This window comes from Paenibacillus sp. J31R109, from assembly GCF_059692055.1.
In genome coordinates, this window is sequence record NZ_JCAUAR010000019.1 from 1 (window position 1) to 57,671 (window position 57,671).

The window sequence follows — 57,671 nt, forward strand, 5'->3', positions numbered from 1 at the left end:
GTTAACCGAGCGTGCCATTTTCGCCGTCTCAGAGTGCAGTCGGTGCTGATGTGAATCTGAGGCTGCAAAAATCGACGTCTCAAGAAAGGGATATCGCTAGGTCAGACTAATGTGTTAACCGAGCGTGCCACTTTCGACGTCTCAGAGTACAGTCGGTGCTGATGTGAATCTGAGGCTGCAAAAATCGACGTCTCAAGAAAGGGATATCGCTAGGTCAGACTAATGTGTTAACCGAGCGTGCCATTTTCGCCGTCTCAGAGTGCAGTCGGTGCTGATGTGAATCTGAGGCTGCAAAAATCGACGTCTCAAGAAAGGGATATCGCTAGGTCAGACTAATTTGTTAACGGAGCCTGCCACTTAGCGTCTCAGAGTGCAGAGTGATGACACGCGTAACTCGATGTTTTCGACTTAACCCTGCGCGCCCTTCCCCACATGTTAACAAAAGTTTAGAAATCGTTGCTTTGCTATCTATTCGCTTCTTCAAAAATTAACTAAAATGTACTATGTGAAAGCGCTTTATTAAAGCTAATTTTTAAAGGGGGACACAACCAAAACGCATCACAAGTTTAGCTACATTTGATGAAATCAATCCCATGTAATTACTAAGAGAGGATGTCCATGATGATGATGATGACACGCATGCAAAATGTTAATTGGCTACATGAACAGAAAAAAGTAGTGTTGATTGTAGTAGCTATGTTTATTGCGATCATGTTGCTTATGTTTGCACAGCCAGTGAAAGCCGCATCGGCGGGAATTGTGAACAATGAGCTCAAATATGCAACGAACGGTGACGAGATCTGGGCACAAGGCGGCTGGACGATGAAGGAAGGAGACACGTACTATTGGTACGGTCTCGACGCATCGGAACCCATGAATTTGCCCAATGGTACACTCAATCCAAACTGGAAAAAGAAAGTGAGTGCCTACACGTCCACAGATCTTATGACTTGGACAGCGCATAGGGAAGTTGTCGACTTTGATTCCATTGCTGCGTATCGCACAGCGAACCCGGGTACGACTGTCCCTGCTTTTGATACGAGTAACTGGTTCGGTAGGCCGCTTGTTCAGTATAACAGTGAGATGGGTAAATATGTGATGTACCTGGAATGGGGCTGTTGCGGGTACCGGGCTTCCATTTCAATTTGGTATAGTGATTCACCAGTGGGTCCGTTCGAATTCCAGCAAGTCATTCCTAATCCAGGGGGTTACTACGGAAATGGCGATCTGGGTTCGATTTTCACCGACGATGACGGCACTACGTACATTACGCAAACCGTGGATTGGAAACTACAATCAGACGGCATCACACCTGACTATAACTCCGGGATTTATATTGGCAGAGTGGGCACAACATTCAATAATAATAAATATGAGATCAATGTCACACCTGTGGTACTCTTTAAGTCAACTGGCCCTAATAAAGAAGCGACTTCATTGTTCAAAGTAGGATCCACGTATTACATGCTGGCTTCGGAGACCAACGGTTGGAAATCGAGCCCAACGTATTACTATACCGCATCAAGTATAACCGGTACTTGGAGTTCTGCGACTAAGGTGGGGACAACCGCTTGGAATGGAACAACTTACGCGGGAACGAGTCCTACGGGTGCAAATTCTTTTGATACGCAAATTGATCAAATCCTACCGATTCAAGGAACAGCGGGAACGACATATATGTATATCGGAGATCGTTGGAGCAACATGAAAGAGAAGGGCGCTATTGCAAGCACGGGACCTGGTCGTAACCAATGGTATCCATTGACCTTCGATAGTGCAGGCAAGCCTATTATTAACGGTTATCAAAATTGGAATATCGACTTGGCAGCTGGAACATGGAGCCCTGCTACGCCTACTTCTTCTATTAATACGCAATTAACCTACGCAATTGTCAATGGTAATTCGGGTAAGTCGCTTGGCATTTCGAGCAATCTTACGAGTAATGATGCGACGCTTCAACAGAGTCCTTATACCGGAGCAGTCAGCCAATCCTGGAAGCTCCTTCATATTGGGGGCGGCTATTACAAAATTCGGAACACGAACAGCGGATTGTACATGGATGTTAGAAATGAGTCGACAGCAGATGGCGGTCAGAGCATCCAATGGACAGCTAATGGCAACAATAGTCAGCAATGGCAGCTAGTTGACGCAGGCGGCGGCTACTATAATATCAAGAACCGCAACAGCGGCAAGATGTTATGTATAAGCGGGGGTTCAACGGATGACAGTGCTGCTGTGGTTCAGTGGTCTGGATCAGGCTCGGCCAACCAAAAGTGGCGCTTCGACGCAGTGGCTCCCATTGATTTGACCAAGACCTATGCGATTGTCAATCGCAATAGCGGTAAGTCATTAGGCACAGTAAGCAACGCTGCAACGGCTGGTACGAATGTCGAACAGCGCACTTATGCAAGTGCGGCAAGTCAGTCCTGGCAGTTCGAATATACGAACGGTTATTATAAAATCAAAAATGTAAGCAGCGGCACTTACTTGGATATTAGCAACGCTTCTACGGCTAGCGGAGCGAACAATATCATTAACACAGCCAGCAGCTCCACCAGCCAGCTATGGCAGCTAGTTGATGTAGGCAGCGGCTTCTACAAACTTAAAAACGTAAAAAGCAACTTGATGCTCGGCCTAGACGGCGGCAGCATGAACGACGGTGCACTAAATAAACAATGGACAGAGTCCACTTCTTTGAACCAAAATTGGAGCTTTACCGTTCTTAATCCTTAATGGGTATGTTGACCGGAGACACGTTACATGTCTTCGGTTTTTAATTATTTTCTAATAAAAAGTTGATTTTATACTCCTTTCCGTTGATTTTTTGTATATTCTAGACGGGCACGTATACCCTAAACTGAGAATGTAGGCGTTCTGTAGTTAAATCGTAGAAGGGTTGGCTAGGTATGACACGATTATTCTTCAGAAGCACATATATGCCTTTTACGTATAAAATGATGATTTCTTATCTCTTGCTTGTACTGGTTACTGACATAGCGATCGGCTACGCCTCCTATACGATGCTGGTTAAGTCTCGTACGGAAGTCGCACAGACGGGTATTCGTGCAGCACTGGAGCAGACGCGCAATAATGCGGATTACCGAATGGCGGAAGTCCAGCGAATTTCGGACCAATTGTTTGGCAACCTGCCCTTTCAACGTGCATTGACGAAACACGGCGATCGAGCATCGATGTACTTAACTGTCATCGACGAAGTGATTCCGCTGCTGCAAGCGCCGCTTGATCTGTTCGGCAGTCCAATTCGGCTGACACTCTACGCAGTCAACCCAGATATCGGTGAATCAGCAAGCTCTTCCGACACGACGCCAATTACCAGAAGTGATTATTTTATACATCACTTTTCTGCTCTGCAGAGCAGTCCCTGGTTTCAAAAGCTGGAGGCCGAAGGCGTGGATAATCTCTGGTTTCAGGCTGATGAGGATCGAGAGCCTGGCAACGTATCACTTTTTCGCAAACTCGTCTTATTTACTGACTATAGTACGGTCATTGGTTACATAAAAATTACGGTTAATCTCGATAGTTTGCTGGGCAACATCGTCAAATATCCAGAGCAAGGACTTGGCTTGCGTTTCTATGACCAGCGAACAGGTTCTACTTTGTTTGAGCGGCTTCCCAATAACATTGGCACTACGTATTTGAATCTGCGTGAAGAAATTGTAGGCACTTCGTTCGCCATTGAAGTTCGCGTGCCGCACGATTATTTGAACAAAGATGCCAAACGGCTCCAAGTGACGATTGGGCTGATCTGCGCAGCAAGCTTTATCGTGATGGGGATTATCGGGTTTGTCGTAGCGACGTTGTCTGGACGAAGAATGAAACGAATTGTCTCCTTCATTACATCCATGAAAGAAGGAAAACTGGATCGCCGGCTTTCTGTGAGCGGTAACGACGAGTTTGAACTTATCGCCCGTTCATTCAATAACATGGCGAGCAGTATACAGCAGCTTATTCAAGATGTGTATAGTCAAGGGGTTCAAAAAAAACAAGCGGAGCTTGAGGCACTGCAAGCGCAAATCAATCCGCATTTTCTTTACAATACCTTATCGGCTATCAGTAGTCTAAGTAATTTGGGCAAGACTCGTGAGGTAACGGAGATGGTTAAGCTGCTCTCCCGATTCTATCGATTGACATTGAACGAAGGGCAAGTTCTTATTCCGCTCAAAAAGGAATTAGATCAAGTGGGCGCGTATCTCGACATTCAGAAGGTCAAATATGCGGATGCTTTTCAAGTTTATATTGACATGGACCCCGTAGTTAAAGATGTCCAGATCATCAAATTGTTGCTGCAACCCTTTGTAGAAAATGTGTTTAAGCATGCTTGGTTTGAGGAAACGATCGCGATTCGTATTACGGCGAAGCGGATAGGGGAAAGCCTAGAGCTAAAGGTTATTGATAACGGTATCGGGATGCGACCAGAAACGGTTCAGAAGGCACTTCAAGGTGGAGCACAATCGAACGCTTATGGACTTAAGAATGTGAATGAAAGAATTAAACTTCGATATGGCGCTGATTACGGCGTGCAAATAGCTAGCGTTTACGGCGGCGGGACAACCGTCCAGATTCTGTTGCCCTTTCATATGAATGATTTCCCAGAACTGGACGTGTCGAGTTATACTCGCAAACACACATGAATGAGTGGTGAGATATTATGAACATTAACATTTTGCTTGTCGATGACGAAGCGATTGATTTGGAATGGCTGCGAGTAAGGGTTGAGGCTACGGATTGCCAAGGACTGCGAGTTGCGGGAACGGCAAAGAGTGGTTTCGCCGCCCTTACCTTAATGAAACAGGAAAGAATGGATATCGTGCTATCGGATATCCGTATGCCGATTATGTCGGGTTTTGAATTCGCGCGAAAAGCTAGAAAAATAAATCCAGAAGTTCGGATTGCTTTTATAAGTGGACATGAAGATTTTGGCTATGCGAAGGAAGCCATACAACTAGAGGCATATGACTATTTGTTAAAGCCTGTTGATGACGATGAGCTGGCCAAGATGATTGCTGGTCTTTGTGCCAAGGTCGAGGAGGATCGTCGCCTCCATTCCTCTCTTTCTGAGGCATTGCCGTTTGTACAGCGAGAATTGCTGCTGCGCTGGTTCCAGGAAGCATCTCCGGGTATTGCCGAAGAGCGGGTGGCCGAGTTTGTGTCGCCTTTTATCGAGAAGGGTACAGCGGTGGCATTGATTGAAGCAGATGACTTTGAAAGACATTCGAAAGATATGACCGTAGAAGATCGGCGTGCATTATGGACAAGCATCGAGCAGCACCTGATAGAGAGTGTTCAGACTAAAAGACTGGGGAGCCTGATGAATGGTTACGCGAATAGGTTCGTTCTTTTGGCAACGTGTGGCGCCGATATAGGAAATGAACTTGAAGAACTGATTCGTTCGTTCGGTAAGTCCTTCCCATTCACCCTAACCATTGGGCTCGGCGTTCGTGCATATAGCGAGGATGAGCTTCATCAGTCCTATCGTCAAGCGGAAATGGCGCTTAGTATCAAGTGGGTTCTGGGCAAGAACAGAGTGATTCGAGATGTAACCTTTCAGCAACCCGTTAAGGTGGGGACAGTGAATAGTGAACAAATCTTCGAAGAAGTTTTGCAAGCTATACTCGATTATGACCTGGTGAAGATTGATGATGGATTAACGGCGATCTTCCGCCCTGATTTAGCGCCGCATCGCAAGAGCGAGGCTTATGATCTGATCAACCGAATGACGTCGAAACTACATGGCGATTTACAAAAAATAAATGAGAATTTGTATGAACTTCTGAATTGGGAATCCCATCAGCCGGATGTGCTATTCGAATTCGAGACGATGAATGATATTGTATCCTGGCTGCGCAGAAGATTTTTCGAATTGTCTGAACTGCTCTATGTGAAAAGACGGAAACAGGACCGTAAATTGATCGCAGAAATTAGGAGTTATGTAGAAGAACGCTTGGAGAACAAAGTAACATTGAAAGAAGTTGCCGCGCGTTTCGACTTTACACCTAACTATCTAGGCCATTTGTTTAAAACAGAAACGGGCATGGGGTTCAGCGAATTTATGAATGACATCACCATGAAGCGAGCTTGTGAGCTTCTGGATAATCCTCGGTTGAAGGTGTATGAAATCGCAGACAAAATTGGTTATCGAAACGTCATTTATTTTAACCGCTCTTTCAAGCAGGCTATAGGTATGTCGCCAAGGGAATATCGCAAAAAGAATAAAATTTAAAGCTCGTAATGTGAGGAAGATTGAACAAGAGAGGGATTCATGCAATCATGGTGATGTTTTCAGAAAATGGGGGGAACTGTGGAGCTCCCGTAGTTGCGACTTCCATTGTCATAGACGGCAATGGAACTGGAAAAATTTTTGAAGGAGAAGGTGTGGTTAGCGGCGGAGGTGGAAATACTCGTCTGTTGATCGATTACCCAGAACCTTATCGCAGTGACATTCTGGATTATCTCTTTAAGCCTAATTTTGGAGCGGGTTATACCCATTTAAAAGTCGAGGTTGGTGGAGATGTCTTTTCCACGACGGGAACAGAGCCAACTCACGCGAGAACGAGGGAGGAGCTTGCCCATCCGAATATGCACCGCGGCTATGAGCTTTGGTTAATGAGCGAAGCAAAGAAGCGGAATAAGGCGATCAAGCTGGATCTTTTGCAGTGGGGAGCCCCTGGATGGCTGAACGACTTTGACATCAACGTCGGTAGTGATAACGCCAACTATTACGCTAACAACAATAGCAAGTATGCGATGTACTCCCAGGATAATGCGGATTATTTGGTCAGTTATATAAAGGGAGCCAAAAGAGAGTGGGGCTTGGATATTGACTATGTGGGAGGCAATCAAAATGAAAGCTTTGTTGGGCTTGATTTAGTTGACCCTAGCGACCCGAACAGTCCTTCGTATTTAAAGAACTACATCGTCCATATCTTGAGACCCACACTTGATCGAAATGGCTTACAGCATGTGAAAATTGTCGCTCCTGACATTGGCGGCAGGGAGCATGAGCCCTATAACCCAAGATCACCTTGGGCTTTTGTTGATGAAGTCCTAGCTGATCCTGCGTTGAAGAAGGCGGTATCCGTCATTGGATACCATTATGTGAAAAGTAGCTCATCGGAATCGGCTCAGAACGCTGGGTTGACGCTTTGGGAGAGCGAGGGCTGGACAGGAAGTGGCGAGTGGGCGTGCACGAATGGTCAAAAGGGTGCGCTTGATTTGGCTAAAATCATGAATAATAACTATATCAATGCCAAGGTCACCAAAACCAATGTTTGGCATATGATCTCCTCAACGTATCACAATTTGTCATTTCCGAAGACAGGTGTAATGGTTGCCGATGAACCTTGGTCAGGTTATTACACCGTGATGCCAGCGGTCTGGGCTGCTGCGCATACGAATCAATTTGCTCAGCCAGGTTGGAAATATCTAGACAGCGGGTGTGGTATCACGACAGGAGAGACCTCGTATGTCACATTCAAGCAGCCAGATGACAGCGGTCATTATAGCATCATTGTGGCAACCGGCAGCTCGGAGGAGACCCTGACAGTCAAGCTGACAGGGGGCTTGTCGACCGACACGGTTCACGTGTGGAAATCGAATGGCGTGCAACAATTTATGTCATTTTCAGGTTGAATTGGAGAGCTGCAAAGTGGGTGAAACGCCGACATATACATCGGATGTTGAAGGTGTATTTGAAGTTGCCGACAAGTTTGGCGGCGGTGGCAAAGCTTTACGTCAGGTTGTGGTGGGTCCTATGAAGCAGTGGGATGCTTGGATGACCCCTCGAATTAGATATGGTACCCATACACAATGGGGAGACCTCAATTGGACGGACTATGACTTCAGTTCGGATGTACTCATTGAAGGTCCCCAAAAAGATAGTTACGGAAATGAAAAGCCCGGAACAGTAGCCATTATTGGACGAGCAGGCAGTAAGCCGCGTCAATGGATTAATGACACCTTGATTACTGGTTATAAACTGCAGGTTGATCAGACGGGCAATTGGAGCTTAAGAATCACTGACCCGCTTAAGGATTCCGACACCATTCTCGCATCAGGATTTGAGCCTTTTTCAGCAAAGACATGGCATCATTTACAACTAAACTTCAGTGGCAGCCTTATCAATGGCTATATAGACGGTAAGCTTGTTGTATCGCTCAACGACAGCACGTATGCTTCGGGCCTAGTAGGACTGGGAAGCGGCTATAACTATGCACAATATGACCAGATTTCTATTAAAAATAGGCCTTAGGCGGCGTATTTAAATGAGCAGCAGTGGAGCAATCCGCTACTGCTTTTTTTATTCCAGCTGCTACTTACATAGCCTTGCAAAATATAAAAGATGTTCGTTGATTTTGTATACGTTTTTGTTGTTCTGCTAAATGATATCCATTTCGCCATCCCTTTATAATAAGAAACAGAGAGAGAGAGGAGTAGAGACATGATAAAAAGACAACAAAGATTTTGGCATGAGCTAGTGAAGAATAGAACTCTGCTGCTCATGATAATGCCAACAACACTGTTATGTTTATTGTTTTCCTACATCCCGATGGCTGGGATCGTAATTGCTTTCAAGCAGTACAACTATACAGGCGGTATTTTTGGGAGTCCATGGGTAGGGTTTGATAATTTTAAATTTTTCTTTCAATCCGGTAACGCTTGGCTGGTAACGCGTAATACAGGGTTGTATAACATTGCCTTTATTATACTCGGGAATATCCTGCAAATCGGAGCAGCGATTCTACTGTTTGAAGTCGGAGGCAAATGGTTTCGCAAAATTATCCAATCGGCCATGTTCCTGCCTTACTTCATCTCTTGGGTAGTCGTCGGCTCGATCGCCTACAGTTTCTTTAGTTACGACATTGGCGCACTGAACAACTTGATGACATCGCTCGGCATGGAGAAGATCGATATCTACAATACGCCGGCCTACTGGCCTTACATTCTGCTATTCTTCCACACTTGGAAGTCCCTCGGCTACGGTATGGTGATGTACTTGGCCGCGATTACAAGCATCGATACCGAAATGTACGAAGCGGCCGAAATTGATGGAGCGAACGTGTTCCAGCGTATCTACCACGTGACCCTTCCCAATTTGATACCGACGACGACGATTCTCGTACTGCTATCTGTTGGTCACATCTTCCGCGGCGACTTTGGTATGTTCTACAACTTGGTTGGCAACAACGGGATGTTGTTCTCATCAACAGATGTTATTGATACGTTTGTCTTCCGGTTATTGATGACGACCAACGAAATCGGCATGTCAGCCGCAGCGGGTGTTTATCAATCGGTTCTCGGCTTCGTGACCATTCTGATGGTCAATTATGCAGTACGTAAATACGATAAGGATCGCGCTTTATTCTAAGCGGAGGAGGACAATTCATATGCAAGCAACAGCCGTTAAACGCGGCCTACAGAAGGATAGACTCCTTCTCTCCGCCATCGGGTACGTCATTCTGATTTTCATGGCCTTACTATGCATCATTCCATTTTGGATCGTGCTAGCATCCTCATTCACGGATGAAAACACGATTCGATTAAGCGGATATAGTCTGATCCCAAAATTATTTTCGACCGAAGCGTATCGGGTTATATTCGAATTTCCCGAAGCTATTCTTAGAGCATATGGCGTAACCATTACGGTTACGGTTGTCAGCACGGTGCTCGGCTTGTTCCTAACAGCAATGACCGCTTACGTGCTATGCCGCAAAGACTTCAGATGGCGCAACCATTTCGCTTTTTACTTCTTTTTTACCACATTGTTCAGTGGAGGGCTTGTCCCGTGGTACTTGTTAATTGTTAATTATTTGGATCTAAAAAATAACTTGATCGTCCTTATTCTTCCCACGTTAGTAAATGTATTCAACATTCTCGTCATGAGGTCGTTCATGAGTGGAATTCCGGATGCCATTTCCGAGTCAGCCAAAATTGATGGTGCCGGGGATTTTCGTATCTTCCGTAGTCTTATTCTTCCGCTTTCCAAGCCCGCGTTGGCAACAATCGGTCTGTTTATCGCGCTGAGCCACTGGAATGATTGGTATATGGCCTTGCTCTTTATATCCGACGAGAAGCTAATGCCGCTGCAGTATTATTTGTATAAGATGCTCGGCAATCTGGAGGGCATGCGTGACGCTATGCTCGGATCTGGAGGCGGCATGACAGTGACGATTCCTGGTGAAAGCTTGAAAATGGCGATGACCGTCGTCGCGACAGGCCCAATCATTCTTGCTTATCCATTCATCCAAAAGTACTTCGTAAAAGGATTAACGATTGGTGCAGTAAAAGGGTAAACTCAGGGAAACCTGATTATCAATAGGAAAGACAACTAACAGAATGAAAAGGGGTAGCATCAAAATGAAGAGATTAAAATCTATGAGTCTTGTGTTGACAAGTCTTTTAACAGCGTCAATCATGCTTAGTGCCTGCGGTAACAATGAGAAACCGAACAATGCCCAAAGTACGGCCTCTACAAGTCCAAAAGACGCTGCCATCGATACGTCGAAAGCCGTTGACTTGAAGATGATCATGCTCGGACCGAAACCGGCCGATTATGACCTCGTATTCGGAGAAATTAACAAGATTTTAAAACAAAAAGTAAACGCTACACTCCAAACGGAGTTCTTAGATTGGTCCGATTATAAACAAAAGTATCCGCTTAAATTTGCAGCAAACGAAGACTTTGACCTTGTCTTCACTGCGAACTGGTCATCATACGCAGATCAAGCTAATAAAGGCGGCTTCCTTGAGTTGAAAGACGATATGCTAGCCAAATACGCGCCAATAACTTGGAAAACGATTGATAAAGTCAAGTGGGATCAAGCGAAAGTGAAAGGCAAGCTTTACATGATCCCGTACAACATTCCGAATGAATACAAGGAAAAGACCATTATTTACCGTGAAGACTTACGTGAGAAGTACAGCTTGCCGCCAATTACGGACGGTGCTTCGTTTGCGAAATACTCGGATACGATTGCCAAAAACGAAAAAGGCGTTACGCCATTTGGCGCTACTCTAGGGACTGTCCACACGTTGGATACGTTGTTGTTACTGCAAAAGAACAACTGGAAGCAAATTGATGGCACGCCGTTTGCTTACAATGCAAATGATGCAACGGGCAAAGTGTTTAACATTTACGACACGCCGGAATTCAAAGAACTTCTAACTTACTACAAAACGCTTGCAGAGAACGGCTCTTGGATGAGAGATGTGCTAACTTACAAAGGCAGCCAAACAGAAGATTTCAAAGCGGGTAAAATTGCCTCATACTCACATACATTGTCTGCCGCTGCTTCTGCTGTAAATGCTGTGAAAAGCTTGCATCCAGATTGGAAAGTCGGAATCGCGGATATCGCTCCAGATAGCAAGAAATCAAACCCTATTTCAACACAAAATGGTATGTCTATTCATGCAACGTCGAAATTCCCTGAGCGTTCATTGATGGTGCTCGACTTGCTGCAAAATGATAAACAGCTTCACGATCTGATTATGTATGGTATCGAAGGCACGCACTATTCGGCTGTCGGTAACGATCAATACACGAAATTGGACAAATTCGCTAGCTTTAACACGTTCACGAACTGGGGCTTCCAGTCCACATTGAACCGTACAGAGACGACATACCCGCAAGCTGCGAAAGACATCGAGGCGAAATGGAAACCACAAGTTATGCATTACAAACTTGAAACGTTCGTATTTGATACCTCGAAAGTTGTTAATGAAGTGTCAAATGTCAGCAACGTAATGACGCGTTACGGACTGCCGCTGGAATACGGTCTTGTGAAAGAGACTGACAAAGGATTGACGGAGCTGACATCACAGCTTAAGGCAGCAAATGCTGAAAAAATTCAAACGGAAATTCAAAATCAAATTAACACGTTCCTAGCTGAAAATAAATAAGACCCGTACCCGTAATCGTAACCCGGAAGAAAGCGCCTTGTTTGGAGGTGTCTAACTTTCGGGTTACTCTTTGAGTACAGGACTAATAGAGGAAAGAAGGCATCAAGAATGAAGCAAAAATTTAAGCATACGCTTCCGGTCAACGGCTACCCAGAGTGGAACAATAATCCTGAAATTTTTGAATTGAATCGTATGAAAGCACACGCGACACTCATGCCTTTCGACTCCGTGGCAGAAGCGCTTACGAATGACCGCCAAGCTTCTCGTCATTATGTATCACTGAACGGCACGTGGAAGTTTGCTTTCGCGGAGTCACCATCGGAGCGGATTACGAATTTCTATGAGATTAGCTTTGATCATCGGGGATGGAATGACATTCATGTACCTGGACACTGGCAGCTTCAGGGGTACGATTATCCGCAATATACGAATTTTCGCTACCCGTGGGAGACTTCAGAACCGGAACTAGCTCCTCCGTTTGCACCTACGAAATATAATCCTGTGGGATCGTATACACGTACATTTACGGTGCCAGAGTATTGGCAGGAACAACCTGTTTTCATCAGTTTCCAAGGCGTAGAGTCGGCATTCTACGTGTGGGTCAATGGCGAGCTTGTGGGCTACAGCGAGGATACATTTACACCGGCTGAATTCGATCTTACTCCTTACTTAAGGGCAGGTGAAAATAAGCTTGCGGTCGAAGTGTATCGTTGGTGCGATGCCAGCTGGCTGGAGGATCAGGACTTCTGGCGGTTGAGCGGTATTTTCCGCGATGTGTACCTGTATACGGTGCCTAAAGCGCATGTGTACGACTTCTTCGTAACAACGGAGTTTGACGAGGCGTATCAAGATGCAGAGTTGAAAGTGAAAGCGACGCTGATGAATTATTGGGAGGTCGATTTAGGTGCAGTTACGCTGGAGGCACAGTTGTATGATGCGCAGCAGAGCGCTGTGTTGACAACGCCGATGAGGGTAACTACATTGCTTGGCAGCAGTCATGCAGAAGCGCAAGTAGAGGTTTCAGCACATGTCACCAATCCGCTGAAATGGAGCGCAGAGGAGCCGCACCTCTACATGGTTGTGCTGAGTCTGAAAGATGAGAATGGGGAACTGCTGGAGACGATCTCCACACAGGTGGGCTTCCGTAAATTCGAGATCAAAGATGGACTCATGCTAATCAACGGACAACGCATCGTGTTTAAAGGCGTTAATCGTCATGAGTTCTGTATAGATGATGGCCGCGTGATGAAGATGGCCGACATGTTGACAGACATTAAGCTCATGAAGGCCTACAACATCAATGCTGTGCGTACGGCCCATTATCCCAACAACCCGCTTTGGTATGAGCTATGTAACGAATATGGCTTGTACGTCATTGATGAAACCAATCTGGAGTCGCACGGCACTTGGCTCGGTAGTCAGAATGAAATGCTTCCGAATATTGTCCCTGGCAACAAACCAGAATGGACAGCGAATGTTATTGACCGTACGAATGCTATGATGCAACGGGATAAGAATCATCCTTCTATTGTAATCTGGTCGCTTGGTAATGAAGCGTTCGGTGGTGATAATTTCGTACACATGCATGATTTCCTGCGCGAGGCAGATCCGACAAGGATCGTTCACTATGAAGGTGTTGTGAATTGGAAGGAATCGGCTGCTGCGACAGATGTGGAAAGTTACATGTATATAAGACCTGAAGGATTGATTGCGTATGCGAATCAGAGAGGAACGAAGAAGCCGTATATCTTATGTGAGTATAGTCATGCTATGGGTAATTCTCTCGGCGGCTTGCATCTATACACGGAATTATTTGATAAGTATCCTGTGCTGCAGGGCGGCTTTATTTGGGACTGGGTTGATCAGAGTCTCTGGCAAACAGACGCGGAAGGTAAGGTTTATAAGGCGTACGGTGGAGACTTCGGTGAATCACCGCATTCCGGCAATTTCTGCGGCAACGGGCTTCTACTTGCTGACCGTTCCGTTTCCCCGAAATTAATGGAAGCCAAGAAATGCTATGAGAATATTGTGATTACCGAAGTCGATACTGCGCAAGGTATTTATCAGGTGAAAAATAAAAACCTGTTCACAAATTTGGACGCCTATTTGCTTCAATGGACGATCGCTGTAGATGGTGTTGTATGTGCGGAAGGCAATCTAACTGTATCCGTCGCCCCTCTTGAAAGCAAGGAGATTCAGCTCGCGCTGCCGAAGTACGAACCCAACGGAGAAGCCGTGCTTACCATCTCCTTTGTAACGAAGAAAGCAGAGAAATGGGCGGAAGCGGGTCATGAAATAGCATTCGAGCAATTCGTGCTTCCTGTCGGGAAGCCAGTTGAAGCTGTGATTGAGGCTGCGAAGAGCTACAATCCGGTTTATATGGCCGTCAAATCTGGCACGCTAATGGTAAGTGGCAAAGGCTTCACAACTGAATTTGATACGGTAAACGGCAGCTTGGTTTCCTATATCGTTGGAGGTTGTGAGCTCCTCAAGGGAGCACTAGTACCGAACTTCTGGCGTGCCTACACGGATAACGATCGTGGGAATAAACAGCATGAACGCTGCGCGACATGGCGACATGCAGGCGAAGAACGCACGCTCCGCTCGTTCCGTTGGGAGTTGCTTGCTGATCGTGTTATCGTACATGCAGCCTATGTGTTGCCTACAGCATCAGAGTCGTTTTGCTCGATCACGTATACGGTGTTTGGTAATGGAACGATCCGAGTTGAGCAGCAGCTTGTGCCCGGCAATCATCTCCCAGAAATTCCTGAAATCGGCATGATGTTTCGTATGGACGGTTCATTCACGGACCTGTCGTGGTACGGTAAAGGGCCGCATGAATCCTATTGGGATCGTCAGTTGAGCGCAAAAATTGGACTGCATCGAGGCAAAGTTACCGATCAGTTCGTGCCTTATCTACGACCGCAGGAGTGTGGCAACAAGATGGATGTCCGCTGCGCCGCAATCTCAAATCCGAGCGGTGTTGTCCTGCACATGACAGGTGAACCTACCTTCGAGCTAAACGTATTGCCCTATACGCCATGGGAACTAGAGGCCAATGACCATGTCTATAAGCTGCCGGCAAGCGATAAAACGGTTGTACGAATCAATTATCGTCAAATGGGTGTTGGCGGGGATGATAGTTGGGGTTCAAAGCCGCATCAGCAATTTTTACTGCTTGCTGACAAGACTTATTCCTACAGCTTTACGCTGCAAGGGAAGGTAAACTAGTATAAAAGCATATTGAGCTTACGAGTGACTTCGTCACTTGTAAGCTTTTTTGTATGGCTCGTCGCCGCCGGGAGAAGCTCGCTAGGAGCGCTGTAAGTCGAAAAATTCGAGTTACAGCAGCAGAATGAGGCGACGTGGGCGCTGTAGGTCGAAAAATTCGAGTTACAGCAGCAGAATGAGGCGACGTGGGCGCTGTAAGTCGAAAAATTCGAGTTACGGCAGCAGAATGAGGCGACTTGGGCGCTGTAAGTCGAAAAATTCGAGTTACGGCAGCAGAATGAGGCGACGTGGGCGCTGTAGGTCGAAAAATTCGAGTTACAGCGGAGTAGCGGAGCCGCCGTCTGCCGCCCATTTTTATATGCATAACTTCTATTGTATTTGTCTTTTAATTAGAAAAAGGAAGTGTTATTTCAATCGTCGTGCCTTTGTCTACTTCACTTTCAACTTTGATGTGACCAGAGTGATTCTCAATAATCTTCTTACTTACCATAAAACCTAATCCGGTTCCTTTCTCTTTCGTTGTATAAAAAGGTTGCCCTAATTTGGAGAGCACCTCATTGGGAATTCCGCAGCCTTGGTCAATGAGACGAATCTTCATTTCTTGATCATGATCGCTGTGGATTTCTATCGTTATTTTTCCCCCGTTTGGCATGGATTCGATGGCGTTTTTGATGAAATTAATAAATACTTGCTTCAGTTGATTTTCATCACAGTAAAGATGAGTAACACCTGGCTTGAATTCAGCAATAAATTCAACATTGTTGAGAATCGCTTGAGAATCTATCAATGTCATCACTTGACTCAATAACACACGGATATCTTTTCGCTCGTATTTAATCAATTGAGGCTTTGCCAATATTAAAAGCTCACTAAGAATCATTTCAATTCGTTCGATCTCGGACGTCATGATATCAAAATACTTTTGTTTTTCTCCAAATCCGGATTGTATGAGGTGAATAAATCCTTTGATGGAGGTAATGGGATTCCTAATCTCATGAGCAATTCCCGCAGCTAATTGGCCCGCTACAGATAATTTCTCGGAGTTTTGAAGGTGAGCTTGCGCAATTTTCCACTCTGTAATATCCCTAAAGGTAACAGACCAACCTATCTGTGTTCCTTTACCATCAAGAATAGGTGAAGCGGTTAATACCACGTTGACCAAATCCCCATTTTTGTGTAAACGCATCGTTTCGGCACCAATGACAGATAGTCCCATTTTCACTCGTTCACGACTATGTTTAAACTCATCTACACAGGCAGCTGGAATAAAAGGAAGCAGATGTAATTCAGTGCCAATGACTTCATCCTTCGACCATCCGAAAATATGTTCAAATGCCTCATTTACCCTTAGTACATAACCTTCATTGTTAAAAATTAAAATGGAATCCGCATTATTTTCAATAAACGACTCCAGCTGCTCTGTTTTCGCTTTGAGATCCTCTTCCGCAAGTTTTTTCGCTGTTACATCACGGCAAATACCTGTGATTCCGATAATCGCTCCCCTTCGATCACGAAGTGGAGATAAGGTTGCTTCCACATGGAGGAGAGTGCCGTCTTTGCGCATGCGAGTGGTTTCCAATCCCACAACCGTTTCTCCCGCTCTAATTCCTTGATGAATGTTATTGATGGAACCTATAAGAAAGTCAGGGATGATAGGCAACTTACTGCCTTTAACCTCATCGGAAGACCATCCAAACAATTTCTCGAAAGCAGGATTTACTTCTAAAAGTGTATCCTCAGCATCGATCATCCAAATCGCATCTGCATTATTTTCGATAAACGACTCCAGCTGCGCTGTTTTCGCTTTGAGATCCTCTTCGGCTAGCTTTCTTTCCGTAATGTCCTTGATTTGGCTAATAAAAAATAGGGGCTTCTTCCCAACATCCCTCATACAATTAATAACTATAAATACCCATACAATGAAACCATCTTTGTGAATAAAACGTTTCTCCAGTTCGAAATTATCCATCTTACCTTCTAAGAATAGATTCTTAATATGCAGAGATCTCGCTAAATCATCGGGATGCGTGATGTCTTGAAATGTCATATCAAGGAATTCGGATTCTGAATATCCGAGCATTTGAGATAAAGATGAATTGACTCGCAGCCACTTGCCATCTGTAGACAAGAAGGACATGCCAATCGGAGAATATTCAAAGATATGAGAGAACAGTTCAGGTTGTGAAAAGGTGAGATCCATTGCCATATATCCTCCAGCATTCACGTAAGTTTTATATTAAAACAATTGGACAATTGTAGTGGAATTCCTTTATCAGGTATGTGCGCTGTTTTTGCGATATTGGTGTGGAGAGGTTCCGATATGAGTTTTGAATAATTGGCAAAAATAAGACACATTGCTCAGCCCGACAGCCGAGGAGATGATGTGAACAGGCTCTGATGTGGTTCTGAGCAGCCAACAAGCTTCTCGTAATCGTTTGGCCGTTAAGTATTCCGTAATACTGCTGCCGGAGAATTTGCGGAAGAGATGCGAGACATGGGTGGTATTGAGATGTAAGGACTCTGCTAGATCTTCCAACTTAAAAGGATTCTGGTAATGCTCATCAATCCATTTCATGATGTGTTCGACATGATGCATGGGGCGTTGGTTGGCAGATGTGGAATCCTGTTTATCTGGCCAATGTGCGCGCAGACCCTGTAGGAAGCCGATCAAAAAGATTGCGAACTCTTCCATATGTTCTTCTCTGGGCGTGGAACGTAAAGCATTGTCTAATTGTTTCAACTGAACATCCCAACTAGCTGCTAATTCGGGCAAGTACAGGACTTGGCAAGTAAGGGTATCTTTCCATAAGGTTCGGAAAAAGCTCTGCATGTTGGGCAATGTACTCAGTAAGTTGTCTACGATAGAAGGTTCAAATAAAAATTTTGAACGCTCGTAGGTATTGTACGTACTCGAATGGAGATCCATTTTAATGCGATGCAGTTGATAAGGTTGGAAAAACAGTAATGTGTTTGGTTTGATCTCGTACATAAATGGATCGATGATGACGGAACCTTCGCCTTGATGCACATAGATAAATTCCATACCTTGGTGAGCGTGGTAAATGTCCCAGTAGGCAGTCGTTTGACTGTGAAACGTCATTTGGATCGGTTCATGATTCAGTTGAAAATCTTTGATGAGATTCAGTTGGATAACCTCCTCTAAATAAATCACAATACAACAACATTTTAACACAATGCAGGGCAAAGACAATGTGATAGTATGTGGCTACAATGAAGTCAATAACAAGATTTCATTAAGGAGCAAACTCAAATGATGATAACAAGGCATTTTGACAAACAGCAAAGTATCCAAGCACAATGTGGTTCCAACACCCAGCTTATCTTAGAAAATATAGCCAACCACTATATGGGGACGCACCCAGCAAATTCGTTCACATGGCGTCTGTACAGTAGGCAAGGATGTAAACAAATGGCAGATGCCAGATACGATCTTAACTTGGGAGAGAAGTTTCCTGAGGCGAAAAACGGTCAGTTTGGCTACGCGTTTACCCAAATATGGAGTGATACGGAACGCATTGTAGAGTCAGCATTAAGCTGCTATGGACCGGCAAGCGTGTATGTTAATGGTCAACTGCTCTATAAGTCAGTGACGATTGATGAGCTAAACCCGGCGAATAAGCGTCATCTGAAAATACCGCTGAGTTCGGGTTGGACGACGATTTTCATTAAATTACGTAAAACGCCTGCTGGATTCGGTTGCATCCTTGGGACAATTCGGAGTAAATGGTCGACGCCTCCTGCTTTGGCACCATTTAACGAGCGTGAGGGTCAGGCCGGATGGATCTACTCGGTTCCCACGGGTGAGGATGTGTACAAAAATCGTGCATTGCCCGCACTAGGGCAAAGTGAATTGGCGACAGGCATTGAATGGCGTCCAACACTGAAGTGGAACACAGAACAAAACAAACAACCCGTTTTCACGAGAATGTTTGGGAATGGAGCCCAAGAGGGGCAGTATGCTTACGGTTGGACGCGTCTGCGTTGTTCAGCTCCAGGAAAGCAACGCTATTCCTTTAGGGGAACCAACCAGAGTGCAGCGCTAACTGTGTGGATAGACGGAAAGGAAGTATTTCAGGCGCAGGCGTTGCAACCCATTCATTTTGACATCGATCTCACTTATGGGATGCATGACCTCTTGGTGCAGTCACTAAGCGGCGGCAAGGATTGGGGCTTTAACGTAGATATTCACCAGAATGGCCAGTTATGTGAGGTTGAGCTTCCGCATCCCGTTCAAGGTACAGAAGAACGCTGGTTATATGCAGGACCTTTTCAACGTGAAAAAGCATATACGCCTGCCGAACTGCAAACGATGTATACCGTTTGGGAACCGGAGAACGGTGGCCTTTACTGGCGGCTGGATCAACCGGATGCTTGGGTTCGTCCTTATTTGGAAAATGCAAATTTTGCGCGTTGGAACTATCCGCTTGGCGTAACGCTGTATGGCTTGCTGCAAGGAGGCAAGATGCTGGGGCGCGAAGATATCGTCCGATATGTAACGAATCATATATCGGAGTGCACCAGACTATACGACTATGGACTATGGGATCGCAAGCAGTACGGTTTCCCGTGGGTTAATCATCAGTTAATTGAATTGGATATGTTAGATGATTGTGGTTCTTTTGGATCAGTTATGCTGGAGGCTTATACCGAACATAAGGAACGTACCTACTTGGAAGTAGCTGAAGTAATCGCTGACTTTATATGCAATCGTCAAGAACGTAGGGAAGACGGGGCATTTTATCGGGAGAGCCCTGGTTATTATATGGAAAAAACGCTCTGGGGCGATGATTTGTACATGAGCACACCGTTCATGAAGCGCTACTATTTACTTACGGGAAATGTGGCTGTTTTGGACGATGCAGCAGAGCAATTTATCGCTTATAAAAAGTATTTATACATGCCTGAACTGAAAGTGATGTCGCATGTGTACGATTTTAAATTCAATACAGCCACCTATGTGCCATGGGGACGTGGGAACGGTTGGCCGCTATTTTCGCTGTCGGAGTTATTAGAAGTACTACCTTCCACGCATGCTCGCAGAGGAGAGTTAGTTGCGTTTTTTCAAGAGTTTAGTGAGGGATTGCTTTCGCTTCAAGGGAAAAATGGTTTGTGGCATCAAGTGTTGACCGATCCTGATTCCTATGAAGAGACGTCCTGCACGGCTATGTTTATTTACGCTTTCTGTCGAGGATTGCGTCTGGGTATCTTGCAGGATAACCGTTCGGCATTCGAAGCTAGCATTAGGCAGGCTTGGCATGGATTAATCAGCAGGGCGGTTGATCAGTACGGCAATGTGCATGGGGTGTGTACGGGATCTAAATATGCGTTTACGGCTGATTATTATAAGGATGAGCTGCCATGGAAGACCAACGATACACACGGTATCGGCATCGTAATGCTGGCGGGCATTGAAGTTGAACGATTGAACCACTATATGGAAAATGGGGAGTGAGGGGATCATGAGCGAAGAAGTCAGATATCACATGCTGCGCCCTGAGCAGATTGTTGCTAGGAGAACAGCATGTCCAGTCGTCTATATCCCAATTGGCACGCTGGAATGGCATGGCTTGCATAATCCAGTCGGTGCCGACTCCTTGCAAGCGGAGGGCATTGCCATGCGATGCGCACAAAAGGGCGGCGGCCTTGTTTTTCCGCCATTGTACTACGGTGAGAGCCGGGTTGAAGGTCTAATGGAAGCGAATGCGGCGGATAGACAACAAATTGCAGAGTTGATGGGGCTGAATCCAGACAACTTTCTGCCAGAACGAATGCCCTTTTCAGCTATGGAGCAAGTGATTAATTATGAGAAACTGCTCTTGCATATCCTTGCAGAGGCGGAATCACTCGGCTTTCGCGTGGGCGTGCTAGTTGCAGGACATTATCCGTTAATTGATCATGCCAGAGCGGCTGCGATGCTGTTCAACAAGCGGTTATATAGCCGCAGCAGCAGTGGGATGCAAGCGTGGGCGTTTGTTGATTATATGTTGGTGGAGAACCGGTACGATTGTGCCGGGGATCACGCCGCGGGGTGGGAGACTTCGCACATGATGGCGCTTCATCCCGAGACGGTTAGACTCGATTTGCTTCCTCCGAAAGGGGAGCCGATTGTTGGCGTCGGAGGTGTGATGGATCCAAGGGATTCAAGCGTGGCTTTCGGTAACGAGACAATCGACCTGGCTGTTGATATTGCGGTCAAGGAGACGCTGCATCGATTGGAGCACAGACAGATGTATTTCCGGCATGGGCATTCGTTTCGAGAAGGACTATGGAAACAGGAATAGGAGGCGCGCGGATATGAGAGATGAAAAAGATTTTGAAGGTTTACAGCAAAGTATGACAACGGAGCATAGCTTTTTGAAAAATCGGTTCTTGCGGCCTGTGGATACAAGCAATGAACTCAAGCATTTGCTCTGGCAGGAGTTGGCGCTATCTAAGTTAATTGGCGGATGGATTCCAGCAATTCCAGTCTATGAGCACAAGATCGAACTTGGCCGCTTATGCTATGTGCATAATCGGAACGTGAAGTGTTTATACGAACGTATCGAGGAACTGCCTGGCGGGATGCACGACAAGGATTGGATGCCTGATATCACTAGGGAGGCATTCGAAAGAATGTTCGGAGCGCCAGATGAGCACGCGTTTTTAATCAGTTACTTATATATTCATAGGCAACTATATGCCCAGTATGATGCTTTAGTAGCCAAGCTGGATCCGGTTTTAAATGCGCCTACGTTAGATCAGATCAAGATCATTTTCATAGAACGGGAAGCGACGCAACGCTGGCTGCATGAGCAATTGCAGTTTGTCCATTGTAGTAGTGAAGAAGGATCGCGGAAGCTGGTGGAATGGGAGCGCTATATCGAGACGGTCTGGGCAGCTTTTTGGTCAAATACATTCGCAGTCGATGCGAATGCTGTGGTGTGGCCGGCTAATCTGGTAAAGAATCCAGCAGGTCCACTGCCGGAGAAGGCAAAGTTGGAGAGCAAGTATCCGCGATACACGAATCCGAAACCACAACAATCGTATACCGATACAAGTATGTCCGTACTGCATGACAGTGTGAAGCAAATGATCTACATCTATGCGACGGAGATTTTTGCCGGAGAGACGTTGTCCTGCATTTACTATTACGTGGATCGCATGCCATTGCCTTTTTACTTTGATTTGGCTCGTCATATGTGGGATGAATTCAGGCACAGTCAGATGGGGATGCGACGTTTGCTGCAAATGGGTCACTCCGTTGACCAGTTCCAGTGGTTGGGTGGTCCTGGCAAGCGGGATGTCAAAGAACACTTTACCGAGTTGTATGCCAACTTAACCATGCTAGGTGAAGCTTGCGGCTTCAAGAAGAAGCGCAAGTCGGCGGAAGCGTTTTGGAAATTTGGCGATGTCTTGTCTGCGATTACGTGTGAATTTGATTTGATTGACGAACGTCGACATATTGATTTTTCGGTGAGATGGGGACCCGAGTTGTTCAAGAAAGCCGATATGATTATCACCTATCAGGAAATGGCGGAAAAGACGAGAATCCGGCGATTAACGGAACTTGATTCTGTGCCTGCTGAGGAGATCGCCAAGTTGGCGAAGAACTTCCCTATTTTTTGCAGCTTCCACACATCAGAACTGGCTTATCATAATTATTGAAATTGATTGAAAATTCATATTTGTAAAAATATTTCATTGACATGAATATAGTGGCGATCTATAGTTGAGTTGAGGTTGAAAACGTTTCCAGTATGTGAAAAAAGGTGAAGACAGGAACATAAGAGGGGGGATATAGGGGATTCTCTACGACTTATCATTAGCAAATCCAACATAGGAGGATTTTATTAGCATGGCAAACAAAATGAAACCCATTATGAGATTTCTACTGCTTGTTGCAGTCATCATGTCACTTGTTCTTCCTAACTCCGCATTTGCAGCCTATGCGCATCAACCTGTTCAGATTCAAGATCCAGCTTCGCCAATACAGATTACGGTAAACGGCAAGAACGTGAAATCAGACGTAACACCTAAGTTTATGGACGGTAAAATCTGGGTGTCTGCCGAGGCGATGGCTCACTACTTGTATGCGGTGTTTTATGAGTCGATCGACGGCAAAGCCTTCACTTTAAAAAATGATTATTACGATATGAAAGCTACATATGGAAGCAACGAAGTTGCTTTAAAGAACGGCTCCACGGTTACGACGGATATGCCTTTTAAAGAGGGAATTCGCAGTTTTATCCCACTGGATACACTGATGTATGCGTTTGAAGCCACATACACATGGGATGCCGCAAGCAATACGGCCAAAGTGCTATATGATGAAAACCGACATCTTACCGCTGAAGCGGCTATACCAGTAGCTGTACCGGGTGTTGACATCACAGCTGTAGGCAAGTCCAGAGACGGTTACTACAGTATTCCGAGCGCCGATCCGAACGCCGAAGTCACGGTGTGGCGGAAGTCAGTGGACCCGGCCAACTATGTGATTGCCCAACCGAGAAATACCGGAAATGCTTGGCTGATCGCACCTAAGCCCGGTTATAATGCGGCGACAGGAGCGTTTGAGGGAGGCCTCAGCTATTTGTCCGGTGGGGGCAGCAATGACATGATCAGAGTGAGAATTCATTACTCCGACGGCAGACCAGATAAGGAATTCAAAACAACGATTGCCACAAGCGCAGCTCAAAGTGGTTACAGCATCCCCAATACAGGGAACGATTTGCTTTTAAGAACGACGTTCAACAATGTCAGTGTATATCTGAATTATACAGGTTATACGACTCCTGGAGATACGATCGCGTATAAGCTTCCGACGTCGCCTGTCACCACGATACAGGTCGTCACTGACCCTGCCAATGAGGTGCAATTCAGGAAAGTGGGTACTGCAACATGGGAAGACGGACTCTCACTGGCATGGGATTCGGTTAACAAGCAGTTCAGAGGTTCTATCGTTGGCCTTGAAGCTGACACGGATTATGAAGTGAAAGTTAAAGTGCTAAAAGACGCTTCTACCTACACGCAGCAAATCAGAACATGGAAAGAGAACGTGCCGATTGCGAGAGATATCCCGATCGCTTCCATATATGAACCCGGAAAACCGTTGTCGGTTCAAGGGTTGAGAGGGTCAGAAAACGGATATATCCGAATTATTGGCGACGGAAGTACGGTCATTGAAGTGACGGACGAGTTCTGGGAAGCCGTAGTGATCGCACAGTCCGAATATGTGATTTTGGAAAACTTAATCATTCGTGGCGGTAAGCGAAGCGCGATATCCGTACTTAGTTCAAGTCACCATATTCGCATTGTGAATAGCGATATTTCCCATTTTGGAAGAGAAGCAACACAATACTTAGCGAAGCAAACCGTGGTTGCTAATGCAGATCCGAACTTGGCTGTTGATTTGCGTACAGGTCAAAGTTACACGGCCAACGCTACGCCAGTTAATAATGATTCTGGTATTTTTATCAGCGATGCAAGCAATCTTGTCATTGAGAAGAATTATATTCATGATGCAAGGACCAAAACCAATGCATGGAATGGCGGCGGCGGTAGAGCTTGGTACCCTGAGTGGGATGATAAGCATCCACAAGGTGTAAGCGGTATGTATGCTAGAGGCGGTCAAGGCGTTGTTATTCGTTACAACGACATTGTGGGAAGCGATGATCACCGTTTTAATGATGCCATTGAAACGTGGGGAAATGGTGAAGTAGACGGCGGCGTTGGTAAGGATTCCGACGTGTATGGCAATTATTTTGCCTATACCCAAGATGACAGTGTTGAATTAGAAGGCTCGGATATGAACATCAGATTTTACAATAACAAAATAGAAGGGGTCGCGAATGGCGTAGGTTTGGATACGAACTACGTTGGTCCCATTTATTTATACAGAAATGTCTTAACAAACTTGGGTGACGAATGGGGATTGATCCAAGGTGCACTCAAGCACGGAGCAGCTACAAAAGAAGCGAACATGGGGCTCGGCGCTAACTATCTGTTCAACAATACGATCCTGAGTTCAGCTAGTCATATTACCCGCAAAGACAGTCAAATTTACAGACCGTACTATCGCAATAATATTATTGAATCCATGGATAGTCCTTTGGCGAATGGCCAAGTCATCATAACGATTAAGCACATTTACAATTATCCAGGCGCTAGTTATGATTACGACTTGTTTAATGGATCTGGGGTTACCACAAATGCTTTCAGTACAACGGGTGGACCTCCGCCAATTGTTGAGCCAAACGGGATTACCGGTGATAAAATCGGAACACCGGTAACAGCGATCAATCCGGATTCCAGTAAAAAGGCGACTTTCACTAACCGGGCGGAAGGTGACTTGAGCCAAACAAGCGGAAGCCTTGGTTTTGATAAGGGTACAACGATTCCTAACTTTGTAACTTCGGCTGATTACGCTGGTGCAGCACCTGATATCGGAGCCATCGAAAGCGGCAAAGATGTGATCGTTCCGACGAGACCGACCGCTTTAAGATCAGGTGACAGTAAGTATCAACTGAACGTGACAGGGAACACCACGCAGCAAGTTGTTATTAAGACAGCCGGAATTCCGACTGGAACGAAGTATGATTTGCGCAAAAACAGTGATTACGATTGGTTTACAGTGACCAATGCCGATGGGAAAACCCAAGGTACGATCACGCAAGGTGTCGATTTGGTACTTACCGTAACAGGTTATCCGAAGAAAATCGGCAAAAACTTCTTAGGTGAGCAATTCGGAACGACCATTACCAAAGGTCTTGCTGATCTTGGAAATACAAAAGCGAACGTATTAACAGGCCAGCCGGCAAAAGGGAAGGGAGCTTTCCTTGTTAAGTTAGATGGTGGTCTTTCGCTACCGATTTCGGTTTATGTCACAGAAGGTAATTATGATACCCATTTTAACCTTACCTATAAGTACAATGACGGTGTTACATCGGATGCAATGGTGACCGTTCATGCAAATGGAGCGTCGCTCGGTGAAATCGTTACACCGCAGGCGCCGACAAGAGCCAATTATAACTTTGTTGGTTGGTTCGACGAAACGTATGCGAACAAGTTTGATTTCAGCAAAGCTGTCGAAGCGGATACGGTTCTTTATGCCAAATGGCAGCCAGTCATCCAAAGCTTCACCGTCGCGTTTAATTCGAATGGCGGAACGGCTGTTGCGGCAATTGCTGACTTAGCTAGCGGAGCAACCATTGCTAAACCGGCAGATCCGACTAGATCGGGTTATGGTTTCGAAGGTTGGTATACAGATGGTGCGTTGCAGAACGCGTTTAACTTTGCGACAGATGTGATTACACAGAGTATCACTCTTTACGCCAAATGGACGGCGCTAGACACAGCGATACCTCAAACATGGGATCAAGCGGGTGTCGATGCGGTTCTGAACATTCCAGCATTTGCCGGTATGCTCGACTTGTCAAGCTTTGCGACTTCACCAACGGGCAACGTGACCATTCACGTACCGGTGAACAAGTCTCTTACAATCAAAGGTAATTCGAATGTGGAATTTGTTGGCATCGCTGTAGTTGGCGAAGGCAACAACGCGTTGACGATGAACAATTTGAAAATGAAATCAGCAGACGCGCAAGCGAAATCAGCTCTGTACTTCGCGTCAGGCAGCAATACGCTTACGCTTGAGGGTACAAATGTCGTGACGACGCTGCATTCAGCTCTCATCGTCGGCAATGGAGCAGGAATCGGCGTGCCAGTTGGCAGCGCCTTGACGATCCAGGCGTCTGATGCTAACCAGACGCTTGCGGTAACCGGCGCCATCGAGGGTGCCGGCATCGGCGGAGGCAAAGGCAGCGCAGCCGGTGCCATCACCATCGCCGGCGGCAAGGTTACGGCGACGGCCGGCGGGCACGCCGCAGGCATTGGCGGCGGCAGAGCCGGCGCGGGCGGTGACATCACGATCACCGGCGGAACGATTTCGCTGGCCAAGGGCGGCAACAGCGCCGCAGGCATTGGCGGTGGAAATGGCGGCGCAAGCGGCAACATTACCATCAGCGGTGGCACCGTGACGGCCACGGGTGCGAACGGCGCAGCCGGCATCGGCGACGGCGTCCTCGGCACGGGCGGCAGCATCACGATCACCGGTGGGACGGTAACGGCCAGCGGTGGATCCTCCGGCGCTGGCATAGGCGGCGCGAGCGGCACGATTACCATTGGCGGTGGCACGATTACGGCCACAGGCGGCGGTTCTGGAGGTGCCGGCATTGGCGGCAGCACGGGCAACGCGAGCGGCAACATCACCATTACCGGCGGAACGATTCATGCTGTAGGTGGCGGCAATTCCGCCAATGCAGCTGCGGGCATCGGTGGCGGTAAGAATGGTGCAGGCGGCAATATCATCATCAGTGGCGGAACGATTACCGCTACAGGTGGCGGTGTGACCACCGCTATTGGTGCAGGGATCGGCGGCGGAGAAAACGGGGCAAGCGGCAATATCCTGATCTACGGCGAAAATACGCAAGTGACTGCGATTGCGAAAGCAGCCTCTGCTGCCAACGTCGGTGCAGGCTCTGGTGGCTCAGCTTTGGCGGGGAATGTCTTTGTGGCGTTGCCAAAAGGCAAGTTGAGAAATGGAAGTGCCGACCTAGGAAATACAGTTGCCTTCTCCTCTGTGACGGGGGCGCAAGGTGCGGTAACGGCGGAGTTACCTTCTCCGCTGAACACTGCTCCATTCCCGGCATCCCTTGGGGTGATGTCCAATCTAACTGCAACGCCGACGAACATTTCGGTGATTACAACGCTTACGGATAAAGAGGTTTCCTTTGCCTATCCAAACGCCACATCAATCACGAAAACAGGTGCTGAACTCGTGGCAGCTGGTGCGTCTGTCACATTTGAGAAGCCTATCTCAACTAGTCTTGTCGTCAACTTTCCAGGCGTTGAGAATGCCATGGTGGAGTATTACAAGACATCATGGATAAACGCGGGTACTTATAGTGACGGTGCTGTTATTCCTTTTGAAAATGGCAGCCTGCCGACAGGGAAGTATACGGTTCGCGTTCGCAAAGGCGGCATGTCGTATACGTTCCCGGGTGTGATCTTGTACGAAAATCAAGCGAATGTATTCAATGTGCCTGTTGAAACGATTACGGTTAACGGCATTCATGGAGAAAGTAAACTCTCGATTGTGCAGTCAGACTGGGTGTACCAGACGTTGGCGTATCATAACGGAGACACGGCGACTTTCAATGTATTTGCTAATCAGGGTGCCTATGAATTACAGCTAATTAATAGCGGTTTCCATAAAATCATCCTAGGCGGTGTTTCGGCAGGCAGCACGGTTGATATTAGCAGCTACTTCTACACGGTAACCGTTCCTCAAGGGGTATCAACCGTTAGATTGCAGTCCAACAACTGGATCATTAATCCTGCGCAAGCAGGTACTGTAATTCCTTTGCTGAAAACGAATCAGCTGGCGAAAATGAGTTACGTGTACAACGGTCAGACAACCAATGTGGAGTTTCTACTCGATGGGACAGACCCGTTTGCAACTATTTTAACTCAATAGGAAGTCGCAGCTCTCCATTGCAAGAAGTTAGATCTTTACGCCTGTGAACATGTGGCTTCTGACTTTGTTGTCAGGAGTCCTATTTTCTAGGAAGTGGCGTTAGTCCGATATTTCCAAACTAAATCGGAGATTTTCTGCGGAAAAGCAGGAATAGTTCGATTCTACTGAACTAAATGCCCATTTTGCGCGGGTGGGAGTCAGTAGAGGCGATTTAGTTTGGCTAATTCGGACTAAATCAGGATTGTTGGTGCCTAAAGTGGGATTAGTTCGGTAATTTCGGACTAATGGGTGGGCGCCGATAGCGTTAAGTTGGTTGTGAGTTGGATTTTATCCATAACCTTTGTTTAAATTCACAAATGTGAAAACATTTCATTGACGTGAATAACTGGTCGAGATATAATGAAATCACAGAGGAAAGCGATTCCAACTAAGTGTTCTACATAACAAGTACACATAAATGGGAGGGTTTATTTTGAAAAAGACGAGTCTGGTTGTATTAAGCAGTATGTTGGTAGTAACTGTAACGCTTACAGCTTGTGGTAATGGTCAAACAGAATCAACGGCAACGACTAGCGGTGCACCAGCAGCGGCTACAGCAGCTGCGCCACCGAAAGAAGTGACACTGAAGTTAGGTTTGCCAGGAAGTTACGACGTTACCAAGAAAGAGATTATCGAAGGTTTTCAAAAGAAATTCCCGTATATTAAGTTGGAGATTCAAGATGCGCCATGGTCTGAATTTGCTACGAAAATTACAGCGCAAATTGCCGGCAACAACGCTCCGGATATTTGGTTCCAGGAAAATGCAATTATTCGTGGTTACGGGAAGCGTGGGGTTGCTGAAGATCTTACGCAGTATATTAAACGAGACATTAAAGAGAGTGACTATGTTAGCAACTTATATGCAGCTAAGGATGAGAGTGGCAAAGTGTGGGGTATCCCGCATGGATTAAATCCTGTTGCGCTGGCGTATAACAAGAAGATTTTTAAAGAAGCTGGCATTGAACCTCCTACTGATAACTGGACTTACCAGGATATGTTGGACACAGCGAAAAAGCTGACCAAAGACACGAATGGCGACGGTAAAACCGATATTTACGGTATGTCAGTTGAAAAAAATATGACGCAAGGCTACTGGCCATGGTCGAAGATTTACGGTGGCGGCTGGTTAGATGAAACCAAAACGAAATCCATGCTCTTGGATCCGAAAACAGTTCAGGGTATTACAGCGTGGCAAAATACGATGAAAAGTGGTATTGCTCCAACATCAGATGTGTTAGAAGCAAATGGGAAGATTGCCCAGATGTTTGGTGAGAACAAAATCGGCATGATGATTATGCAATACAGCGGACAGCTTACCTACAAGAAGGATTATCCAAACTTGGATTATGACACGGTCATGGTTCCTAAGGGGTATGATGGCAAACGATATGTTCCGTTTGTTGCAAACTCCTGGGTCATCTTCTCGAAAGCGAAGAAGGAACAGAAGGATGCAGCGTGGGAATTCTTGAAATACTTCTTAGGTGAAGAAGCACAAGGGTATCTGGCTACAAGCGGAGCTTCACTTCCGCTTAGAGTATCCGCTAACTCCAAATTGGATCTGAATACCAATCCGAAAAACAAGAAAGCTTTCAGTGAAGGCGTTGCCCAAGCTGGTTCAACCACGGATGAAACTCCATTCTGGAGCGAGATGACATCAGCTGTTCAACCGGTATTCCTCGAAATGTTCAAAGGAACCAAGACGCCAGAGGTAGGTTTGAAAGAAGCTGACGAAAAACTCAAAACGGTTCTAAACAACAACAAGTAGCAAGATCGCAATGTTTAGGGGGAGGACAACACCTCCTCCTATATTTATGAAGTTAGGAGTGTTGCGTCATACAAAGGTACAATTATTGGGGATATATACTCACGTTGCCATTTGTTATCGGATTTCTCGTATTCCAAGCGTACCCTTTTTTATTTTCCCTTTATCTAACCTTTACGAAATGGGACATGTTCAATCCTCCGCAGTGGGTAGGTCTTCAAAACTGGAAAACGATTTTCCATGAGAAGCAAATGTATTATTCGTTCCGCAATATTTTCTTTTTCGCAGTGATCTTTGTGCCTTTGAAAACGGGGATCGCGTTCGTAGCAGCTTATGTATTAAACCAGTCGATTCGGTTAAAAGGATTCTTTCGGGTCATTTTCTTCTTACCTGTCATTACGCCATGGATCGCGGCTGGTCTGGTCTGGTCATGGATCCTGAATTCTAATTTCGGTGTCGTCAATTTGCTGCTCAGTTATGTGAACCTAGGCCCTTACAAATATCTGGATAATCCGAATTGGTGGGTTGTCATTGGGAGCGTAGCTATAGCGAACGTATGGAAAGGTATGGGGAGCTCGATGGTTCTCCTGCTCGCAGGCATGCAAAATATTTCGAAGGAGTTGTATGAAGCAGCAGATTTAGATGGCGCCTCGAAGTGGCAAGTGTTCAGAAGCATTATCGTACCTCTCGTTTCGCCGATGGCTTACATGGTACTGATTCTTTCAACGATTTCCGCATTTCATGCCTTTGATTCATTCCTTACATTGGTCGGTAAACCAGGCGAAGTTAAGGATCAATTGCTGACCGTAAATATTATGATTTTCCGAGATGCGTTTATTTTCTTCAAAATGGGACCTGCTTCCGCAATGGCCTGGCTGCTGTTCATTGTCATCTTGATCATTACCATTTTCCAACGGAAGATGGAGAAGAGGTGGGTGCACTATGACTAAAGAATCCAAATTAAGCGCAACATTGCTTTATTCGTTTCTAATCATAGGTGGTTTATGCATGTTCATTCCCTTCTATTGGATGGTCATAACGTCGATCAAAACAGGAGCGAAAGTGCTGCAGTTGCCGCCTCAGTGGATTCCTGATCCGGTTACTTGGCAGCATTATGCTGCAGCATGGAACAGCCAGAATGTGCATTTTGCCAGGTACACGATGAATAGCACATTTGTAACAGTTCTCGATGTGGCCGGAACGATGATTTCTTGTGCCGTCATTGCATTTGGACTTGCGATGTTTGAATTTAAGTTGAAGAAATGGATCTACTTGGCCATGGTGTCGACGTTGATCTTGCCAGGTCAAGTGACGATGGTTCCGCAGTACTTCATTTGGAAAAACCTGAACGCCCTTGACACGTTCTACCCGTTAATAGTGCCAGCCTTCCTGGGAGGGGCCTTCGGAATTTTCCTCATGCATCAATTTTATAAAACATTGCCTAGAGAGCTTTTTGAAGCAGCGCTTATTGATGGCTACACCCCATGGGGCGTGCTCTGGCGCATTTATATCCCGTTGTCCAAACCGGCGCTTTCGGCGCTCGCTGTGTTCACCTTTATTGGAGCATGGAGTAATACGATGGGACCGCTATTGTATTTAACGGACAACAAAATGTTTACATTGCCATTGGGTCTCTTGTTCCTTAAGGCGGTTAATGATCAACCGAATGAGATTCCGATTGTGATGGCTGCTGCGTTCATTATCACCATCCCAGTTATCGTCTTGTTCCTATTTGCCCAGAAGCAATTTATTCAGGGGATGGCATCGTCCGGTTTGAAGGGGTAAGCTTGAATGGGCTAGAAGAGTCCCGTATTGGGGATAGCAGGAGGTATTAGCATGAGTTTACCGCTTCAAGATAAGGTCATTGTCGTGACTGGTGCCCTTGGCAAGATTGGATTCGCCGCTGTACGGATGTTTCTAGCCAGAGGAGCTAAGGTCATTGCTAATGATTGGGTAACTGCGGAGGAGTCCCCACGTATGATGGAACTTCAAGCGCAGTATGGCCCAGATCACCTGCTTTTCGTGCAGGCTGATGCGAGTAATGAGGATCAGGTCGCCGGGATGTTCCGCCAAATCCGCGAGCAGTTTGGTCGCTTGGATGGGTCCTTCCATAATAGCTATACACAGAATCGAAAGCCGGTTGCGGAGTACACCTTGGAGGACTGGAATGGCGTTATCCAAGGCACGCTCACTTCGACATTTCTCATAAGCAAGCATGCGATACTATTAATGAAGGACTCCGGAGGCGGGTCCATCGTGAATACATCTTCTGTTCTTGGCGTACAACCGCGAGCAGGAGAGGGGGCGTACGGCTCGTCAAAGGCCGGGATCAATTTCTTGACACAGGTGATCGCTGCCGAGAATGCCGTTCACGGTATACGAGCTAACGTGATTATACCGGGAGATGTGAAAGAGCCAAAGCCCGTGTCGCCCGAGAAAGCAGAAGAGCTGCGAAAGAGTACCTGGCTTGGGCGCAGCGGAACTCCGGACGAGATTTGCGAGCTTGCATCGTTCCTGCTGTCTGATGCTGCTTCGTATATAACGGGATCGCTGTATACGATTGACGGAGGGATTCGGATATGAAGAAGCGCGTCGCAGCGATCATTACGCAGTACAAACTTAACTCGCACGCAGATGTGATTGTAAGCAGACTACTAGGCGAGCTTGGCTACGAACCGCAAGTCGAGTTAGTGGCGATGTACGTGGAGCAATTCACGGATAGAGATTTGAGTCGTGATCTAGCCGCTAAGCATGGTGTGGCGATCTGCACAACCATTGAAGAAGCCGTGTCTTGGGGCGCACCTGAGCAAACAATAGATGGTATTGTCATCATCGGTGAACATGGGGATTACCCATGGAATGAGAAACAACAGCACTTGTATCCAAGGCTGCGATTTATGAGAGAAACGTTAGCTGCCATGGATCGGCATGGCATTCGTGTACCTATCTTCCTTGATAAGCATTTCTCTTATGATAATGAGGATGCGCGTTGGATTTATGAAGAAGTGAGAACAAGGGGCATTCCATGTATGGCGGGATCCTCCATACCCTATACAGATTATGTACCGCACTTCGATCGCTCCTTTCTACAGGGAGGCCGTACGTTCTTTGTCGTCAGTCATGGGGGGCACGAATCCTACGGATTTCATGGCATGGAAGTACTGCAGGTACTGGCAGAGCATCGACATGGTGCCGAGACGGGTGTTGCTTCCGTTCATAGCTTAGCTGGCGATGCGATGTGGCAAGCCATGGACCGGGCTGAATGGCCGGAGGCGCTGATGATGCAAGCGCTCGCACTCGAACCAGAGCTATCTGGCAGGCATCCACGCAACGAATGTCCAGATCCTGCACTGTTTGTTGTCACCTACAAAGATGGCACGAAGGGATATGTGGCGCAGCTTCATAAATTTGCTACAAGATGGAGCTTTGCTGTTCAAGATCAGACAGACGCTAGTATCGCTGCGTACTGTAATACAGGGCGAGAGCGGCCCTACAGCCATTTCACTAAATTGACTCAACTAATCGAAGAGATGGTCCTCTATGGTACGCCCCCATGCCCAATTGAAAGAAACCTGCTGACAACGTACCTTATCAATACGGCAATGGAATCCTTATACGTGGGCAGCCCGTTGTCCTTAGACGCATGGAGCGTTGTCTATGATCCAAAGAAATGAATGTAAATAATGGAGGTCTATATATGCGATCTGAAGTAATGAGTTCAAGCAGCAGCAAACCGATCTCGGCAGCTATTCAAACGGATTCATTGGTATTCGTATCGGGGCAAGGTGGTCTTGATCCGCTGACAGGTGCTGTTGTTGGTAGTGATTTGGAATCACAAACCGTTCAGACGATGGCGAATATTAGTCAGATTCTCGCAGCTGCTGGACTTACTTTTGACGATGTGGTGAAATGTAATATTTATTTAAGCGATAGAAAGCTGTATGAGGAATTCAATACCATTTACAGACGTTTCTTCACAAGCCCGTTTCCTAGCCGCACTGCTGTTTATTGTGACTTGAATTACGATCTTCTCGTTGAAATTGATGTTATTGCTCAGAAACGAAACTAAGGGAGCGAAGGCGCATATGGAAGCGTACGTGTACACATGCAACTATCAGAGTGGCCCCGAAGTGTGCTGGGAGGAAATAGAAAGCATACCGCTCGTGGATACCGTTACCGGAGAACAAGCGCGTTTACACACAACCGTGAAAATCTGCCGCACCGATAGCTATCTCCATGTGCGCTTCGAATGTGCCGATGATCATGTCGTCGCTACCTACGAGAATAGGGATGATCCCATATATAAGCAAGATGTCGTAGAAATCTTCATCGATGAAAGCGGGGCGGGCAGGTTTTATAAAGAATTTGAGCTGAGTCCCCGCAATGTCGTATTCGATGCCCTTATTGATAAAGAAGAAGGGCAGAAACAGAAGGTCGATGCCAGTTGGAACCTGGATGGATTGCTGACACAGGTAATGTGGCCAGAGGAGGGGAAGGCCTTGTATGACATGGCACTTCCTATCGCATCCTTCGACCCCCCGCCTGCTCCGGGCATGAAATGGAGAATTAATCTTTACCGTATTGACGAAGATTCCACAGGACAGCGCCATTATTGGGCTTGGTCGCCAACGGGAGAACGAAGGAATTTCCATGTGCCTGCGAAATTTGGCACGCTCGTTTTTAATTGAAATTATTTCCTTTTATGACAATAGACATAAGCAGTTGCTTACACTACAATGAATATAACGCTTTCATATAGATGAAACGATTTCAAAGGGGGATTCATGACTTGGAAAAAAATCAAGCGCATAAAGTCAAATCAGCAGACCGAGTGTTGGACATATTCGAGTTATTTACGGGAGGGACCGATTCCTATAATTTATCGGAAATTTCTAAGAAATTAGAGATGCCTCCAAGCAGCACCTATCTCATTTTACAAAACATGTTGAACCGCGGGTATCTAGAAGTCGACAAGTCAGGCAAGCAATTCCGGATTGGCTATAAATTGTTTACCATTCGTAATCGCTATATCCAGAATACAAGTTTGACTGGCGAGTTCTATCAGATTGCCGATAAGATCACGGAGGATTTGAATGAAACGGTTAGTTTATCCGTGAGAAGCGGCAACCAGCTGTTGTATCTAGGAGAGAAAATAAGCAGCCAGGCATTGCGCTTTACGCCTAATCAGAGTGATGTATTTCCCTTACATGCAACAGCTTCTGGTAAAATTTTGCTCGCTGACTACTCGGAAGTGGAATTGCACACGCTTTATCCAGAAGAAAAGCTGGAACAAGTGACAAGTAAAACGATTTCCTCTTTAAAAGAGCTGAAACTGGAATTAGAAAAAGTAAGGACGTCAGGTGTTGGTTACAACTTGGGTGAAACGGTTCTAGGCGTACATTGCGTTGCAGGGGCTGTCCTTGACGCTGCTAACCAAACGGTAGCTTCCATAAGTATATCTGTTCCTGAGGTGCGCATTACGGATGAGATCTGGGATAAAGTTCATGTATGGATCAAGCGGGCTTGTGAAGAACTTGGTCGCAAAGTATATCGGTAAATTCGGATGGAAGGGAAGCTTCGCTGAATGAGTGATTCGAATTTTATTAGTAGGTCTTTTACTGAACCCTTTGGTTTCACGAAGAGCATTGAAGGACCTGCTTGCGATCGGGAAGGCAATTTGTATGCGGTGAATTTTGCCCGTAGACATACGATTGGTAAGGTAACACCCGCAGGTGAGTGCGCCATCTTTCTTGAATTGGCAGAAGGAAGCACGGGCTGCGGGATGCGTACGAACCAGCATGGCGATTTATTCATTGCCGATCATACCGGCCATAACATTCTCAAGGTCGATATCGCGACTCGCCTAATCTCGGTCTATGTGCATGAACCGACGATGAATCAGCCCAATGATTTAGCGATAACTTCCAGTGGCGTTATTTTTGCAAGCGATCCGAATTGGAAGGACTCCACAGGGCAAATCTGGCGTATGGATCCAAGTGGAAATGGCAAGGCAGTCTTACTGGAAGCCAATATGGGAACTACCAACGGAATCGAAGTCAGTCCAGATGAGAAGACGTTGTATGTCAACGAAACTAGACAACGCCGAATTTGGGCTTACGACCTTTCAGCGGATTTCCAAATCAGCCATAAACGACTCCTTATTGAATTTCCTGATTTCGGTTTGGATGGGATGCGGTGTGACATCGCCGGAAACCTCTATGTAACCCGCCATGGCAAAGGCACGATTGCCAAAATTTCACCAAGCGGTGAGATCCTCGTCGAAGTTCCATTGTTAGGCAAAGACTGTACCAACTTGACGTTCGGGGGACCCGATGGACGCAGTTGTTACGTGACAGTAGCGGATACTGGCAATATTCAACTATTCCAAGCGGACCTTCCCGGTAGGTGCTGGCAGTTACTTCAAGAGACTTGAGCTAACTGCCCCGAATTCATCATGCTCGAGACGGAGGGGAAATGTATGAAGCTAGCGATTGTAGGCATTTTTCATGAAACGAACACGTTTGCTCCAGGGAAGACCGAATTGGAAGATTTTGAACAAGAATGGATTCAAGGCAATGAGCTTTTTCATCAAAGATATGAGCATACACGAACATCCATGGGTGGCGTTATCGATGGGGCGCGAGTGGAGCTCGCAGCAATAACATGCGGCTTGTATACCGCGGCGCCTCCAAGCGGAATGGTCAGTCGTAGAACAGTGGAGGCACTATTTGATTCCGTGGTTTCCTCCATTGATTTATCAGCTGATGGCATTATTGCCATTCTGCATGGTGCGATGGTAGCAGAAGGCTTCCCAGACATTGAGGGTGAGCTCGTCCGGCGTATTCGAGAGAAGGCGGGTCCTTCCAAACCCATTGCAGTCACCTTAGATCTGCACGCCAATATCAGTAAGCACATGGTGGAACAGGTCGACATCATTGTTGGATATGACACGTATCCGCATATCGATGCCTATGAGAGAGGCGTAGAGGCGGTTCAGTTGTTAGCACAGACAATCCGCGGAGTGATCAAGCCTGTGAGTGCCTTCGTTCAACCGCGACTTCTCCTAGTACCGCAAGTGATGTTAACGGATGTAGCTGGTCCGATGCAGGAATTAATGGATTGCGCATTTGCAATAGAAAGTGACCCGAAGGTAGTCAATGTTACTGTAGCAGGAGGCTTTCCCTATAGCGATGTTCCTGATGCTGGTGTTTCATTTGTCGTGACGACGAATAACGATCAACCGCTTGCCGATCACTATGCCCAAGAACTTAGCCGAATGGCATGGGAACTCCGAGATAGGTTAAACAGCAATGGATACCCCGCCGCCGAAGCTGTAGCTATGGCGTTTGCTGAGGAGCAAGGACCTGTCATCCTCGTAGAAGGTGCGGATAATGTTGGCGGAGGCGCCCCAGCGGATGCAACCCATGTTCTGAAGCATCTCATTAACGCACCCAAAAAATGTCTCATGGTGATTCGTGATATAGAAGCTGCCCATTTTGCCCACCGTCTAGGTGTTGGTGCTGTTTGTGATGCAAAAATTGGCGGTAAGAGCGGTAAAATGAACGGAGAACCGGTTCCAATAACAGGTGTCATTCGAGAGCTATTTGATGGTAAATACACCCATATTGGTCCTTATATGACAGGACAATGGGCAGATATGGGAAAAACAGCTGTCATCGAAGCGGGAAATCTCACCGTAATTGTAACGGAAAAGCGCACAGCACCTTGGGATCTTGGGCATGTCACCTCTGTAGGCTTACGCGCTGAAGACTTCCATGTGATCGTCGTGAAATCCGCCATTGCGTGGAAGACAGCTTTTGGTACCCTATGCAAAAGAATTATACAGGTCGATACGCCAGGCTGTTGTGGAGAAAACCTCTACCACTTTCAATATGAGCAATTAACTCGTCCCATTTATCCGCTTGATCCTATTTCGTACATGGAGGAATCCAAATGAGAACTTATGAAAAATCCATTGCCAAGCATCAAGCAGCCAAACAGCATCTTGCAGGCGGGGTAGCCAGCTCCTTACGTGCGTCAATGAAACCAACTCCCTTGTATGCAAAGTCAGCGAAAGCTGCGCGCATCACGGATGTGGATGGCAATACCTACATCGACTACTTGCTTGCCTACGGCCCATTGATTCTAGGTCATGCGCACGACGGTTTAAATGAAAGCATTCATCAAGCTTTGCTGAATGGAGCTACGTATGGACTTCAGCATGATGGCGAAATTAGATTGGCTGATCTGTTAACCGAGGTTCTTCCTTGCGCAGAGAAAGTATCGCTAAGCGGCTCCGGCACAGAAGCGGTTATGCTGGCGCTTCGATTGTCACGCGCGTACACAAACAAAACAAAGGTTGTACGCTTCCATGGACATTACCATGGCTGGTCAGATTCGATCTTCACATCGTTTCCCAGCTCGGACATGAGTCAAAAAGCTTCCGACGACAAGGCAGCAGCTATTCCCCCTGGTACATTTGGACAAAGCGAAAATAGCCTGGATGATATCATCTTACTTCCTTGGAATGATCCTGAAGCATTAGAATCTACGCTGCGCACCAGAGGACATGAAATCGCCGCTGTCATAACGGAGCCAGTCATGTGTAATTCCGGTTGCATTCAACCGAAAGCAGGCTATCTAGCGTTAATGCGTAAGCTGACGCAAGAGCTCAACATCGTCATGATTATGGATGAGGTGATTACGGGGTTCCGGCTTAGCTTGGGAGGAGCTCATGGCAGATTCGACATTCGCCCTGACCTGGTTGTGATTGGCAAGGCAATGGGCGGAGGCATCGCAATCAGTGCTGTGGCCGGTAAAGCTGAGATTATGAAGCTTGTGGATGAAGGGAAAGTAAGCCATCTGGGGACGTTAAATGGAAACTGTGTCTCTACCGCTGCAGCAATTGCAACGATAAGCCACCTCGCCCAAGATAACGGTGCGGCTTACAAGCATATGGAAACACTCTTTACAGAACTTGCTGACGGTATACGCGCATTACTGAGTAAACACAGTATTTCTGGTGTAGTGAACCAAATAGGACCTGTGATGCACATGATGTTTATTGATGCGATAGAGGTTAACGATTTCGAGACGTTTAATAAGCGCGATGCTGCCCAATATACCCGCTTTGCAGAATTAATGCTGGAAGAAGGCGTCTTACTTCGTCCGAATGGGTTATGGTACATTTCTATCGCACACCAATCGGCTGAAATCGAAGCAACTTTGCGTGCAATGGATCGCGTGTTAGCACAATTGTGATTTTACAAATATTACAAGTGATACGATTATAATACTATAGCAGCTGCTCACTAGCGCACAAAAATTGTGCTCAAGAGCCACATGGCAGCCGGCAATTGCTCGCTAGCGCACAAAAATTGTGCTCAAGTGCCGCATGGCAGCCGGCAATTGCTCGCTAGCGCACAAAAATTGTGCGCAAGAGCCGCGTAGCAGCCGGCAATTGCTCGCTAGCGCACAAAAATTGTGCTCAAGAGCCGCGTAGCAGCCGTCAGATGCTCGCTAGCGCACAAAAATTGTGCTCAAGAGCTGCGTGGCAGTCATCAGATGCTCGGTAGGTAATCATAATCGTTACATTATCGACAATCTCAATATTTAGAACTAATTTTACTTCGTTTATATATCACAGTTGGAGGTTCACGCCATGGATACATTCTTATTTCACCATTTGACGAGGGAAGAAATAACAGAATGCGCAAGCGCCGGTTATGCCGCAGTTGTGCCGCTGGCAGCCACGGAGCAGCACGGCAAACACCTTAGTGTCTATACCGATAGCCTGATTTGTGAGCATATAAGCACAGAGGCTGTTCGTAAAGCGACCGCAGAAGGCAAAGCGAAGCTGCTCCTCACGCCGCAATTGTCGATCGGCTGCTCAAGCCATCATCTGGCCTTTGGCGGTACCCTTTCGTTTTCCTCGGAAACGTACTTACGGATGCTCAAGGAAATCGGAGAAAGCTTGATCAAAGACGGTTTCCGCAAAATTATTTTTATTAATGCGCATGGCGGTAATGCCAATATGATGAACCAAGCAGCACAGGACTTAGCTGTCCAGCATCCGGTGTGGGTCGCTTCCGCTTCCTACTGGAACGCAGCAGGGGAGGCAATGACGTCTGCTCGCGAAGAAAATCGTGGGATGGTGGCCGGGCATGCCGGCCGATTTGAGACTTCGCTGATGCTTGCGCTTGACGAGCGTCTCGTTCGTAAGGACCTCATTCCGGAGGAGCATACCGAGCTGGATTGGATATTTGGCAGCCGGGTAGGCACGTTTATCGGCTGTCATGGTAAATTAACTGGTGCGGATGGGTTTACTGACAGCAGCGAGGCCTCTTCTGCCGAGCAAGGACAGGCGTATTTAGCTGCCATCGTAGATGGTGTGGCTCAGTGGTTCGTGGAATGCTATGCGACAATGGAAAAGGAGCGTAAGGAATGACAACATACACGGTAGTAGTGACGGATTACGGGTTTCCGGATTTAAAGCAAGAAGAGGAAGTTTTGCTGCCAATGGGCGTGAAGCTCCTTTCGGGCCAATGCAAAACGCAAGAAGAAGTGCTGCAATTAGCTAGACATGCGGATGCCATTATCTCGGAGAGAGCACCGATTACGAAGGCCGTCATCGACAGCTTGGAGCGCTGCAAAATCATCGTCAGATATGGCGTCGGCGTAGATAACGTGGATATTGAAGCGGCCAAAGCGAGAAATATTCCTGTCGTCAACGTTCCGGACTATGGAACGGGCGAAGTCGCCGATCATGCGATGTCCTTGCTCCTTGCGAGTGTCCGCAAAATTCCGCAAGTGGTTGCCCAAGTACGCCGAGGCGTATGGCAAATAACGCCATGCCGCCCGCTTATGGGACTTAACGGGAAAACATTAGGGATCGCTGGCTTCGGCAATATCGGCAAAGATGTGGCCAAGCGAGCGCAAAGCTTCGGCATCAACACCATTGGTTACGATCCTTATGTGCAGCAGGCGGTATTTGAACAAAATAACACGCAGAAGGTAGATTGGCATCAATTGCTGGAACAAAGCGATATGATCTCCGTTCATCTTCCATTAACAGCGGATACGAAACATATTTTCAAACGCGATGCTTTTGAGCGAATGAAATCAACGGCTTACCTCATCAATACGTCCAGAGGAGCGGTCATTCACACTGAAAGCTTAATAGAAGCTTTATTAAATAACCAAATTGCCGGTGCAGCACTAGATGTGCTGGAGCAGCAGCCTGTTGCGCTGGACAGTCCTCTGCTCCAAATAGAGCAGTGCTTAATTACAAGCCATTGCGCTTGGTATTCGGAAAGCTCCTTGAACCGACTGCAGCGTCATGCGGCTTTGGAAGTGCAGCGTATATTGAACGGTGAGCGTCCGAAGCATATCGTGAATGGCGTAGAGGTATACTCAGCATGAAGACGCTGGTATATCACGGGCCGAGGCAATTAAGTCTAGAGGACAAAGAAGATCCGCATGCGGGCCCTGGAGAGGCCGTCATTAAGGTCGAAGCCGCTGGGATTTGCGGCAGCGAGTTGGAAGGCTATCTGGGCCACAGCAGCGTTCGAATTCCACCGTTAATTATGGGGCATGAGTTTTGTGGGACGATCGTTGGTATCGATTATCAATCAGGTGCACTTGCAGGTTTTTCCATAGGTGATAAGGTCGTAGCCAATCCCCTAATCTCTTGCGGCTCTTGCGACCGCTGCATCATCGGCAAGCGCAATCTGTGCCGTCACCGGGAATTGATCGGTATTCATCGACCAGGCGCTTTTGCGGGGTATGTGACCGTACCTGTCAGCAGCCTGTACAAGGTGCCCCAAGAAATGGATGCCGCTGTCGCCTCATTGGCGGAGCCGCTAGCCGTATGCATTCATGCGATCAAGCTAGGACTTCCGTATTTGGATGATCTAATCATTTATGGAGCCGGTACGATCGGCTTGCTGACGTTGCAGGCAGCATTAAACATGGGCGCCAATCAAGTGCTGGTCGTGGATCGGCAGGAAGTACGGCTGCATCATGTCAAGCTTCTGGGTGCTGAGGTGGCGACGCCTGAGCAAGTGGAAGTCAAAGCAGCGGAGCTCTTCGCGCAGCGGGGGATCGATACGATCATCGATTGCGTCGGTGCAACCGCCGTGAGACAGCAAGCGCTGCAGCTGATTAATCCTGGCGGGAACATCGTGCTGGTGGGCTTAGGTAGCGATGAATCACCTATGAAATTGAACCATCTTGTCCGTCAAGAGGTGAATATACGCGGTTCTTATTCCTATACGGATGCGGATTTTAAACATGCCGTACAAATGCTGGTCAGCGGGAAAATCAGAGCGGATGGTTGGCTGGCGAAACGCAGCTTGTCAGATGGACCCGACAGTTTCCGAGCTTTGGTGGAAGGTAAAACCGAATTCAGCAAAATTACTTTACATCCTTAAGTAGGGAGGGCGACACCATGCGATTTGAGAAAAAGGTTTTCGTTGTTACCGGCGGCGGTACAGGTATTGGTCGAGCTACTTCCATACGCTTGGCTCAAGAGGGAGCCAACGTTGTGATCGCCAACCGTTCGGAAGCGAACGCGATGGAGACGCTAGAGCAGATGAAAGACTCGGCGGGAAAAGCCATTTTTGTCAAAACCGATGTGGGACAGTCTAACGATATACAGAGGGTGATCCAGACTGCGGTTGAAACCTTTGGCAGGCTGGATGGCATCGTCCATAGTGCTGCAGTTGAATCGTTGCTTGGAGTTGTCGATTTGTCCGAAGAGGAGTGGCATGCGACGCTCAATGTGAACTTAACATCCGCTTTCTTACTAGGGAAATACGGCATTCCGCATATGATAAACAGTGGTGGAGGCGTCATTATTAACGTCGCTTCGGTTCACGCGCAGGCAACCATTAACAACTACGCAGCCTATGCGGCTTCCAAGGGCGGGCTCATGGCGTTGACCCGAAGCATGGCGATCGATTACGCCAAACAAGGGATTCGCGTCAACGCGGTTCTACCCGGTGCAACCGATACGGGCATGTTGAATCGATACGCCGAATTAGGCGGATTGCATGGTGCTGATCTCAATGAGGAATGGAAAGACGCCCAGCCGCTGGGACGCATTGGTAAGCTAGAGGAAGTTGCCAACCTGATCTGCTTCATGGCTAGCGACGAGGCGCGTTTTATGATTGGCACGGGTGTAGTCATTGACGGAGGGATGTTGGCTGAGCTATGAAACAATACATCGCGATTTTACCGATGCTGGATGAGGAAAAGAATCGAATGCATCGACCAGCTCACTTGGCTTATTTGGAGGATCTGGAAAAGAAGGGTTCGATTTATCTCAAAGCTCGTTTTGTAGACGGAGCAGGTGGCATGGTGATTTACAATGCGAACTCGTTGGAAGAAGCTGAAAAGCTGGCTGCGCAAGACCCGTTCGTTATCCATGGGGCGCGTTCCTGCGAGTTCCATGAACTGCTCATCGTATGATGGAACACATCCGCTTGGAGAATGAGCACTTGTTAATTGACATCATTCCTGCACTCGGTACTAAAATCTGTTCGCTCGTCAATAAAAAGACCGGAAAACAGTGGATGGATCAACCTGAGGGAAGGGGAGAGTTTCGTGAGCCTCGCTATGGCAGCTTGTGGGAGGAATGGGATCGATGCGGATGGGATGAGTTATTTCCCAGCATAGATAGCTGTTCCTATCCGGTTGATCCATGGAAACATATCCAAATTCCCGATCACGGAGAAGTATGGGCATTGCCGTGGGTGTGCAATAAAGTCTCCGACCTTGAGATGCATGCTGTTGTTCAAGGACGCAGCCTGCCTTACCGATTGGAGAAAAAGATGGTTTTGAATGGTAGTCAGGTCCTTTTCTCTTATCGTTTAACGAATTTGAGCGAGCATGACATGCCTTATTTATGGGCTCCGCATCCGATTATCGCTGCTACGGAATCGATGCGCATCTGTTTGCCTACATCTATAAGCCAAATCATAACGACCGTTTCGTTAGATCAGCGTTTAGGACAATGGGGAACGGTGAAGGAATGGCCAGCTTTTATTGGCGAGGACGGGGCTAAAGTAGAAATAGATAAGATGCCCGCGCGTCATTCTGGTGTGGCAGATAAGTTTTATGTAAAGTCCCCCCTTCAAGAGGGCTGGTGCTCCGTAGTTGAGGAAGCGACAGGAGAGCGATTTACACTCATTTTTGATGTCAAAACGATTCCTTATTTGGCCTTCTGGGTGAACGGCGGCGGATGGAATGATCATTATCACCTTGCGTTGGAGCCAGCGACAGGGTATTTGGATAATGTGAGCATTGCTCATGGTTTGAACAGCTGCTCGGTCGTGCCAGGCAGCGGCGTCAATGAGTGGGCGTTAACTTTGGAAATCAGCTAGATCCATAGGAGAGTGGACGCATTGATAGGTAAAGTATATCCATCGGAAAAGAAGTCGTACATCGATGAAAAAACGGGAAAACAAGTGTGGCAGCTGACCGACGGCGCCTCCAACAATGTTCATCTCTATTTTACGGATAATTCCTTTACGTTAGGCGATAAGGAAATTTACTTTCTTTCCGATCGAGGTAGTGAATCGGGGCTGTACAATTTTTTCAAAATGCATCTGGCTTCAGGACATATTACTCAGATAACAGACGAGCCCGAAGGCGTCGGCTACACCGGCTTCAGCACGAAGACACCGGACAGCGAGTTGTTAGTCTACATTACAGGCAACAAGATCAAAAAGGTCAATACCCGAACGGGGGAGATCACCGTTGTGTACGAGGAAACCGAGGGCATGACGTTATGGTCCCCTTTTATAAGTCCCGATAAAAAGCTAGTAGGTTTTTGCCGCAACGAGGATGTTTCCATTACATATGGCAACAATTACGCCGGCTTCAAGGAGACGATGTACGCGATCAAACGGGGCTTTGTCACGATTGCTCATCTGGATGGTTCCAAGGTCTATAATGCCTTTGAAGATACCCACTGGCTGGGGCATTTTCAATTTTCGCCGCATAACAGCGATCAGGCCATGTTCTGTCATGAGGGGCCTTGGAATCAGGTTCACCAACGTATCTGGCTGCTGGACATTCCCTCCGGCAAAGTAACTCCCTGTTTTAGGCAGGAAGAGGATGATTGCGTTGGGCATGAGTTTTGGACGCGAGACGGCTTAATCTTCTTCGATAATCGCAGAAAAGGGCATGACGGCACGATTACTTCCAAGCGAACGCAGGCTACGATTGTTACGGAGGAAAGTGGGCAAACGCCTTATATCGGCTTAGCTGATGAGAACGGTAAGGTCCTTAACACGATCCCGATGCCACATTATTGCAACCATTATCATGCCAATAACGATAACAGCCTCTTAGTTGGGGATGAAGTCGATGATATCGTCCTTATCACATTGAAAGATGGTCAGACGGAGTTGAAAACACTATGTACGCACCACACCTCATGGGGCTCCCAGATGTCGCATTGTCATCCGACGTTCAGCTGGAAGGCTGACCACATTTTATTCGCCTCCGACCGAAGCGGGACGATACAGCTCTACTTGACGGAGGTGAATGGGTAATGAAAAAGAAGAATCTATTGTTTATTACAACGGATCAACAAAGACAGGATTCACTGCCCTGTTATGGGTTAGATTTTATGCAAACGCCGAATCTGGATTGGATTGCTAATCAGGGCATGGTATTTAACAATTGCTACGTAACAGCTCCCGTATGCGGACCCAGCCGATCAGCCATGATGTGTGGGCAGTATCCTTCAGTCATCGGGACGTTATCCAACGATACGAATCTTCCTGAGGGAACGCCGGTATGGCCGGAGATTGTTGGCAGAGAAGGCTACCAAACGGCTGCAATTGGCAAAATGCATTTTACCCCATGGGATCAACTAGGCGGTTTTAAAGAGCGAATTATTTGTGAGGATAAGCGGCATTTTTATTTGCCGGATGACCACTATACCTTTCTAAAACACAACGGATTGGACCGTTCGAGTCCAGTTGAGTTTCCGGAATATCAGGAATCCCTCGGAGCGCCGTATTTTATTCATGAAAAGAAGTTCCACCCCGATGTCTTTGTTGCAGAAAGCGCGGCACAATGGTTGGGAACGAATGGCGATGAGCCTTTTGCCGTCTGGGTAAGTTTTCCGAGCCCGCACGATCCTTACGATCCGCCTGCAGAAATGAAGGATATGTATGAACATTGCGACATTCCTGAGCCGATTCAAGGTTCGGTAGAAGCGAACTATATGTTGGAAGAGCAGTTGGCGTTTTGCAGGGATACAGAGAATAATTCGGTTTTCAGAATTGATCCTACAAAGGCGAAACCTGAGCAAATTAGAAGATGGCGGAAGCATTATTATGCGACAATCTCCCTGATCGATGAAGGCATTGGCAAAATGCTGGATGTATTAAGGGAAAAAGGTGTGCTGGAAGATACGTATATCGTGTTTACAAGTGATCATGGCGATGCGCTAGGTGACCATGGTTTATCCTATAAATATTTCTTTTACGAATCAATGGTCAAAGTTCCACTTCTTGTGTATGGACCAGGAGTGGCGAAAGGCAGCACATGCGATTCCCTCGTTAGCACGGTTAATCTGATGCCGATGTTCTTAGATATGTGTGAGGCTCCTAAACCGAAAACGGTTCAAGGGAAAAGCTTGATGGCGTTAATCGAGAACCCTGAGAAGCCCATTAATAACTACGTTTTTAGTGAATTCCTGGAACGTTCCATGGTGTATGACGGTCGCTATAAATATGTGCATTATATTTCGGGTGGGGAAGAACTGTTCGATGTTCAGGAGGACCCACAAGAGATTACGAATAGATCGAAGGATGAGACTTTGTTTGGCATTAAGAGCGATTTGAAAAGCCGATTAATTGAGCATATGTTGGAATGCCAGAGCTTGCTTAAACAACGAACGACCGTAGAAACTCATCCAGAACGGAAACGAATCGATGACGAGTATAAGCAAATGAGAATGAGTATCCCGTCTTAGAGAGGAGAACATGATGAACATTTCCTTACATTTTGAAAAGTTGTCCAAGTTTCCACGCGAAGAAGAACCTAGCACGATTGCTGTTCCATTTGTGGAAGGAATGGTGTCCGATAGCTCCAGGGTTTCTGTTCTAGACGGCAACAAAGTGGTACCGACGCAGTCCCGAGTAACAGCAATGTGGCCTGATGGCTCCGTGAAGTGGCTGCTGCTGCACTTTCTAGCGGATCTTCCAGCGAATCTTGGCAAAACATTTATGATCGCAACGGATCGTGAAACGGTTTTGCCATCGGATCCAGTAGGGATTCAGCAAAGCAATGGATCGGTGGTGATCACCACCGGTGAGTTGGTCGCCGAGTTGTCGGCTCCTGGCCAAACAGGCCTATTCCAATCGTTGAAACGCAAAGATGGTTTACCTACTCATAGCGTAGTAGGGCCGACGCTTCGAGATGCATCGAATCAGGAGTTCGTATGCGAAATCTCCGCGGAAGGCTGGCGCGTGCTCGAATCAGGTCCTGTTCGTTGTTCCGTTGAAGCGAAAGGGAAGCATCTCAGTACTGCTGACGAGAATCGCTGGTTTGATTTTGTGGTCCGGGTCTATGCGTTTGCCGGAAAACCGTGGTTGATGATCGATTATCAGATTATCAACAAGGAATTAGCCCAAGAGCAGGTGATTCATGCTGCCGAACTGCGTATTCAATCTGTGCAGGACGTTCTGCAATCCGAACAGCTTCGACTCGGCATCTCCCGCTTTGGAACGGATAAAAGATTGTCCAAAAGCGGAGTAAAGGGAGATCATTTATCGTATGCTTTTACGGCTGAATCCTTGAAAAAAGAATTTATCGAAGACATACCAGAAACATTTTGCGGGACATTCTGGGCAGATCTGAGTGAACAGCATCGTGGTGGAATTAGCGTTACGTTGTTCCAGGCACCACAAAACTTGCCTAAATCGTTGGAGGTTACATCCGAAGAGATCAACGTGGGTATCATTCCAGCAGGACACCCCATCACCATGATGCAGGGAATGGCCAAAACTCATCGCTTCTTCCTGCACGTGCATGGAGCGGAGGAGACGTTGGAGGAAGTGAACGTGCGCAGTCTGCAAATGCAGATGCCAGATCATCCTGTACTTGAGCGCGGAGCCTATGAAAGGGCGGGGATTATTGAGGCTATCCCGGGCGATCAATTCATCGACTGGGTCGAGCGTGGATTTTATCGCATGGCGGACGGTCGAGCAAAAACCTTTGGTATGCTGCATTGGGGCGATGCGCCTGACAAGAACTATACGTTCCAAGGCAGGGGCAATGGTGATTGGGTGTGGGTGAACAACGAGTATGACCTCCCGCATGCGATGATGCATTTGTTCGCAAGAACCGGAAAGCGAAGATTCTACGATTACATGCTAAGAGGCGCTGAGCACTGGATGGATGTGGATATTTGCCATTTTAGTGAGGATCCGTTACGTCTACATGGTCAAATCATGCATTCAGGCAAGCATGTAACAGGACTCGTGAAAATATGTCATGAGTGGGTCGAAGGCTTACTTGACTATTATCACATGACTGGCGAACAATCCGCGCTTACGGCCGCCATTGGTATTGGTGACAACATCAGAAGGATATTAAATACGCCCCGCTATCAAGGTGAGGGAGGCATTGCCGCTAGAGAAAGCGGTTGGGCGCTTCGCAGTCTGACAGCTTTATATAATGAGACCTATGAGGAGAAATGGCTGGAAGCCGCAGAGCGCATTGTTGATCATTTTGCAGCGTGGAAACATAAATTTGGCACCTTCTTGTCCCCTGCTACGGATCACACCGTGTATCGCTCAGGCTTCATGATATGCGTGGCGGTTAACAGTTTGATGCGTTACTATCGCATTCGCCCTCAGGAACAAATTAAGCAAATGATTGTGGATGTGATGGACGATTATTTGGAGCATTGTTATGTGAAAGAAACGGGCTTATTTTATTATAAAGAGTTACCTAGTACACAGAAACTCCACAGTAATCCAATTTGTCTAGAGGCGTTGTCCTATGCTTATGAATTTACTGGCGAAGTGAAGTTTTTGGAAGCGGGTAGGGCTACGTTCCGCGAAGGCATCGACATCCGTGGGGGCGAGGGAGAAGGCAGAGAGATCTCTGGTGATGCTGGTGATGCCCTCATTTTCTGGGGAGATAGCCCAAAAAAGTTTGCGCAATACTACTATCCGATCTTCTATTATTATCAAACGATTTTAAAGGTTGGCATCCAAGTTTAAAAAACAGGCAGAGGAGATAAATAGGATGAAATTAGTGCAATTTTACACCAAACAGGATCCTAATAAGTTGCAAGTCGGTATTGTAAAAGAAGAGAGTACCGTTCAAGTGTTAAGCGCAGTCTGCACGGCGCGTGATGTAATCCGTGGGCTTGCCGAGTCTGGTAAGCGTGCCGCAGATTATCTAACAGCATGTGCCGAAGGCGGCGCTCTTTATCCACTGGAGGATGTAAAATTAGCTTCCCCTTTAACAGATCCAGAGAAAATTATTTGTATCGGACTTAACTATCACGACCATGTCATCGAGTCCAATATGCAAGTACCCAAAGTTCCCGTACTTTTTCCAAAATACAACAACTGTTTGATCGGACATGAGGATTTCGTGACGATTCCAAGGGAAGTCTCGCAATGTGATTACGAAGTCGAGCTGGCCGTCGTCATTGGCAGAACAGCCAAAAGGGTCACAAAAGAAGACGCAATGGATTACGTATTTGGTTATACGGTGTTGAATGATGTCAGTGCTCGTGATATTCAGTTGAACGAGCCGCAATGGACGCGCGGGAAAGCCATCGATGGATTCGCACCGACAGGTCCGTGGATTGTGACGGCAGAGGAAATAGCAAACCCAGGACAACTAAATATCTCACTGACGTTGAACGGGCAAGTGATGCAGAATTCGAACACGAAAGAATTAATTTTTGATATTCCGCATCTGGTTTCGTTTCTTTCCAATACCATTACGCTGCAACCCGGGGATATCATTAGCACGGGTACACCTCCTGGTGTCGGAATGGGGAGGAAGCCTCAGGTGTGGTTGAAGCCTGGTGATGTTGTTGAAGCGACGATTGAGGGGATTGGTACACTGCGAAATACGTTTGTAGCTGAACGCTAAACATCAGAGCGGCCTTGGTCCTGAATGTCATTGGACTGAGGCTGTTTCATTTGGGATAAACAATAATGAAAAGAAACCTAGTAATGACAATTTGCCAAAAAACGGTTGACAATATAAGTGTTCGGAGCTAAAATTCTAGACAAAGTGATAACCGAGTAATCTTATTGGATTATAATAATTGAAGCCGACGCAGTCGACCGTACTAACGGAGACGTATCGCATGAATGTAAGTGTTCATGCCGTACGTCTCTTTTTATTTTGCCATTGGGAGGAGGGTGTCATATGCGTACAACTAGTCAAGGAGCCTGCTGCTCCATCAAGCGAACGGAGCAGCAGACCGTCGAGGCGCAAAACACGACTAATTTTATACATCTGGAATCATTCGTACAAAGTACCCAGAAGAAACCGTTTCAAGAAGAAGGGTTAATTTACTTGCCTGGCGGCGAATTTTTGATGGGCACCGATGACGCCGAAGGCTTCCCAAATGATGGAGAAGGGCCGATTCGCACGATCGAGCTTTCACCGTTCTATCTCGATGCCTGCACGGTTACGAATGAGCAGTTTGCGAAGTTCATTCGACAAACCGGCTATGTGACGGAAGCGGAAAGGTTTGGTTGGTCGTTCGTCTTTCATTTGTTCGTCCCGGATAAGGTGCGGGACGTGGACGCAAGACCAGTGCCGAACGTACCGTGGTGGCTTGCTGTGAACGGAGCCTGCTGGTTTCGGCCGGAAGGCAGTGGCTCTTCGATCGAGGAACGGCTGGATCATCCCGTCGTTCATGTTTCATGGCATGATGCAACGCAGTATGCCAAATGGGCCGGCAAACGGCTTCCGACGGAAGCCGAATGGGAGTTTGCAGCTCGTGGAGGCTTGATCCAGAAGCGCTACCCTTGGGGCGATCTGCTGAAGCCTGGTAACGAGCATCTATGCAATGTGTGGCAGGGGAAATTTCCTGACAAAAACCATGCCTCAGATGGCTACGCCGGTACGGCACCTGCACGCTCGTTTCCACCGAATGGGTACGGCTTGTACAACATGGTTGGCAACGTATGGGAATGGTGCTCCGATTGGTTTACAGCAGCGCCGGACAAGAACAAGAGAAATCCGCGTGGGCCATCTTCCGGCGTGAGCCGATCCATGCGTGGCGGTTCGTACTTGTGCCATAAGTCTTACTGCAACCGCTACAGAGTTGCTGCACGCAGCTCGAATACACCGGACAGTTCGACAGGGAATATAGGGTTTCGCTGTGCGGCAGATGCTTAACATAATGAGATCCAACGAAAGGAGGTGGTAACACCATGCAAGTAGTTACTGGCAATAAAACAGAGGGAAGAGAGAAGCCGACATGGTTTCACTACCGTTTGCGCAAAGAGATGTGGTGCTGGGCTTTTATCGCGCCACAGTTGCTTCTGTTCCTGCTATTTACGGTGTACCCGATCGCAATGAGCTATGTATATGCCTTTTTCCATTGGAATGGCTACGGCCCTCTGCGAGATTTCGCCGGATTTGATAATTTCAAGGAGACGCTGCTTGATCCAATCTTCTGGAACGCTTTTCGCAACAGTATTGTGTTTATGGTCTGTTTGGTAGCTATTCAAGTACCGCTTGCGCTGCTCATGGCGCTTTTATTGAATGCAAGTTGGCTCAAAGGGAAGGTATTTTACCGCACGGTGTACTTCTTACCGGTTGTTACGACCACGGCTGTTGTTGGTTTAGTGATGCGGTTCGCATTCGGTGCTTACAAAGGTCTGGTGAACGAGATACTGCTGCGTCTCGGATGGATTGAACGGCCTGTGGATTGGCTCGGTTCGATTGATACGGCACTCGCGATTGTCATCGTAGTCGGCATTTGGAAAACCTTTGGGATGAAGCTTGTGTATTGGTTAGCGGGTATTCAAGCTCTGCCAAAAGAGTTGTTCGAAGCAGCACGTATCGATGGAGCTTCCGCTTGGCAATTGTTCCGATTTTTGACGATACCCCTGCTGCTGCCGGTTGGGAGTGTGATTGTGCTGATGTCAGCTGTTAATGCGCTCCATGTATTTGATCTGGTTAAGACGATGACCAACGGCGGACCAGCCTTCAAAACGGACATGGTGGATGTATACATCTACCGCTATGCATTCTCAGGCAGCGGGGAAGCCCGGGTAGGCTTCGCTTCCGCAGCGGGCGTTTTATATGGCATTGTGGTCATGCTCATTTCAATTATTCTAGGGTTGTTTGTCAAATGGACTGGCGGACGTAAAGCGTCCGGGCGGTTATAGGAGGGACTCAGCTTGAAAAGGAAGCTTCTACGCGTGCCGTTATTTGCTTTGCACACTTTATTGATCGGGATCGGCATCGTCTGGATATATCCGTTCATTTGGATGATTGCCGCTTCTTTTAAGACAAATAACGAATATATCACCTCAGGCATTACACTATTGCCGCAAAAGTTTCAATTTGCCAATTACAAACGGGCATGGGAGACCGCGCATTTCTCCGTGTATTTCTGGAACACACTGATTGTTACGGTGTCGGTGGTGTTGATCGTGCTTGCCGTGTGCTCCCTAACGGGTTACGCAATTGGGCGTTATCGTTTCCGTGGACGGCTATTTTTTGTAACAGCGGTTACTGCGACGATGTTCATGCCCAAGGGATATACGATTATCCCGGTGTATTCGCTTATTAACTCGCTGGGACTTAACAATTCCCTATGGGGCGTTATTTTGGCTGAGGCAGGCAGCGGACATATCTTGTTCATTTTACTATTCGTTGCCTATTTCCGCGGTCTTCCGAAGGAAATGGAGGAATCGGCGGAGATTGATGGGAGTGGTTTTTTAAGGACATTTGCAAGTATTATGCTGCCGATGGCAAAGCCGATCATTGCAACGACCGCGATCATGCAGTTTATGTGGACGTGGAACGCGTTTCTCATGCCGCTTATTTTTACATTGAGCAAGCCCAATTTACGGACGCTCGGCGTGGGGATGTTTCAGTTCGTAGGCGAAAATACGATGGACTGGACGGGAATGGCGGCAGCAGCTAGCATATCTTTGCTCCCTATCCTTGCTGTATTTATTTTACTGCAACGTTATTTTATCGAAGGGGTCTCAGGCGCAATCAAGGGATAAGAAAAGCGTAAGAAAACAATTTTTTATTTTATGAGGAGGATGGCTATGAAAAAGAAATGGATCAATGGATTGGGCGCTTTGGCGCTAGGGAGTGTTGTGGTGCTCTCAGGTTGCACAAGTAATAACGCTGAGAAGCCAGAACAAACGAAAGAAGTTGGGCAGGAATCGGTTGTCACGGTATGGGGCGGGAGCGATTTCTTGAAGGGGGACGAAAGTCCAGGCCAGCGTATGGTGAAGGAGTTTAATGAAAAAAACAAAGGCCGCATTCGGGTTGAGGCCCGTTACATGCCTTGGGCTGAATACAATTCAGCTGTTCAGGCGGCGGCTACATCCAACGAGCTTCCGGATATTTTTCAAACTCCGCAAAATACAGATATACGTTCCATCGTTGCTAATGGGTGGGCGCTTCCGTATGACGGTCTTCTCTCGGAGGAGTGGAAGAAGCAGTTTATCGCGGGATCCTTTGCCGAAGGTGTGAATGTCATTGATGGCAAAACATACGCATGGCCACTCACAGGGCCGCAGTTGAGTTCGATCCTGTACTATAACAAGGATGTGCTGCAAAAAGCTGGGCTTGACCCAGAGAAGCCGCCAACAACTTGGGATGAGCTGCGCAGTATGTCAAACACGATTACGGCCAAGGGCAAAGGCGATGTATTCGGCATCGTATTCGGCGGTGGAGAGACCGGCGATGCTTCAGGCATCAGTAAATTCGTAAGTGCGCTAAGCGCAGGCACTGATCCTCAGGCAGCTGATGGATTTAACTATAAGACCGGGAAATATGAATACAGCTCCAAAGCAACGCTGGATGCTTTTGATTTCTTACTAAAGCTCAAAGCAGATGGTAGTATTTTACCCTCCTCTTTTACATTGAAAAGCACGGAAGCCAGCGTGCTATTCGGTCAAGGCAAGGCAGCTTTTCTAATTGATGGTCGCGCCCGGATGTGGATTGCGAAGCGAGATACGCCAGATGTTAAGCTGGGACTCGCAGCCGTGCCGACGCTTTCCGGAAGTAAGCCAACGTATTACTATGTGCAAGCAGCTCCATCCGGCTATCTTATTTCAGCCAAGTCCAAAAATGCGAAAGCCGCAGCGGAGTTTATCGAGAAAGCTTTTTCCTCACAGCTATTTTATGAAAAGTACCTGAACAGCGGCGTCGCGTTGACGCCAATTAATAGTATTAATGAGAATAAGGCGCTGTATCCATATCCTGAATTCGATTCGTTCTTGAAACTGCACAAAGAAGAGTTGAAGCTTCGCCCAGATTACGCGATTCAAAACCCGCAAACCGCCAAGGTCATCGTGGGTCTCGGAACCCTTTCGCAGCCGAAAATCAAGCCATCATTCAGTGACATTTTGCAATCGGTGTTGACGGGGGCTGAAAAAGATGCGGCACCTTTGCTTAAAGCCTATGATGAGAAATTAAACAAAGGCTTGGACGAGGCTGTGAATAAAGTGAAGTCATCTGGAGTACAAGTGAGCAGAGATGATTTCACCTTCCCTAATTGGCAAGCGGATAAAGACTATACATCGGATGATTATAAGCAATTAGTGAAAAAATAATAGTGTCGGAGTGGAGCTGTTTCTGTGAGCCGCAAGCCTAACATTTTGCTTATTACAAGCGACCAACAGCATTGGAATACGATCGGCGCCTTTCAACCTGAGATTAAGACGCCGAATCTGGACCGTCTAGTCAGGGAAGGAACAACGTTTACTAGAGCCTACTGCCCTAATCCAACGTGTACGCCGACTCGCAGCTCCTTAATAACGGGACAATACCCGAGTCAACATGGTGCATGGACACTAGGGACGAAGCTTTCGGAGAAGGTGCATACGGTCGGTGAAGATTTCCAGAAGGCGGGCTACGAAACTGCGCTGATTGGCAAAGCGCATTTCCAACCACTGGTTTCGACGGAGGAATATCCGTCTCTGGAGTCGTATCCGCTGCTTCAGGATTTGGCGTTCTGGAGACAGTTCGACGAGTCGTATTACGGCTTCAGGCATGTAGAGCTTGCCCGCAACCATACAAATGAGGCTCATGCCGGACAGCATTACGCACTATGGCTAGAGGAGAAAGGCTGCACAGAATGGCGTAACTATTTCCTATCGCCGACAGGCACAATGGATCGGAAGCAAGTTCACAAGTGGGCGATCCCGGAAGAATATCATTATGACGCCTGGATCGCTGAACGTACAAATACGCTGCTTGAGCAGTATCAGCAATCCGATCAGCCCTTTTTCTTGTGGGCGAGCTTCTTCGATCCGCATCCACCTTACCTTGTGCCAGAGCCATGGGACACGATGTACGATCCGAATCAATTGACACTTCCGAAGTTGCAGCAAGGAGAGCATGCTGCCAATCCGCCGCATTTTCGTCTGGCGCAAGAGGAGAAGCCTGATTTTTCCTCATATCGAGAGTCCGGTTTCGGCATGCATGGCTTACGTTCCCACTTGCATAATGAGGAACAGCTTCGCAAGGACATTGCCGTGTACTACGGAATGACGAGTTTAATGGATGCCTATATTGGACGTATTCTCGATAAGCTGGATGAACTTGGGCTCACAGAGGATACGCTGGTTGTCTTCACATCAGATCACGGTCATCTGTTCGGGCATCATGGTCTCATTGCCAAAGGTCCATTTCATTATGAGGATCTGATTCGTGTACCGATGATTGCCCGTTACCCTGGTCAAATTCCGGCAGGACGTGTGTCAGCTTCAATGCAATCACTCGTTGACTATGCACCGACTCTGCTAAGTTACGCGGGCTTGCCAATCCCTTCCTCCATGACGGGAGTCAACCAACGGGAGGTTTGGAACGGCAATCAAGAGGCTGCCCGTGATCATATCCTTTGTGAGAATCACCATGAACCAACGACTATTCATTTGAAAACCTATGTGAATGAGCGTTACAAGCTCACGGTTTACTACAATCAAACATATGGCGAGCTCTTCGATCTTCAGGAGGATCCAGGGGAAGTGCGAAACCTATGGGATGAGCCGGAGTATGAGGCTTTGAAATTCAACCTGCTGCTGCGATATGCCTGGGCGGAGCTGGGAAAAGAACCGATTTGGATGCCCCGCATCGCCAATGCTTAGCGAGAGAAGACTTGCTATTTTGAAGTGAAAAAGAAGGAGATGAATGGATATGGCAAACACACAAAAAGCTTCACAACCGAATGTGATCGTATTCTTTACGGATCAACAGCGCTGGGATACGACTGGGGTGCATGGGAACCCGCTTGGACTTACGCCTAATTTCGACCGAATGGCGGCACGGGGCACTCATTTATATAATTCGTTTACATGTCAACCCGTCTGCGGTCCGGCACGATCGGTGTTTCAGACGGGCTTGTATCCGACGACGACGGGCTGTCATCGTAACTCTATTCCGCTGCCGGAAGGGACGCAGACTCTAGCGCATTATTTCCGAGACGCCGGATATAAAACCGGTTATATCGGAAAGTGGCATCTCGCCAGCGAGAATCCCGTTACGGAGAAGGGACGTGGCGGTTACGAGTATTGGCTTGCGGCGAATGCCTTGGAAATGACATCCGACTCTTATGATGCTGTTGTCTTTAATAATGATAATGAGCGAGTGAAGCTGCCCGGTTATAGAGTTGATGCGTTGACAGATGCAGCAATTCGCTACATAGATCAGGAGAAAGAGAATCCTTTCTTCCTATTCCTTTCCTTCTTGGAGCCGCATCATCAAAATCATCGGGATGACTATCCATCGCCGGACATTTATCAAGAAGCTTACACCGGCAGATGGACCCCTCCTGATTTGGCTGCGCTAGGCGGTACAAGCGCGCAGCATTTGGGCGGTTATTATGGCATGGTGAAACGGATAGACGAAGCACTTGGCCGCTTGTTTGACGCTGTCAAAAGCTTAAGCCTCGCTGATAATACCATTATCTTGTTCACGTCCGACCACGCC

42 protein-coding genes (1 of these 42 running past the window's edge) are annotated in these 57,671 nt (G+C 47.1%); 40 read left to right on the plus strand and 2 right to left on the minus strand.

Annotated elements, in window-relative coordinates:
* Nucleotides 1–618 precede the first annotated feature (618 nt).
* From AC58QT_RS30160 to lacZ, 9 genes are all read left to right on the plus strand, one after another.
* Complete coding sequence (locus AC58QT_RS30160; protein ID WP_497412215.1) at nt 619–2,733, plus strand: RICIN domain-containing protein; 2,115 nt, start codon at nt 619–621, stop codon at nt 2,731–2,733.
* A gap of 173 nt (nt 2,734–2,906) precedes the next feature.
* Nucleotides 2,907–4,652 (plus strand): sensor histidine kinase, encoded by a 1,746-nt coding sequence (locus AC58QT_RS30165; RefSeq protein ID WP_497412216.1) that lies wholly within the window; start codon nt 2,907–2,909, stop codon nt 4,650–4,652.
* Nucleotides 4,653–4,669: 17 nt separating this feature from the next.
* A complete protein-coding gene (locus tag AC58QT_RS30170; RefSeq protein ID WP_497412217.1) occupies nt 4,670–6,241 on the plus strand; it encodes a response regulator transcription factor in 1,572 nt (523 codons plus the stop codon).
* Between the two features lie 47 nt (nt 6,242–6,288).
* Nucleotides 6,289–7,650: a glycoside hydrolase family 30 protein gene (locus AC58QT_RS30175; protein ID WP_497412218.1), complete on the plus strand. Its 1,362-nt coding sequence runs from the start codon at nt 6,289–6,291 to the stop codon at nt 7,648–7,650.
* A gap of 16 nt (nt 7,651–7,666) precedes the next feature.
* Nucleotides 7,667–8,269, plus strand: coding sequence for a LamG-like jellyroll fold domain-containing protein (locus AC58QT_RS30180; protein ID WP_497412219.1), 603 nt, complete (start codon nt 7,667–7,669; stop codon nt 8,267–8,269).
* 189 nt (nt 8,270–8,458) lie between these two features.
* Entirely contained in the window at nt 8,459–9,385 is a 927-nt protein-coding gene (locus tag AC58QT_RS30185) for an ABC transporter permease (protein ID WP_497412220.1), read from the plus strand.
* 19 nt (nt 9,386–9,404) lie between these two features.
* Nucleotides 9,405–10,310, plus strand: a complete 906-nt coding sequence (locus tag AC58QT_RS30190) for a carbohydrate ABC transporter permease (protein ID WP_497412221.1) — start codon at nt 9,405–9,407, stop codon at nt 10,308–10,310.
* Nucleotides 10,311–10,374: 64 nt separating this feature from the next.
* On the plus strand, nt 10,375–11,916 hold the full coding sequence (locus AC58QT_RS30195; RefSeq protein ID WP_497412222.1) for an extracellular solute-binding protein: 1,542 nt from the start codon (nt 10,375–10,377) through the stop codon (nt 11,914–11,916).
* A 108-nt stretch (nt 11,917–12,024) separates the two neighbouring features.
* The gene (gene lacZ, locus AC58QT_RS30200) at nt 12,025–15,147 is read left to right on the plus strand and encodes a beta-galactosidase, LacZ type (protein WP_497412223.1); all 3,123 of its coding nucleotides are present in this window, start codon (nt 12,025–12,027) and stop codon (nt 15,145–15,147) included.
* Between the two features lie 385 nt (nt 15,148–15,532).
* On the opposite strand, the gene AC58QT_RS30205 is transcribed toward lacZ, so the two are convergent.
* Both AC58QT_RS30205 and AC58QT_RS30210 read right to left on the minus strand, forming a co-directional pair.
* Nucleotides 15,533–17,347: a PAS domain S-box protein gene (locus tag AC58QT_RS30205; protein WP_497412224.1), complete on the minus strand. Its 1,815-nt coding sequence runs from the start codon at nt 17,345–17,347 to the stop codon at nt 15,533–15,535.
* A 72-nt stretch (nt 17,348–17,419) separates the two neighbouring features.
* Nucleotides 17,420–18,319, minus strand: a complete 900-nt coding sequence (locus tag AC58QT_RS30210) for a helix-turn-helix domain-containing protein (protein ID WP_497412225.1) — start codon at nt 18,317–18,319, stop codon at nt 17,420–17,422.
* 99 nt (nt 18,320–18,418) lie between these two features.
* Here AC58QT_RS30210 and AC58QT_RS30215 point away from each other — a divergent pair, with 99 nt between their 5' ends.
* From AC58QT_RS30215 to AC58QT_RS30365, 31 genes are all read left to right on the plus strand, one after another.
* Nucleotides 18,419–20,620 (plus strand): glycoside hydrolase family 88/105 protein, encoded by a 2,202-nt coding sequence (locus AC58QT_RS30215; RefSeq protein WP_497412226.1) that lies wholly within the window; start codon nt 18,419–18,421, stop codon nt 20,618–20,620.
* Between the two features lie 7 nt (nt 20,621–20,627).
* Nucleotides 20,628–21,449: a creatininase family protein gene (locus AC58QT_RS30220; RefSeq protein ID WP_497412227.1), complete on the plus strand. Its 822-nt coding sequence runs from the start codon at nt 20,628–20,630 to the stop codon at nt 21,447–21,449.
* Nucleotides 21,450–21,462: 13 nt separating this feature from the next.
* The gene (locus AC58QT_RS30225) at nt 21,463–22,812 is read left to right on the plus strand and encodes a hypothetical protein (RefSeq protein WP_497412228.1); all 1,350 of its coding nucleotides are present in this window, start codon (nt 21,463–21,465) and stop codon (nt 22,810–22,812) included.
* Between the two features lie 190 nt (nt 22,813–23,002).
* Entirely contained in the window at nt 23,003–28,681 is a 5,679-nt protein-coding gene (locus tag AC58QT_RS30230) for an InlB B-repeat-containing protein (RefSeq protein ID WP_497412229.1), read from the plus strand.
* A 472-nt stretch (nt 28,682–29,153) separates the two neighbouring features.
* On the plus strand, nt 29,154–30,485 hold the full coding sequence (locus AC58QT_RS30235) for an ABC transporter substrate-binding protein (protein ID WP_497412230.1): 1,332 nt from the start codon (nt 29,154–29,156) through the stop codon (nt 30,483–30,485).
* A 104-nt stretch (nt 30,486–30,589) separates the two neighbouring features.
* Nucleotides 30,590–31,432 (plus strand): carbohydrate ABC transporter permease, encoded by an 843-nt coding sequence (locus tag AC58QT_RS30240; protein WP_497412231.1) that lies wholly within the window; start codon nt 30,590–30,592, stop codon nt 31,430–31,432.
* Nucleotides 31,425–32,267 (plus strand): carbohydrate ABC transporter permease, encoded by an 843-nt coding sequence (locus AC58QT_RS30245; protein ID WP_497412232.1) that lies wholly within the window; start codon nt 31,425–31,427, stop codon nt 32,265–32,267. Before AC58QT_RS30240 ends, AC58QT_RS30245 begins: the two co-directional genes overlap by 8 nt.
* Nucleotides 32,268–32,318: 51 nt before the next feature.
* Nucleotides 32,319–33,065, plus strand: a complete 747-nt coding sequence (locus AC58QT_RS30250; RefSeq protein ID WP_497412233.1) for an SDR family NAD(P)-dependent oxidoreductase — start codon at nt 32,319–32,321, stop codon at nt 33,063–33,065.
* The gene (locus tag AC58QT_RS30255) at nt 33,062–34,156 is read left to right on the plus strand and encodes a hypothetical protein (RefSeq protein ID WP_497412234.1); all 1,095 of its coding nucleotides are present in this window, start codon (nt 33,062–33,064) and stop codon (nt 34,154–34,156) included. The genes AC58QT_RS30250 and AC58QT_RS30255 overlap by 4 nt, the downstream gene beginning before the upstream one ends.
* Nucleotides 34,157–34,179: 23 nt before the next feature.
* On the plus strand, nt 34,180–34,551 hold the full coding sequence (locus tag AC58QT_RS30260; RefSeq protein ID WP_497412235.1) for a RidA family protein: 372 nt from the start codon (nt 34,180–34,182) through the stop codon (nt 34,549–34,551).
* Between the two features lie 16 nt (nt 34,552–34,567).
* Nucleotides 34,568–35,170: a carbohydrate-binding family 9-like protein gene (locus tag AC58QT_RS30265; protein ID WP_497412236.1), complete on the plus strand. Its 603-nt coding sequence runs from the start codon at nt 34,568–34,570 to the stop codon at nt 35,168–35,170.
* A 101-nt stretch (nt 35,171–35,271) separates the two neighbouring features.
* On the plus strand, nt 35,272–36,039 hold the full coding sequence (locus tag AC58QT_RS30270) for an IclR family transcriptional regulator (protein WP_497412237.1): 768 nt from the start codon (nt 35,272–35,274) through the stop codon (nt 36,037–36,039).
* Nucleotides 36,040–36,066: 27 nt separating this feature from the next.
* A complete protein-coding gene (locus tag AC58QT_RS30275; protein WP_497412238.1) occupies nt 36,067–36,915 on the plus strand; it encodes an SMP-30/gluconolactonase/LRE family protein in 849 nt (282 codons plus the stop codon).
* Nucleotides 36,916–36,960: 45 nt separating this feature from the next.
* The gene (locus AC58QT_RS30280; protein WP_497412239.1) at nt 36,961–38,439 is read left to right on the plus strand and encodes a M81 family metallopeptidase; all 1,479 of its coding nucleotides are present in this window, start codon (nt 36,961–36,963) and stop codon (nt 38,437–38,439) included.
* The gene (locus AC58QT_RS30285; RefSeq protein ID WP_497412240.1) at nt 38,436–39,743 is read left to right on the plus strand and encodes an aspartate aminotransferase family protein; all 1,308 of its coding nucleotides are present in this window, start codon (nt 38,436–38,438) and stop codon (nt 39,741–39,743) included. Before AC58QT_RS30280 ends, AC58QT_RS30285 begins: the two co-directional genes overlap by 4 nt.
* Nucleotides 39,744–40,143: 400 nt before the next feature.
* Nucleotides 40,144–40,929: a creatininase family protein gene (locus AC58QT_RS30290; protein WP_497412241.1), complete on the plus strand. Its 786-nt coding sequence runs from the start codon at nt 40,144–40,146 to the stop codon at nt 40,927–40,929.
* Nucleotides 40,926–41,903 carry a C-terminal binding protein gene (locus tag AC58QT_RS30295; protein WP_497412242.1) on the plus strand — a complete coding sequence of 326 codons (978 nt, stop codon included), beginning with the start codon at nt 40,926–40,928 and terminating at the stop codon, nt 41,901–41,903. Before AC58QT_RS30290 ends, AC58QT_RS30295 begins: the two co-directional genes overlap by 4 nt.
* Nucleotides 41,900–42,913 carry a zinc-dependent alcohol dehydrogenase gene (locus AC58QT_RS30300; RefSeq protein WP_497412243.1) on the plus strand — a complete coding sequence of 338 codons (1,014 nt, stop codon included), beginning with the start codon at nt 41,900–41,902 and terminating at the stop codon, nt 42,911–42,913. Before AC58QT_RS30295 ends, AC58QT_RS30300 begins: the two co-directional genes overlap by 4 nt.
* 17 nt (nt 42,914–42,930) lie before the next feature.
* Nucleotides 42,931–43,698, plus strand: coding sequence for an SDR family NAD(P)-dependent oxidoreductase (locus AC58QT_RS30305; protein WP_497412244.1), 768 nt, complete (start codon nt 42,931–42,933; stop codon nt 43,696–43,698).
* Nucleotides 43,695–43,952, plus strand: a complete 258-nt coding sequence (locus AC58QT_RS30310) for a YciI family protein (protein WP_497412245.1) — start codon at nt 43,695–43,697, stop codon at nt 43,950–43,952. The genes AC58QT_RS30305 and AC58QT_RS30310 overlap by 4 nt, the downstream gene beginning before the upstream one ends.
* A 29-nt stretch (nt 43,953–43,981) precedes the next feature.
* Complete coding sequence (locus AC58QT_RS30315; protein ID WP_497412246.1) at nt 43,982–44,866, plus strand: aldose epimerase family protein; 885 nt, start codon at nt 43,982–43,984, stop codon at nt 44,864–44,866.
* A 21-nt stretch (nt 44,867–44,887) separates the two neighbouring features.
* Nucleotides 44,888–46,042, plus strand: a complete 1,155-nt coding sequence (locus AC58QT_RS30320; RefSeq protein WP_497412247.1) for an oligogalacturonate lyase family protein — start codon at nt 44,888–44,890, stop codon at nt 46,040–46,042.
* Nucleotides 46,042–47,475, plus strand: a complete 1,434-nt coding sequence (locus AC58QT_RS30325) for a sulfatase family protein (RefSeq protein WP_497412248.1) — start codon at nt 46,042–46,044, stop codon at nt 47,473–47,475. Before AC58QT_RS30320 ends, AC58QT_RS30325 begins: the two co-directional genes overlap by 1 nt.
* Nucleotides 47,476–47,485: 10 nt before the next feature.
* A complete protein-coding gene (locus AC58QT_RS30330; RefSeq protein WP_497412249.1) occupies nt 47,486–49,732 on the plus strand; it encodes an RIFT barrel domain-containing protein in 2,247 nt (748 codons plus the stop codon).
* A 25-nt stretch (nt 49,733–49,757) separates the two neighbouring features.
* Complete coding sequence (locus AC58QT_RS30335; RefSeq protein ID WP_497412250.1) at nt 49,758–50,621, plus strand: fumarylacetoacetate hydrolase family protein; 864 nt, start codon at nt 49,758–49,760, stop codon at nt 50,619–50,621.
* Nucleotides 50,622–50,903: 282 nt separating this feature from the next.
* Nucleotides 50,904–51,884: a formylglycine-generating enzyme family protein gene (locus AC58QT_RS30340; RefSeq protein ID WP_497412251.1), complete on the plus strand. Its 981-nt coding sequence runs from the start codon at nt 50,904–50,906 to the stop codon at nt 51,882–51,884.
* A gap of 35 nt (nt 51,885–51,919) precedes the next feature.
* Nucleotides 51,920–52,882, plus strand: a complete 963-nt coding sequence (locus AC58QT_RS30345) for a carbohydrate ABC transporter permease (RefSeq protein ID WP_497412252.1) — start codon at nt 51,920–51,922, stop codon at nt 52,880–52,882.
* 12 nt (nt 52,883–52,894) lie between these two features.
* A complete protein-coding gene (locus AC58QT_RS30350) occupies nt 52,895–53,731 on the plus strand; it encodes a carbohydrate ABC transporter permease (RefSeq protein WP_497412253.1) in 837 nt (278 codons plus the stop codon).
* Between the two features lie 45 nt (nt 53,732–53,776).
* Complete coding sequence (locus AC58QT_RS30355) at nt 53,777–55,294, plus strand: ABC transporter substrate-binding protein (RefSeq protein ID WP_497412254.1); 1,518 nt, start codon at nt 53,777–53,779, stop codon at nt 55,292–55,294.
* Nucleotides 55,295–55,318: 24 nt separating this feature from the next.
* Nucleotides 55,319–56,830, plus strand: a complete 1,512-nt coding sequence (locus AC58QT_RS30360; protein ID WP_497412255.1) for a sulfatase family protein — start codon at nt 55,319–55,321, stop codon at nt 56,828–56,830.
* Nucleotides 56,831–56,879: 49 nt separating this feature from the next.
* Nucleotides 56,880–57,671, plus strand: partial view of a sulfatase family protein gene (locus AC58QT_RS30365; protein WP_497412256.1) — the 5' portion only. 564 nt of this gene lie beyond the right edge of the window; the window shows 792 of its 1,356 coding nt (coding positions 1–792); the start codon lies at nt 56,880–56,882; the stop codon falls past the right edge of the window.

Excerpts from the sequence above, each read along its gene's own strand:
- AC58QT_RS30205 (WP_497412224.1), bottom strand. The coding sequence starts at position 17,347 with ATGGATCTCACCTTTTCACAACCTGAACTGTTCTCTCATATCTTTGAA.
- AC58QT_RS30325 (WP_497412248.1), top strand. The coding sequence starts at position 46,042 with ATGAAAAAGAAGAATCTATTGTTTATTACAACGGATCAACAAAGACAG.
- AC58QT_RS30305 (WP_497412244.1), top strand. The coding sequence starts at position 42,931 with ATGCGATTTGAGAAAAAGGTTTTCGTTGTTACCGGCGGCGGTACAGGT.
- AC58QT_RS30265 (WP_497412236.1), top strand. The coding sequence starts at position 34,568 with ATGGAAGCGTACGTGTACACATGCAACTATCAGAGTGGCCCCGAAGTG.
- AC58QT_RS30280 (WP_497412239.1), top strand. The coding sequence starts at position 36,961 with ATGAAGCTAGCGATTGTAGGCATTTTTCATGAAACGAACACGTTTGCT.
- AC58QT_RS30340 (WP_497412251.1), top strand. The coding sequence starts at position 50,904 with ATGCGTACAACTAGTCAAGGAGCCTGCTGCTCCATCAAGCGAACGGAG.
- AC58QT_RS30185 (WP_497412220.1), top strand. The coding sequence starts at position 8,459 with ATGATAAAAAGACAACAAAGATTTTGGCATGAGCTAGTGAAGAATAGA.
- AC58QT_RS30230 (WP_497412229.1), top strand. The coding sequence starts at position 23,003 with ATGGCAAACAAAATGAAACCCATTATGAGATTTCTACTGCTTGTTGCA.
- AC58QT_RS30160 (WP_497412215.1), top strand. The coding sequence starts at position 619 with ATGATGATGATGATGACACGCATGCAAAATGTTAATTGGCTACATGAA.
- AC58QT_RS30195 (WP_497412222.1), top strand. The coding sequence starts at position 10,375 with ATGAAGAGATTAAAATCTATGAGTCTTGTGTTGACAAGTCTTTTAACA.
- AC58QT_RS30335 (WP_497412250.1), top strand. The coding sequence starts at position 49,758 with ATGAAATTAGTGCAATTTTACACCAAACAGGATCCTAATAAGTTGCAA.
- AC58QT_RS30165 (WP_497412216.1), top strand. The coding sequence starts at position 2,907 with ATGACACGATTATTCTTCAGAAGCACATATATGCCTTTTACGTATAAA.
- AC58QT_RS30245 (WP_497412232.1), top strand. The coding sequence starts at position 31,425 with ATGACTAAAGAATCCAAATTAAGCGCAACATTGCTTTATTCGTTTCTA.
- lacZ (WP_497412223.1), top strand. The coding sequence starts at position 12,025 with ATGAAGCAAAAATTTAAGCATACGCTTCCGGTCAACGGCTACCCAGAG.
- AC58QT_RS30330 (WP_497412249.1), top strand. The coding sequence starts at position 47,486 with ATGATGAACATTTCCTTACATTTTGAAAAGTTGTCCAAGTTTCCACGC.
- AC58QT_RS30295 (WP_497412242.1), top strand. The coding sequence starts at position 40,926 with ATGACAACATACACGGTAGTAGTGACGGATTACGGGTTTCCGGATTTA.
- AC58QT_RS30275 (WP_497412238.1), top strand. The coding sequence starts at position 36,067 with ATGAGTGATTCGAATTTTATTAGTAGGTCTTTTACTGAACCCTTTGGT.
- AC58QT_RS30175 (WP_497412218.1), top strand. The coding sequence starts at position 6,289 with ATGGTGATGTTTTCAGAAAATGGGGGGAACTGTGGAGCTCCCGTAGTT.
- AC58QT_RS30310 (WP_497412245.1), top strand. The coding sequence starts at position 43,695 with ATGAAACAATACATCGCGATTTTACCGATGCTGGATGAGGAAAAGAAT.
- AC58QT_RS30170 (WP_497412217.1), top strand. The coding sequence starts at position 4,670 with ATGAACATTAACATTTTGCTTGTCGATGACGAAGCGATTGATTTGGAA.
- AC58QT_RS30190 (WP_497412221.1), top strand. The coding sequence starts at position 9,405 with ATGCAAGCAACAGCCGTTAAACGCGGCCTACAGAAGGATAGACTCCTT.
- AC58QT_RS30290 (WP_497412241.1), top strand. The coding sequence starts at position 40,144 with ATGGATACATTCTTATTTCACCATTTGACGAGGGAAGAAATAACAGAA.
- AC58QT_RS30300 (WP_497412243.1), top strand. The coding sequence starts at position 41,900 with ATGAAGACGCTGGTATATCACGGGCCGAGGCAATTAAGTCTAGAGGAC.
- AC58QT_RS30220 (WP_497412227.1), top strand. The coding sequence starts at position 20,628 with ATGAGCGAAGAAGTCAGATATCACATGCTGCGCCCTGAGCAGATTGTT.
- AC58QT_RS30355 (WP_497412254.1), top strand. The coding sequence starts at position 53,777 with ATGAAAAAGAAATGGATCAATGGATTGGGCGCTTTGGCGCTAGGGAGT.
- AC58QT_RS30225 (WP_497412228.1), top strand. The coding sequence starts at position 21,463 with ATGAGAGATGAAAAAGATTTTGAAGGTTTACAGCAAAGTATGACAACG.
- AC58QT_RS30250 (WP_497412233.1), top strand. The coding sequence starts at position 32,319 with ATGAGTTTACCGCTTCAAGATAAGGTCATTGTCGTGACTGGTGCCCTT.
- AC58QT_RS30255 (WP_497412234.1), top strand. The coding sequence starts at position 33,062 with ATGAAGAAGCGCGTCGCAGCGATCATTACGCAGTACAAACTTAACTCG.
- AC58QT_RS30260 (WP_497412235.1), top strand. The coding sequence starts at position 34,180 with ATGCGATCTGAAGTAATGAGTTCAAGCAGCAGCAAACCGATCTCGGCA.
- AC58QT_RS30215 (WP_497412226.1), top strand. The coding sequence starts at position 18,419 with ATGATGATAACAAGGCATTTTGACAAACAGCAAAGTATCCAAGCACAA.
- AC58QT_RS30285 (WP_497412240.1), top strand. The coding sequence starts at position 38,436 with ATGAGAACTTATGAAAAATCCATTGCCAAGCATCAAGCAGCCAAACAG.
- AC58QT_RS30345 (WP_497412252.1), top strand. The coding sequence starts at position 51,920 with ATGCAAGTAGTTACTGGCAATAAAACAGAGGGAAGAGAGAAGCCGACA.